Annotated in this window: 48 protein-coding genes, 3 pseudogenes and 1 riboswitch (1 of these 52 running past the window's edge); of the genes and pseudogenes, 19 read left to right on the forward strand and 32 right to left on the reverse strand. The window is 69.6% G+C overall.

The window, feature by feature from the left end:
• The first annotated feature begins 15 nt into the window (after window positions 1-15).
• Entirely contained in the window at window positions 16-4,236 is a 4,221-nt protein-coding gene (locus tag ACIRJP_RS24585; protein ID WP_404177949.1) for a putative T7SS-secreted protein, read from the forward strand.
• Window positions 4,211-4,660, forward strand: coding sequence for a hypothetical protein (locus ACIRJP_RS24590; RefSeq protein WP_404177952.1), 450 nt, complete (start codon window positions 4,211-4,213; stop codon window positions 4,658-4,660). The genes ACIRJP_RS24585 and ACIRJP_RS24590 overlap by 26 nt, the downstream gene beginning before the upstream one ends.
• A gap of 142 nt (window positions 4,661-4,802) precedes the next feature.
• Here ACIRJP_RS24590 and ACIRJP_RS24595 read toward each other — a convergent pair.
• Window positions 4,803-5,166: pseudogene (locus ACIRJP_RS24595) on the reverse strand (aminomethyltransferase beta-barrel domain-containing protein); the annotation flags it as partial.
• Between the two features lie 235 nt (window positions 5,167-5,401).
• Between ACIRJP_RS24595 and ACIRJP_RS24600 the strand changes: the two are divergent.
• The 3 genes from ACIRJP_RS24600 (at window position 5,402) to ACIRJP_RS24610 (ending at window position 8,288) form a co-directional block, all read left to right on the forward strand.
• Complete coding sequence (locus ACIRJP_RS24600) at window positions 5,402-5,896, forward strand: barstar family protein (RefSeq protein WP_404177955.1); 495 nt, start codon at window positions 5,402-5,404, stop codon at window positions 5,894-5,896.
• 692 nt (window positions 5,897-6,588) lie between these two features.
• A complete protein-coding gene (locus tag ACIRJP_RS24605; RefSeq protein WP_404177958.1) occupies window positions 6,589-6,900 on the forward strand; it encodes a hypothetical protein in 312 nt (103 codons plus the stop codon).
• Window positions 6,901-7,535: 635 nt separating this feature from the next.
• On the forward strand, window positions 7,536-8,288 hold the full coding sequence (locus ACIRJP_RS24610) for a hypothetical protein (RefSeq protein WP_404177961.1): 753 nt from the start codon (window positions 7,536-7,538) through the stop codon (window positions 8,286-8,288).
• Window positions 8,289-8,329: 41 nt separating this feature from the next.
• Here the strand turns inward: ACIRJP_RS24610 and ACIRJP_RS24615 are convergent.
• Both ACIRJP_RS24615 and ACIRJP_RS24620 read right to left on the reverse strand, forming a co-directional pair.
• Window positions 8,330-8,494: pseudogene (locus tag ACIRJP_RS24615) on the reverse strand (tRNA 2-thiouridine(34) synthase MnmA); the annotation flags it as partial.
• 99 nt (window positions 8,495-8,593) lie between these two features.
• The gene (locus tag ACIRJP_RS24620; RefSeq protein WP_404177964.1) at window positions 8,594-9,070 is read right to left on the reverse strand and encodes an ATP-binding protein; all 477 of its coding nucleotides are present in this window, start codon (window positions 9,068-9,070) and stop codon (window positions 8,594-8,596) included.
• A 298-nt stretch (window positions 9,071-9,368) separates the two neighbouring features.
• Here ACIRJP_RS24620 and ACIRJP_RS24625 point away from each other — a divergent pair, with 298 nt between their 5' ends.
• Together ACIRJP_RS24625 and ACIRJP_RS24630 are read left to right on the forward strand one after the other, a co-directional pair.
• Window positions 9,369-10,223 carry a helix-turn-helix domain-containing protein gene (locus ACIRJP_RS24625; RefSeq protein ID WP_404177967.1) on the forward strand — a complete coding sequence of 285 codons (855 nt, stop codon included), beginning with the start codon at window positions 9,369-9,371 and terminating at the stop codon, window positions 10,221-10,223.
• Between the two features lie 12 nt (window positions 10,224-10,235).
• Entirely contained in the window at window positions 10,236-10,421 is a 186-nt protein-coding gene (locus ACIRJP_RS24630; RefSeq protein ID WP_383715526.1) for a DUF397 domain-containing protein, read from the forward strand.
• Between the two features lie 68 nt (window positions 10,422-10,489).
• Here ACIRJP_RS24630 and ACIRJP_RS24635 read toward each other — a convergent pair whose 3' ends face one another.
• Both ACIRJP_RS24635 and mnmA read right to left on the reverse strand, forming a co-directional pair.
• A complete protein-coding gene (locus ACIRJP_RS24635; RefSeq protein ID WP_404177970.1) occupies window positions 10,490-10,870 on the reverse strand; it encodes an ATP/GTP-binding protein in 381 nt (126 codons plus the stop codon).
• 198 nt (window positions 10,871-11,068) lie between these two features.
• Window positions 11,069-12,199 (reverse strand): tRNA 2-thiouridine(34) synthase MnmA, encoded by a 1,131-nt coding sequence (gene mnmA / locus ACIRJP_RS24640; protein WP_404177973.1) that lies wholly within the window; start codon window positions 12,197-12,199, stop codon window positions 11,069-11,071.
• A gap of 61 nt (window positions 12,200-12,260) precedes the next feature.
• Here mnmA and ACIRJP_RS24645 point away from each other — a divergent pair, with 61 nt between their 5' ends.
• The gene (locus ACIRJP_RS24645) at window positions 12,261-12,941 is read left to right on the forward strand and encodes an N-acetylmuramoyl-L-alanine amidase (RefSeq protein ID WP_404177976.1); all 681 of its coding nucleotides are present in this window, start codon (window positions 12,261-12,263) and stop codon (window positions 12,939-12,941) included.
• A gap of 48 nt (window positions 12,942-12,989) precedes the next feature.
• Here ACIRJP_RS24645 and ACIRJP_RS24650 read toward each other — a convergent pair whose 3' ends face one another.
• Window positions 12,990-14,159 carry a cysteine desulfurase family protein gene (locus ACIRJP_RS24650; protein WP_404177979.1) on the reverse strand — a complete coding sequence of 390 codons (1,170 nt, stop codon included), beginning with the start codon at window positions 14,157-14,159 and terminating at the stop codon, window positions 12,990-12,992.
• A 357-nt stretch (window positions 14,160-14,516) separates the two neighbouring features.
• Between ACIRJP_RS24650 and ACIRJP_RS24655 the strand changes: the two genes are divergently transcribed.
• The gene (locus ACIRJP_RS24655; RefSeq protein ID WP_404177982.1) at window positions 14,517-18,341 is read left to right on the forward strand and encodes a S8 family peptidase; all 3,825 of its coding nucleotides are present in this window, start codon (window positions 14,517-14,519) and stop codon (window positions 18,339-18,341) included.
• A 51-nt stretch (window positions 18,342-18,392) separates the two neighbouring features.
• Here ACIRJP_RS24655 and ACIRJP_RS24660 read toward each other — a convergent pair whose 3' ends face one another.
• From ACIRJP_RS24660 to ACIRJP_RS24735, 16 genes and pseudogenes are all read right to left on the reverse strand, one after another.
• The gene (locus ACIRJP_RS24660) at window positions 18,393-19,403 is read right to left on the reverse strand and encodes a helix-turn-helix domain-containing protein (protein WP_404177985.1); all 1,011 of its coding nucleotides are present in this window, start codon (window positions 19,401-19,403) and stop codon (window positions 18,393-18,395) included.
• A gap of 195 nt (window positions 19,404-19,598) precedes the next feature.
• Window positions 19,599-19,985, reverse strand: a complete 387-nt coding sequence (locus tag ACIRJP_RS24665) for a DUF4190 domain-containing protein (RefSeq protein WP_404177988.1) — start codon at window positions 19,983-19,985, stop codon at window positions 19,599-19,601.
• Between the two features lie 276 nt (window positions 19,986-20,261).
• Complete coding sequence (locus ACIRJP_RS24670) at window positions 20,262-21,488, reverse strand: acyltransferase family protein (RefSeq protein ID WP_404177991.1); 1,227 nt, start codon at window positions 21,486-21,488, stop codon at window positions 20,262-20,264.
• 341 nt (window positions 21,489-21,829) lie between these two features.
• Window positions 21,830-22,726, reverse strand: a complete 897-nt coding sequence (locus ACIRJP_RS24675; RefSeq protein ID WP_404177994.1) for a hypothetical protein — start codon at window positions 22,724-22,726, stop codon at window positions 21,830-21,832.
• On the reverse strand, window positions 22,723-23,061 hold the full coding sequence (locus ACIRJP_RS24680) for a PadR family transcriptional regulator (RefSeq protein ID WP_404177997.1): 339 nt from the start codon (window positions 23,059-23,061) through the stop codon (window positions 22,723-22,725). Before ACIRJP_RS24680 ends, ACIRJP_RS24675 begins: the two co-directional genes overlap by 4 nt.
• A 77-nt stretch (window positions 23,062-23,138) precedes the next feature.
• Window positions 23,139-23,387, reverse strand: a pseudogene (locus tag ACIRJP_RS24685) (HTH domain-containing protein); the annotation flags it as partial.
• Between the two features lie 61 nt (window positions 23,388-23,448).
• A complete protein-coding gene (locus ACIRJP_RS24690; protein WP_404178000.1) occupies window positions 23,449-24,327 on the reverse strand; it encodes a thioesterase family protein in 879 nt (292 codons plus the stop codon).
• 78 nt (window positions 24,328-24,405) lie between these two features.
• A complete protein-coding gene (locus ACIRJP_RS24695; protein ID WP_383715496.1) occupies window positions 24,406-25,065 on the reverse strand; it encodes a trimeric intracellular cation channel family protein in 660 nt (219 codons plus the stop codon).
• A 40-nt stretch (window positions 25,066-25,105) separates the two neighbouring features.
• Window positions 25,106-26,347: a dipeptide ABC transporter ATP-binding protein gene (locus ACIRJP_RS24700; protein WP_404178281.1), complete on the reverse strand. Its 1,242-nt coding sequence runs from the start codon at window positions 26,345-26,347 to the stop codon at window positions 25,106-25,108.
• A 35-nt stretch (window positions 26,348-26,382) separates the two neighbouring features.
• Window positions 26,383-27,483 carry an ABC transporter ATP-binding protein gene (locus tag ACIRJP_RS24705; protein ID WP_404178004.1) on the reverse strand — a complete coding sequence of 367 codons (1,101 nt, stop codon included), beginning with the start codon at window positions 27,481-27,483 and terminating at the stop codon, window positions 26,383-26,385.
• Window positions 27,480-28,481 (reverse strand): ABC transporter permease, encoded by a 1,002-nt coding sequence (locus ACIRJP_RS24710; RefSeq protein ID WP_404178284.1) that lies wholly within the window; start codon window positions 28,479-28,481, stop codon window positions 27,480-27,482. Before ACIRJP_RS24710 ends, ACIRJP_RS24705 begins: the two co-directional genes overlap by 4 nt.
• 144 nt (window positions 28,482-28,625) lie before the next feature.
• Entirely contained in the window at window positions 28,626-30,389 is a 1,764-nt protein-coding gene (locus ACIRJP_RS24715; RefSeq protein ID WP_404178007.1) for an ABC transporter substrate-binding protein, read from the reverse strand.
• Between the two features lie 95 nt (window positions 30,390-30,484).
• Window positions 30,485-31,489, reverse strand: coding sequence for an ABC transporter permease (locus tag ACIRJP_RS24720; RefSeq protein ID WP_356086334.1), 1,005 nt, complete (start codon window positions 31,487-31,489; stop codon window positions 30,485-30,487).
• A 449-nt stretch (window positions 31,490-31,938) separates the two neighbouring features.
• On the reverse strand, window positions 31,939-32,718 hold the full coding sequence (locus ACIRJP_RS24725; protein WP_356086336.1) for an enhanced serine sensitivity protein SseB C-terminal domain-containing protein: 780 nt from the start codon (window positions 32,716-32,718) through the stop codon (window positions 31,939-31,941).
• Between the two features lie 180 nt (window positions 32,719-32,898).
• Entirely contained in the window at window positions 32,899-33,669 is a 771-nt protein-coding gene (locus ACIRJP_RS24730; RefSeq protein WP_404178011.1) for an enhanced serine sensitivity protein SseB, read from the reverse strand.
• A gap of 94 nt (window positions 33,670-33,763) precedes the next feature.
• Complete coding sequence (locus ACIRJP_RS24735; protein WP_404178014.1) at window positions 33,764-34,456, reverse strand: AAA family ATPase; 693 nt, start codon at window positions 34,454-34,456, stop codon at window positions 33,764-33,766.
• Between the two features lie 160 nt (window positions 34,457-34,616).
• Window positions 34,617-34,714, forward strand: a riboswitch (glycine riboswitch).
• 141 nt (window positions 34,715-34,855) lie between these two features.
• Between ACIRJP_RS24735 and gcvT the strand changes: the two genes are divergently transcribed.
• The 5 genes from gcvT (at window position 34,856) to ACIRJP_RS24760 (ending at window position 40,942) form a co-directional block, all read left to right on the forward strand.
• Entirely contained in the window at window positions 34,856-35,971 is a 1,116-nt protein-coding gene (gene gcvT, locus ACIRJP_RS24740) for a glycine cleavage system aminomethyltransferase GcvT (protein ID WP_404178017.1), read from the forward strand.
• A gap of 92 nt (window positions 35,972-36,063) precedes the next feature.
• On the forward strand, window positions 36,064-36,441 hold the full coding sequence (gene gcvH, locus ACIRJP_RS24745; protein ID WP_404178020.1) for a glycine cleavage system protein GcvH: 378 nt from the start codon (window positions 36,064-36,066) through the stop codon (window positions 36,439-36,441).
• Between the two features lie 20 nt (window positions 36,442-36,461).
• Window positions 36,462-37,721 carry a serine hydroxymethyltransferase gene (glyA, locus tag ACIRJP_RS24750; RefSeq protein WP_072486820.1) on the forward strand — a complete coding sequence of 420 codons (1,260 nt, stop codon included), beginning with the start codon at window positions 36,462-36,464 and terminating at the stop codon, window positions 37,719-37,721.
• Between the two features lie 151 nt (window positions 37,722-37,872).
• Window positions 37,873-39,255, forward strand: coding sequence for an L-serine ammonia-lyase (locus ACIRJP_RS24755; protein WP_404178022.1), 1,383 nt, complete (start codon window positions 37,873-37,875; stop codon window positions 39,253-39,255).
• A 184-nt stretch (window positions 39,256-39,439) separates the two neighbouring features.
• Window positions 39,440-40,942: a SulP family inorganic anion transporter gene (locus ACIRJP_RS24760; protein ID WP_404178024.1), complete on the forward strand. Its 1,503-nt coding sequence runs from the start codon at window positions 39,440-39,442 to the stop codon at window positions 40,940-40,942.
• A gap of 54 nt (window positions 40,943-40,996) precedes the next feature.
• Here the strand turns inward: ACIRJP_RS24760 and ACIRJP_RS24765 are convergent, their stop codons facing one another.
• Window positions 40,997-42,292 (reverse strand): cytochrome P450, encoded by a 1,296-nt coding sequence (locus ACIRJP_RS24765; RefSeq protein WP_404178027.1) that lies wholly within the window; start codon window positions 42,290-42,292, stop codon window positions 40,997-40,999.
• Between the two features lie 886 nt (window positions 42,293-43,178).
• Between ACIRJP_RS24765 and ACIRJP_RS24770 the strand changes: the two genes are divergently transcribed.
• Window positions 43,179-44,156: a terpene synthase family protein gene (locus tag ACIRJP_RS24770; RefSeq protein ID WP_404178287.1), complete on the forward strand. Its 978-nt coding sequence runs from the start codon at window positions 43,179-43,181 to the stop codon at window positions 44,154-44,156.
• A 70-nt stretch (window positions 44,157-44,226) separates the two neighbouring features.
• On the opposite strand, the gene ACIRJP_RS24775 is transcribed toward ACIRJP_RS24770, so the two are convergent.
• Complete coding sequence (locus ACIRJP_RS24775) at window positions 44,227-45,516, reverse strand: PucR family transcriptional regulator (RefSeq protein WP_404178030.1); 1,290 nt, start codon at window positions 45,514-45,516, stop codon at window positions 44,227-44,229.
• Between the two features lie 174 nt (window positions 45,517-45,690).
• Between ACIRJP_RS24775 and ACIRJP_RS24780 the strand changes: the two genes are divergently transcribed.
• Complete coding sequence (locus tag ACIRJP_RS24780) at window positions 45,691-47,190, forward strand: long-chain fatty acid--CoA ligase (protein WP_404178033.1); 1,500 nt, start codon at window positions 45,691-45,693, stop codon at window positions 47,188-47,190.
• A 103-nt stretch (window positions 47,191-47,293) separates the two neighbouring features.
• On the forward strand, window positions 47,294-48,781 hold the full coding sequence (locus ACIRJP_RS24785; RefSeq protein WP_404178036.1) for a carboxylesterase/lipase family protein: 1,488 nt from the start codon (window positions 47,294-47,296) through the stop codon (window positions 48,779-48,781).
• A gap of 41 nt (window positions 48,782-48,822) precedes the next feature.
• Here the strand turns inward: ACIRJP_RS24785 and ACIRJP_RS24790 are convergent, their stop codons facing one another.
• Window positions 48,823-49,038: an EF-hand domain-containing protein gene (locus ACIRJP_RS24790; protein ID WP_266729590.1), complete on the reverse strand. Its 216-nt coding sequence runs from the start codon at window positions 49,036-49,038 to the stop codon at window positions 48,823-48,825.
• Window positions 49,039-49,204: 166 nt separating this feature from the next.
• Between ACIRJP_RS24790 and ACIRJP_RS24795 the strand changes: the two genes are divergently transcribed.
• Window positions 49,205-49,843, forward strand: coding sequence for a GNAT family N-acetyltransferase (locus ACIRJP_RS24795; RefSeq protein WP_404178039.1), 639 nt, complete (start codon window positions 49,205-49,207; stop codon window positions 49,841-49,843).
• Window positions 49,844-49,855: 12 nt separating this feature from the next.
• Here the strand turns inward: ACIRJP_RS24795 and ACIRJP_RS24800 are convergent, their stop codons facing one another.
• From ACIRJP_RS24800 to ACIRJP_RS24830, 7 genes are all read right to left on the reverse strand, one after another.
• Window positions 49,856-50,473 (reverse strand): ADP-ribosyltransferase, encoded by a 618-nt coding sequence (locus ACIRJP_RS24800; RefSeq protein ID WP_404178290.1) that lies wholly within the window; start codon window positions 50,471-50,473, stop codon window positions 49,856-49,858.
• Between the two features lie 90 nt (window positions 50,474-50,563).
• Window positions 50,564-51,742: a hypothetical protein gene (locus tag ACIRJP_RS24805; protein ID WP_404178042.1), complete on the reverse strand. Its 1,179-nt coding sequence runs from the start codon at window positions 51,740-51,742 to the stop codon at window positions 50,564-50,566.
• A complete protein-coding gene (locus ACIRJP_RS24810) occupies window positions 51,742-52,560 on the reverse strand; it encodes a polysaccharide deacetylase family protein (RefSeq protein WP_404178045.1) in 819 nt (272 codons plus the stop codon). Before ACIRJP_RS24810 ends, ACIRJP_RS24805 begins: the two co-directional genes overlap by 1 nt.
• 376 nt (window positions 52,561-52,936) lie before the next feature.
• Window positions 52,937-53,452 (reverse strand): ATP-binding protein, encoded by a 516-nt coding sequence (locus tag ACIRJP_RS24815; protein ID WP_404178293.1) that lies wholly within the window; start codon window positions 53,450-53,452, stop codon window positions 52,937-52,939.
• A 252-nt stretch (window positions 53,453-53,704) separates the two neighbouring features.
• Window positions 53,705-54,472 carry an enoyl-CoA hydratase/isomerase family protein gene (locus tag ACIRJP_RS24820; RefSeq protein WP_404178048.1) on the reverse strand — a complete coding sequence of 256 codons (768 nt, stop codon included), beginning with the start codon at window positions 54,470-54,472 and terminating at the stop codon, window positions 53,705-53,707.
• Window positions 54,473-54,559: 87 nt separating this feature from the next.
• Window positions 54,560-55,804, reverse strand: a complete 1,245-nt coding sequence (locus ACIRJP_RS24825; protein WP_404178051.1) for an Ig-like domain-containing protein — start codon at window positions 55,802-55,804, stop codon at window positions 54,560-54,562.
• Window positions 55,805-56,017: 213 nt separating this feature from the next.
• On the reverse strand, window positions 56,018-57,244 hold the full coding sequence (locus ACIRJP_RS24830; RefSeq protein WP_404178054.1) for an Ig-like domain-containing protein: 1,227 nt from the start codon (window positions 57,242-57,244) through the stop codon (window positions 56,018-56,020).
• 153 nt (window positions 57,245-57,397) lie between these two features.
• Here ACIRJP_RS24830 and glgX point away from each other — a divergent pair, with 153 nt between their 5' ends.
• Window positions 57,398-57,671, forward strand: partial view of a glycogen debranching protein GlgX gene (gene glgX, locus ACIRJP_RS24835; protein WP_404178057.1) — the start only. 1,937 nt of this gene lie beyond the right edge of the window; only the first 274 of its 2,211 coding nucleotides appear in the window; the start codon lies at window positions 57,398-57,400; the stop codon falls past the right edge of the window.

Genomic DNA, 57,671 nt, shown 5'->3' on the forward strand with positions numbered 1-57,671 from the left:
ACGTATGGACGGGCGGTGACCAGTGCTCAGGGCAAGGCCCGGGAGGCCATCGCCCTGTACAAGGAAGGCAAGCAGGACTACGAGACGGCCGCTGCTGAGTTCCAGCAGAAGGCGGAGGCGTACAACGCGGTCCGCAACACCGACCATCCGCTGCCGCATCCGGGAAAGTTCTCCGATCCGGGGCTGGCCAAGCGGCAGCTTGCGCAGGAGCTGCTGCAACAGGCGCGGCAGATGCGCGACGAGGAGGCCGAGACGGCCAAGGGCGCGGTCGCCGCTGCGATGGCACACGCGCCGAAGGAACCCACCGGCCTGGACCGCCTCAAGCGGGAGGTCTACGACCACGCCCTGGGCCAGGGCATCGAGCTCGCCCACTTCAGCGGCGGGATCGTCAAGGGCGGTGCCGGGCTGGTCAACTTCCTCCGCTCGGTCAACCCGACGGACCCGTACAACCTGACCCACCCGGCCGACTACTACAAGGGCGTCCACACCACACTCGCCGGCCTCGTCTCCACCGTCGCCAACCCCGACCGGGCCCTCAAGAGCGCCTGGGACGCGGCCAAGGGCGACCCCAGCGAGTTTGTCGGCCGACTGGTGCCGGAACTCATCGGCACGAAGGGGGCGGGCGGCGGCAAGTCCCTGCTTCGGATCGGGGTGAAGGACGGTCTCAAGGACGGCGCCAAGTCCACCGCCCGCACGGAGGCTCACGACCTGGCGAAGGTCTCGAAGCCCGACAAGACTACAGAGAAGGACCCGTCGGACCCGATCGACCTCGCCACCGGCACGATGTATCTGCCGCAGACGGACATTGCCCTGCCGGGCGTGCTGCCGTTGGTCTTCCGCCGCCGGGTGGCATCGGACTACCGGACCGGGATCTGGTTCGGCCCCTCCTGGTCGTCCACCGCCGACCAACGTCTGGAGATCGACTCCGAGGGTGTCGTGTTCGTCTGCGAGGACGGCCTGCTGCTGTCCTATCCGCACCCCGCCCCCGGTGTCCCGGTCATGCCCAGTCATGGCCCTCGCTGGCCGCTCGACCTGGACGTCCACGGCGACTACACGGTCACCGAACCCGAGACCGGCCGAATACGGCACTTCAGCCCGCACGGCGCAGACGTTGCTCTGCTGACAGAGATCGACGACCGGAACGGCAACTGGATCACCTTCGGGTACGACGAGTCGGGGGCGCCCATCGAAATCGTCCACGGCGCCGGCTACCACCTGAAACTCACCACCGCCGAAGGCCGGATCACGGCCCTGCACCTGGCCGCCGCAGGACCGGGCGGAACCGATCAGGAGATCCTCCGCTACGGATACACGGCCGGGCACCTCACCGAGGTCACCAACTCCTGCGGGCGGCCGCTCAGGTTCACGTACGACGAGAGGTCCAGGATCACATCCTGGACCGACACCAACGGCAGCAGCTACTCGTACGCATATGACGATCAGGACCGCTGCGTGGCCGAAGGCGGCGCGGCCGGACACATGACCCTCCGTCTCGACTACGACGGCACCGACCCCAAAACCGGTTCGCGCATCACCACCGCCACCTCTGCCGGCGGCGCCGTACACAAGTACGTCATCAACGACTCGCACCAGGTCATCGCCGAGATCGATCCGCTGGGCGCCGTCACCCGATTCGAGCGCGACCGTTACAACCGCCTGCTCTCCCGCACCGACCCGCTCGGCCGCACCCTTCTGCTGCGCCACGACGACGCGGGCAATCTGACGTCGGTGGTCCGCCCCGACGGTCGCGAATCCACGGCGGAGTACAACGAACTGGGTCTGCCCATACGGGTGACCGCCCCGGACCGGACGTCGGTGGTCCAGGAGTACGACGCCAGGGGCAATCGCATCGCGATGACCGATCCTTCCGGTGCCACAACCCACTACGCCTACGACCAAGCGGGCCACCTCACAGCGGTGACCGACGCCTTGGGCCGCACCGGGCGTATCCGCTGCAATGCGGCTGGTCTCCCTGTCGAGGTCACCGACCCGCTGGGGGCCGTAACCCGTTTCGAGCGGGACGGCTTCGGCCGCCCGGTCTCCATAACCGACACCCTCGGAGCGACCGCCCGCATCGAGTGGACGCCCGAGGGCAAGATGGCCCGCCGCACCGAGGCGGACGGCACCACACAGTCCTGGCTCCACGACGGCGAAGGCAACTGCGTCGCGCACACCGACGCCATGGGTGCCCGGTCCCATTTCGAGTACACCCACTTCGACCTCATGTCAGCCCGTACCGGCCCCGACGGCGTGCGCTACGAATTCGATTACGACAAGGAACTACGCCTGACCCAGGTGCTCAACCCGCAGGGCCTGAGCTGGAACTACGCGTACGACGAGGCAGGTCGCCTCGTATCCGAAACCGACTTCGACGACCGCACGCTCACCTACGATCACGACTCTGCTGGCCGGCTCACCGCGCGCACCGACGCACTCGGCCAGACGATCCGCTACGAGCGCGACGAACTCGACCGCATCACCACCAAGGACGCCAACGGTTCGGTCACCACATTCGCATACAACCTCTCCGGCCAACTCGCCGAGGCAATCGGCCCAGATGTCGCGATCACGTATCTTCACGACCGCCTCGGACGCCTCAAGGCCGAGACCGTGAACGGCCGCACGCTGGCCTTCGGCCACGACGAGCTGGGCCGCCGGAACTCCCGAACCACCCCCACCGGCGCGGTGAGTTCCTGGACCTACGACGCGGCAGGCCGACGCGACACGCTCACCACATCCGGACGGACCCTCACCTTCGAGTACGACGCGGCAGGCCAGGAGCTTATCCGCCACATCGGGCAGACCGTGACTCTCGCGTCCCGGTACGACACCCAGGGCCGCCTCACCACCCAGCGCGCCACCACCGCCGACCGCACCATCCAACGCCGCGACTACACCTATCGTGCCGACGGCAACCTCATCGGCATCGACGACCACCTCTCCGGCCCCCGCCGCTTCGACCTGGACATAGCGGGCCGGGTCACGGCGGTGCACGCCACCGGCTGGACGGAGCGGTACGCGTACGACGAGGTCGGCAACCAGACAGACGCCGCCTGGCCCGCCTCCCACCCCAGCCAGGAAGCGACGGGTCCCCGCACCTACGCCGGAACCACCATCACCCGAGCGGGAAACGTCCGATACGAACACGACGCACTCGGCCGGATCACCCTCCGCCAGAAAACCCGCCTCTCGAGGAAGCCGGACACCTGGCGTTACGAATGGGACGCGGAAGACCGGCTGACGGCGGTCACCGCGCCGGACGGCACGCGCTGGCGCTACACGTACGACCCACTCGGTCGTCGAGTCTCCAAACAACGGCTGGATGCCGACAACGAAACCGTGGTGGAACAGACCACCTTCGTCTGGGACGGCACGACGCTGTGCGAGCAGACAACCCGCTCGCCTCAGCTTCCGAACCCAATCACCCTGACCTGGGACCACGCCGGACTGCGCCCCCTCACCCAGACCGAACGCATCGCCCTCCCGGACGCCCCTCAGACCGAAATCAACGACCGCTTCTTCAGCATCGTCACCGATCTCATCGGCAGCCCGACCGAACTCGTCGACGAACAAGGCGACATCGCCTGGCGCACGCGTACCACCCTGTGGGGCACCACCACGTGGAATACGAGCGCGACAACACACACGCCGCTCCGCTTCCCAGGCCAGTACTTCGATCCCGAAACCGACCTCCATTACAATTTCCACCGGTACTACGACCCGGAAACCGCACGGTACCTCTCGCAGGACCCCTTGGGTCTCGCTCCAGCCCCCAACCCTGCGTCCTACGTCAGAAATCCGCACGCATGGTCCGACTCGCTGGGACTCGCGCCGGGTTGCGACGAGCCCGAGCGCGGAAAATTTGAATTCCGGAAGCCAAACCCTGACTTTCCTCCCGATCCACAAGCTGTAGATGCAATGAGGTCGGCTCCTGTCGGCGGAAACGTGGACTGCTCAGAGATTGCGGAGCACATCCTAAAAAGAACGGACGGCAAAGGAAAGATAATAAACTTCACAGCATATGGCGATCCCGAGATCAGGATCCCACAGAATGGCGGACAGATGTCTACCGAATTCAGATACCATGACGTATACACAGATGGGCGATACGTCTACGATCCAGAGATGGGAGTTGATCCGATCCCGTACGGGGATTACGAACGCGCAATAAGACTCGAGAATCCAGGGAAAAAGCTTGTCGTCTCGAACGGTGGATATTCTGGACCGCTGTGGTGAAATTCCGGAGGAGCATAAAATGACTTCACGAGCGACGCGATGCATGGCACTTCTGGCTAGATTCGGTGAGCTGGCCTGGTTCAAGCTCACATCAGGACCAGATCCCCTTCGCGGCTACCAGCAAGTCCCTTACCTTGCATGGCGATACACCTCGCCAGAAGAGAGGACGACGGAAATCTTCGAGAGCGCAGTGAGTCATGCCCCGATGCAGCTCGAATGGACCTTCGATCCATCTGCAAGGAATTGGTTCATCACCCCCTCCCGCATCGTCCAAGAATTGAAAGAGCGCGGCAATTCTAAATTCCAGGAGATCATGTGCGAAATCAAAGATGAAGACCAAGAATTTTGCATCGCAGCTCTACACGATTTCGATAGAATGATTGATTTCTTGGAAGACATCCCGTTCCCCGCGGAGGGCACGTAGACGCGACAAGCGGTGGCGATTACGTGATTACTCTGCCGAGGATTCTGATCCCGCTTGCGGGGTTTGCATCGCCAGGACGCAGGGGCTGTGTTGCCCCGTCCCGCAAGGGATCGGCGTGGCCCCGGCGGTCGGCCGGGCCCGGTCAGCCGGACGTTGCCGTTGTCGCCGTCTCCCGCCGCACCGTAGTAGCGACAGTCGCCGAGCCGACCACGCGGGTGCCGTCGTAGAGGACGACCGCCTGGCCGGGGGCAACGCCGCGGACCGGATCGGTGAAAGTGACGTGGAGCGTGCCGTCGACGAGTTCGGCCGTGACCTAGGTCTCGCCGCCGTGGGCGCGGAGCTGGGCGGTGTAGGTGCCGGGGGCGGACGGTGCCGCACCAGCGGGGCTTGATGGCGGTGAGGGCGGTGACGTCGAGGGACTCCGCCGGGCCGACCGTCACCGTGTTGTTGACCGGGGAGATGTCCAGGACGTAGCGCGGCTTGCCGTCGGGGGCGGGGTGGGCCAGGTTTTTATCGGCCGAAGTGGTGGACTGAAACATTTGAAAACAGCGGTAAAAGCGGCGGCTATCAACTCTCCACCCACGAACCCTCGGGCAAACCGATCACTTATCAAGAATATGGGACCTACCCGTCGCCAGACAATCCCAAGCCAGGCGGCGAGCGCTGGGTGTTCGGAAGTGATGGGTCCGCCTCCTACACCCCAACTCACTATCAGACGTATATTATGGGAAGGAGTCCCAGATGGATGGAGTAATGAAAGAAGAAGCGCGGGCAATCCACGTCGCCCCGTGGATGCATATCGTCACGGAAGACGGTGGCCTGCATCTCGATGAACTCCTGCCCGCGTCGGGCAGTGTTTACGTGGCGCGTCTGAATGGTCGCGATATGCCCGATGAGGTGTCAGTGTTTCAGCGGTTTTGGGAAACCCTGAAGTTTCCTGAATATTTTGGATGGAACTGGCACGCATTCTACGATTGTCTCCGTGACCTTCAATGGCTTTCTGCGGGTTATCACATCCTGATCATCGAATCCGCCGAGAGCATCCTTCCTGATGATGACGTAGCTCGCGAGGAGTTTTTCGGATCCCTTTGGCGTGCCGGTCAGCGGTGGTCCTACACCAAGCGGCCTGAAGGGGTGAAGCTCAGTAAATTCTCCGTTGTCCTCTCATGCGGCAAGGAGTTCGAGTCCGGCCTCGCGATACGCCTTGGAAAATTTCAGGACCAACGTCACGCCTGAAGGTGTGCAGATCTTTAGCTGCTCTGTTGTTCCGAGAGCAGGGATGTGGGGGGTGACGGCGGCAGTGCTCAAACACGCTTTTAGCACAGGAGGACCCGGACGACCTCTTGCAGGACGTCTCCGCTGATGAGTCGGCAGGCGAACGTGTGACGCCACTGATGGGGCGTCGGGTGTACTGGTCAGTCGCGTTCGTCACGGATCTCGCAGGTCGCCAGCCAGCGGCCGAAAAGTGCCGATAATTCCCGTCCACCAGTGGGAGGTTGCCCGAGACGTTGGCGCGTTGGCGCGTTGGCGCGGAAACAAACAGGCCAGTCGAGGACTTCGCCTATCTATTCGGGCAAGCCGAGTGCGCCAGCACATTCGTCGTTGCCGATCGATACGCGGCCGACAACGAAACCCATCACTCATCAAGTGGTCTTGTCCCGATCGCTGGCTGGTGACAGGAATCCGCGAGGGATCCAGCGGCACCTTCATGCAGTCAAGTTACGGCCGCAGCTACTGCATGCGCCAACTCCAGGAGTAACGCGATGAATGAATGGCTGACGGAGACGCCGAATACAGACAAGGCATGGTCCAGACTGACTCCGTCGGCGATCAATAGTGTCTCTCGGTACGACGCCTGCCGATTGGAAATCGAGCGATCTCGGGTTGCACCTAGCATTCGCGGGAAAATTACAGATCCAGTGTATTCCGTGAAGAACCTTTTCTCGTCCTGGGAACATCTTGTGCGCAGGATGGAGTCCGACTGGAAACTACCGGGGCAGTACCCGATCAGCGCTTACATCAATGATCTGAATGCGCGTGATCAGTTGCAGACTGCCATGGGCACATTGACCGACGAGGCCCAAGCGGAGCTGTCCGCTCTGCTGGCAGCATTGGATGCGCGCTTCGTGCACGAGTCGGTGCCGGACGAGGTGGGGGAGCTCCGCCCGTGGCTGAAGCCGTCCTCGGGTGAAGAGCCGCATGGATTCTGGCTGCGCAAGCCTCGTGGTCGCCCTTGGTAGACCGAAAGCCCGCCTCCCGGTGGTAGGGGGATCGCCCTGCGCAAGGGACTCACAACGCCCCGTGGTACGTCTCCGCAGGGCCGTCGGTCGGCGGCGCGACAAGCTCCCTCCGGGAGCCAGGCAGATAAAATCAAAGCACTCAAATCAGAGGGGCGGGCGTGAGTTTCGCTGAATTGACCGTCTCACCCGGGGCACCGGCACTCCCGGGCCGCGTGCAGTGCGCTTCGGCGAATAGATCGCGGGCGGCGTCGAAGAGAGGGCAAAGGGCGGCACGCTCCGCAAGCGCCGCGAGCACCGCAAGTACCACAGAGACGAGAGGCACGGCTTCAGCAACGAAAGGGTCCTGGAGATCCTGAAGAACCCGGATGCGGCGTACCAGTCGGAGGGCACCGCGGGAAAGCTCATCTTCCGGCAGGGCGAGGACATCGTCGTGACCCATGGGTGAGGTTCCCAAGCCGGCCAGGCCGTCACGGCGTACGGCCCGTCGGGCACCAAAGGCTTGTCCGGTGCAAACGCGCTGGGCGGCAAGGTCACGGACCCGGGTGCGCCGGTCACCGACAGGGGCATCGTGGAGGGAAGGATTCCAGGAAACGGCGGAGTCATGACCGCGCGGAATGATTGGGGGAAAAGCGACCATGAGATTGGCCTTCGGCAACGACTGGCACGCGACGGTGACAGTCGATCCGCTGCCCATCATGCCCCGCTTCTCGGGCAACTCCGTGGACATCGCGCACTACGCGGACGTGAAGGAACGTGAGCGGTTCCTCCTGGCCACTTTCGGCAGCCAGGAACGGTTGTGGGATACGCCCGACGTCCTCCGGTTCGACCCGGACAGTCGGAAACTAGCCGGTGCCGAGTTCCAAATGCCGGCGGAGTCCGCTTCCATCGAGGACACCGCCCGCGTCATCCCCCTGCCCGCAGTACGCCCGGGTGGGCTCCGTGCGGACGAGGTCCGGGACTTCCGGCTGGAGATGTGCAAGGTGCTGTGCCGCACTCCCGGGGACACCGTGCTGACCAGTCTGCGCGACCGCGATGTCCTCGGCGAGCCGCTAGAGGCCCGCATCGGCATCGCCCCCGATGTGGCCCTCCTCGTCCAGCACGGCACCGTCGTCGGCTGGAGTCTCACGGATCCGGCGCGTTACCTGACTCAGGCGTTCGCAGCCCCTGACCCCAACCCGCCGTTCCCCGCTACCCGACGGCTGCTCACCGAGTGCCTGGACCTGATCACTGAGCCGGTGGTCGGCGACGTGATGGACGGCGAACCGGCCGCCCTGGCCAGGCTCAGGTCCGCCGACCAGGCCCTGCGCACTCAGCACGAGGACCGCTCCCGGGCCGACGCACTGCTCGCGCTCATCGCCAACCTCGTGGAGGACCATCGAAACTGGTGACGGACAGCCGAAGAAGCTGAGGCGAACTTGGCGCTGTAGGAGCCGAAAGCGCCCTCGTGGGTGCCGACCTTCGTGCCCGACTCGTCGACGATGTCGCCCTCGGCGGTGCCGAGCCGACTCGCCAGGAAGCCCTGGGTGTCGCCGTCCGCGATGAAGCAGCTGTCGTGGCTGTCGGGCTTCTTGGCGACGGCCAGGCCCCGTGCGTCCCACCCGCGCCCGCATGGGTGAAAGCGGGACTCTACCGGCGGGCGTGGAGTCGACCAGGGCGGGACCGAGCCGGAGGCCCGGGGCAGAACGGGTGGCGGTCAGGTAGCGAGCGCCAGCTCGAACCAGACGGTCTTGCCGCCCCTGCCCAGCTCACCTTCCCCTATGGCGCACCCGCCCCACCGGTCGGCGACAAGTTCGAGAATGGCCATCCCCCGCCCGGCCTCGGCGTTCGGCCCGACGCCCGACGTGTACGGCTTGGGCAGATCCGGACTGAGATCCCAGACGCTCACCCTGAGCACGGGGTGCCGCCACTGGAGTCGCACCCCGGCCGGCCCCAGGGCGTACCGGACGGAGTTGGTGGTCAGCTCTGACGTCAACAACTCGGCCCGATAGGCGAGTTCGTCCAGCTCGTGCGCACCGAGGATGACCCGGAGGGTGGTTCGGGCGATACGCGGACCGCGCGGGTCGCGGGGAAAGACGAGTTCATAACTCCAGGGGTCGGCGAACGGGATGGGGGCGGGGTGGAGGTCGTGCGAGCTGTCGGGAACGTGCGGGATGGGGTGGTCGGTCCTCACGGGCACCTCCTGGGGTGCGTGCGGGCGGGTTAAGTGGGCACGTGCCAAGGGTGGTTGCGGATGCTGTGCCGTAAGTGGCGGTGGCAATGCCGATCCGGGCCTGCTCCCCGGGTGGGCAGGGCGGATCAGTGCGCTTCCGTCGGTAACGGTGAGCGATTGGCACACATCGAAGAGTAGAGGCCATCCACATAACGGTGCTACCAAGTCACTCCGAAGGGTTAACTTCCCGATTTCGATGGACCGAGGTGATTCCGCCGGAAACACTGTGCGCGATCCCAAGAGAGGACGAGAACGACACATGGCACCGCGACATGCCCCCACCATCCTCCAGCGCCGATTCGGCATCGAGTTGCGACGACTCCGAGAGGCCTCCGGCATGACGGCCCCGGAGGCCGCGGGCCTGCTGGGAACCGACCGGACGGTCATCTCCAATGTGGAGGCAGGGCGGTTCGGGATCAGCGAGGAGCGCCTGCGGCGCCTGGGCAGCATCTACGAATGCGACGAACCAGATCTGATCGATGCACTGGCAGACATGACAGGCGGCCGCAAGACGGGCTGGTGGGAGGAGTACCGCGGCAAGATCCCGCCGGGCTTTCTGGATGTGTCAGCGCTGGAGAGCTACGCCGTTCGCCTGCGCACGGTCCAAACAGCGCATCTACCCGGCCTGTTCCACACAGAAGACCACGCACGCGCCATCTTCGAACTTTTCGTCCCGGCTCTACCCCGCCTCGAAGTTGAACTACGGGTGGCGCACCGCATGGCCCGCCAGTCCCAGGTCGCTGGAGTTCACGCGATTCCCTACTCCGGCGTGATTCACGAAGCAGCGATCAGGATGCAACTCGGAGGCCGCAGCGCCGCGCGCGCCCAGCTGCTGCACCTGCTGGATGCCAGCGAACGCGCCAACGTGACGCTCCAGGTCATCCCCTTCGCGGCGGGCGGTTACCCGCTCCTTGGGGACTCTTCCGTCCTGTACGCGGTGGCGCCCAACCAACACCTGGACACGGTGCAGATGGACTCGCCGACTGGGGCAGTGTTCATCGACTCCCCCACGCAACTGACCAACTTCCGCACCAGGCTGGACTTGGTCGAGAAGGTGGCGTTGACTCCCACCAAGTCCAGAGATTTCATCCGTTCGGTTGCCAAGGAGCTGTAAGAGGTGCCTCAGATGTCCGGCCTTCGCTGGGTGAAGTCGTCATTTTCTGACGCGGGTGGGAACAACTGCGTCGAGATTGCCACGACAGAGGACGAAGGCATCGCAATCCGGGAGAGCGAGCGGCCAAGCATCGCCCTGGTGACAAGTCAGGCAGCACTCCGGGCTCTTCTGCTCGGAGTGAAGAGCCGAGGCTGCTGACACGTCGCGATGCAACCGTCAGACGGTCAACAGGTCCTCAGCCACAGCAGCCTGCAGAACACGAAGCTTCACGCTGTTGCCTTCTCCTTCTGCCAGGACAGTTCGTGGGCAATCTCTCCCCCGCTGACTCGGGGCACTCCGCCGTAACGACCACGCAGATAGCCGCGCTCCAGGTTCTCGCTATCCTTCGGACGGGCGGCGGTCACGGGGTAGAGCTCGGTCGTGCCCGACCTGCTCTTGGTCGTGATCCACACCTGGTCACGGCCGAGCGGGCGGTCCAGCACCTCGCTGCCCAGCAGGGTCGCATCGTGCGTCGCGAAGATCAGCTGTGCGTTGCGCGGTTTGGCCTTCGGGTCCTGGAAGATCCGTACGACCTCCGCCGCCAGGGTCGGGTGCAGGCTGGAGTCCAGTTCGTCCACAAGGAGTACGGCGCCCTTGTCGAGCACCATTCCGCCTCGACGCGCTCGTCCGAAAGCTCGAACCCGTACGTGAACCGGGTCCGGCTGCGGCCGAGAGTGAGGTCCACCGCGCAGAGGCTGGTCTCACCTGCGGACGATCCGCAGGTGCGGCCCATGACGCCGCTCCCTGCCGTGCCGGCCCCGTCCCTCGGCCCGCGGCAGCTCCCTGGCTGATCGCGCCTCGGTCCTTCAGCCGGACGTCGTCGCCCTCTCCCGCCGCACCGTAGTCGCGATCGTCGCCGAGCCGACGACACGGGTGCCGTCGTAGAGGACGACCGCCTGGCCGGGGGCCACGCCCCGTACCGGCTCGGTGAAGGTGACGTTCAGCGTCCCGTCGACCAGCTCCGCCGTCACCTCGGTCTCGCCGCCGTGGGCGCGTAGCTGGGCGGTGTACGTACCGGGGCCGGCCGGGGGCGTACCGCACCAGCGGGGCTTGATGGCGGTGAGGGCGGTGACGTCGAGGGACTCCGCCGGGCCGACCGTCACCGTGTTGTTGACCGGGGAGATGTCCAGGACGTAGCGCGGCTTGCCGTCGGGGGCGGGGTGGCCGATGCGCAGGCCCTTGCGCTGGCCGATGGTGAAGCCGAAGGCGCCCTCGTGGGTGCCGACCTTCGCGCCCGACTCGTCGACGATGTCGCCCTCGGCGGTGCCGAGCCGGCTCGCCAGGAAGCCCTGGGTGTCGCCGTCCGCGATGAAGCAGATGTCGTGGCTGTCGGGCTTCTTGGCGACGGCCAGGCCCCGGCGCTCGGCCTCGGCGCGGATCTCGTCCTTGGTGGTGAGGGTGTCGCCGAGCGGGAACATCGCGTGGGCGAGCTGCTTCTCGTCCAGGACGCCGAGGACGTACGACTGGTCCTTGGCCATGTCGGAGGCGCGGTGCAGTTCGCGGCTGCCGTCCTCCTTGAGGACGACGGTGGCGTAATGGCCGGTGCAGACCGCGTCGAAGCCGAGCGCGAGGGCCTTGTCCAGGAGCGCGGCGAACTTGATCTTCTCGTTGCAGCGCAAGCAGGGGTTGGGCGTGCGCCCCGCCTCGTACTCGGCGATGAAGTCGTCCACGACGTCCTCGCGGAAGCGTTCCGCCAGGTCCCAGACGTAGAACGGGATGCCGATCACGTCCGCGGCGCGGCGGGCGTCGCGGGAGTCCTCGATGGTGCAACAGCCGCGCGCCCCGGTGCGGAAGGACTGCGGGTTCGCGGAGAGGGCGAGGTGCACACCGGTCACGTCGTGGCCCGCCTCGGCGGCGCGGGCCGCGGCGACGGCGGAGTCGACACCGCCCGACATGGCGGCGAGGACTCGGAGGGGGCGCTGGGAAGTCTCAGTCATAGCTCCACCAGGGTACGGGGCGCCGGGAACCGAACGCTCGCGGATAAGCGTTGTGGATCACATGGGGACCAAGGGGACACCGGGCGGCGAGAGCTCCGCAGGCGCCAAGTCCGGGCGCGGCATCAGCCGGCGCGGGCTGCTGATCGGCGCCGCGGTCACGGCCGTGGGCACTGCCGCGCTGGCGCGGGAGCAGTTGCAGCACGCCTGGTGGCGGCTGCCGGGCGTGGAGAAGCCCCGGAAGCCCGGCGAGGTGGATTTCGCGCGGGCCCAGTGGACAGCGGCCTCCTCGGCGAACTGGCGGCGGGCCGACCGCCCCGACGACTACACGATCGACCGGGTCGTCATCCATGTCACCCAGGGCAGCTACCAGAGCGCGGTGAAGGTCTTCCAGGACCCCGGACACGGGGCGGCGGCGCACTACGTGGTGCGCAAGGACGGCCATGTGACGCAGATGATCCGTGAGCTGGATGTGGCGTTCCACGCGGGGAACAGGTCGTACAACGAGCGCAGCGTCGGCATAGAGCACGAAGGCTTCGTGGAACGGCCGCAGGACTTCACGGCGGCGATGTACGGGGCCTCGGCGCGGCTCACGGCGGCGATCTGCGGGCGGTACGGGATACCGGTGGACCGGGAGCACATCATCGGGCACGTGGAGGTGCCGGGCACGGACCACACCGATCCGGGCAAGCACTGGGACTGGGACCGGTATCTGAAGCTGGTCAGGGCGGCGGGCAAAAAATAATCGCGGGGCCCGTCCGGTCGCCGCCGGACAGGCCAGGTCCTGCAGGGCTCAGCTGAGGCCCGCGGTGCGTGCCCGCTCCACCGCCGGGCCGATCGCGCGGGCCACCTCGTCGATGTCCTGCTTGGTGGACGTGTGGCCGAGCGAGAAGCGCAGGGTGCCGCGGGCCAGGTCCGGATCGGTGCCGGTGGCCAGCAGTACGTGGCTGGGCTGGGCGATCCCGGCGGTGCACGCGGAGCCGGTGGAGCATTCGATGCCCTGGGCGTCCAGCAGCAGGAGCAGGGAGTCGCCCTCGCAGCCGGGGAAGGTGAAGTGGGCGTTGGCGGGGAGCCGGCCACCCGGGGCCGGGTCACCTCCGAGGACGGCGTCGGGCACGGCCGCCAGCACGGCCGCGACCAGTTCGTCGCGGAGCCCGCCGATCTCGCGGGCGAACTCCTCCCGCCCGTCGGCGGCCAGCCGCCCCGCGAGGGCGAAGGAGGCGACGGCCGGCACATCGAGGGTGCCCGAGCGGACGTGCCGCTCCTGGCCGCCGCCGTGGAGCACGGGTACGGGGGTGTATTCGCGGCCGAGCAACAGCGCGCCGATGCCGAACGGGCCGCCGATCTTGTGCCCGCTCACCGTCATCGCGGCCAGTCCGGACCGGGCGAAGTCGACTTCCAACTGCCCGAACGCCTGCACCGCGTCCGCGTGCATCGGCACGTCGAACTCGCGGGCCACGGAGGCCAGTTCACGTACCGGCATGATGGTGCCGATCTCGTTGTTGGCCCACATCACGGTGGTCAGCGCGACATCGTCGGGATCGCGGAGGATCGCCTCGCGCAGCGCGTCCGGGTGGACGCGTCCGTGCCGGTCGACGGGGAGGTATTCGACGTTCGCGCCCTCGTGTCCGGCGAGCCAGTCGACGGCGTCCAGCACCGCGTGGTGCTCGACGGGGCTGGCCAGCACCCGGGTGCGGCGGGGGTCGGCGTCGCGGCGGGCCCAGTACAGACCCTTCACGGCGAGGTTGTCGGCCTCGGTGCCGCCGGAGGTGAAGACCACCTCGCTGGGGCGTGCGCCGAGTGCATCGGCGAGGGTCTCTCTCGACTCCTCGACGGTACGGCGGGCCCGGCGCCCGGCGGCGTGCAGTGAGGACGCGTTGCCGGTGACGGCGAGCTGGGCGGTCATCGCCTCGATCGCTTCCGGAAGCATCGGCGTGGTCGCGGCGTGGTCGAGGTAAGCCATGGTGGGCTCGATTCTACGAGCCCGGGGCGGGGCGTACGGCGGGCGCATGGTGCCCCGGCACCCGCGCACGGCCGGGTGCGGTCTTCCTCGCCCCGTTCCCGGGCCCGTCCGGGCGGGGAGGGCGTCGGGCTCCGCGCCCGGTTCTGCCGGCGAGGTTCCGGGCGACGAGGCCGTTGCCGGTGACGAGGAGGGCCGCTCGGCCCCGGTGATTCCACCGGTACGCGCGGTGGGGCGCGCCGTGTCGTTCTGGCGACATGTCGCAAGCACGGCACGGAAAAGGCTGGTGCGGCCGATCAGTGGGGCCCCAGTCTTGAGCCGCACCGCGTGTCCATTTCCTTGCCTCCTGGAAAGGTTCCGATGCACAGACGGTATCGCTCTGCCGCCGTACTGGCGGCAGGAGTCCTCATCGCCACCCTCGCCCCCACCTCCTCCGGAGCGAGCGCCGCCCCGGCACCGGCCTCCGTCGGCGCGAAATCCGCCGGCCGTCCCCAGGTCAGCTCCGTCACGCTCGTGACCGGTGACCGGGTGCGGCTGGAGACCTTCCCCGGCGGCCGGAAGGCCGTCTCCGTCGAGCCGGCCGCGGGCGCTTCGCAGGCCGACTTCACCCAGCTGGAGATCGACAAGCAGCTGTACGTGCTGCCCCGCGCCGCGCTCCCGTACATCACCTCCGGCAAACTGGACCGGCAGCTGTTCAACATCACCTCCTTGGTCAAGCAGGGTTACGACGACGCGCACACCTCCGCCATCCCGCTGATCGCCCGCTACACCGGCGGCACGAACCCCACGTCCAAGGGAGCGCCCACCGGTTCGCGCAAGGGCCTGGTCATCAAGAGCCTGCGCGGCTCGGCACTGAAGGCGGACAAGAAGCAGGCCGGGCGCTTCTGGAAGGCCATCGACGACGACGCGCTCGCGAAGAGCAGCGCCGAGGGCGGCACGAAGAACGCTTCCAAGAACGCTGCTTTCAAGAACGCGGCCTTCGAGGGCGGCGTCGAGAAGCTGTGGCTGGACGCGAAGGTCCACGCCTCCCTCGATCGCAGCACCGCACAGATCGGTGCGCCCGAGGCGTGGAAGGCCGGCTACGACGGAAACGGCGCGACCGTCGCCGTCCTGGACACCGGCGTCGACGCCACCCACCCCGACCTGGCCGGGAAACTCGGCGAGGTACGCAACTTCACCGACGAGCCCACCGCGAACGACGGCCACGGCCACGGCACCCACGTCGCCTCCACCGTCGCCGGCAGCGGCACCGCCTCGGGCGGCTCGCGCAAGGGCGTGGCACCGGGGGCACGGCTGCTGATCGGCAAGGTGCTCGACGACAACGGCTCCGGCTCGTACTCCGCCATCATGGGCGGCATGGACTGGGCCGCCCACTCGGGCGCCGACATCGTCAGCATGAGCCTGGGCGGCCAGCCCACCGACGGCACGGACGTACTCAGCCTCGTCCTCGACGGCCTCAGCGAGGAGACAGGCACCCTCTTCGTCGTCGCGGCGGGCAACACGGGCTCCGACTACTCAGTGGGCTCCCCGGGCGCCGCGGCGAGCGCGCTGACCGTGGGCGCCGTCGACCGCGACGACAAGCTGGCCCCCTTCTCCAGCCGCGGCCCGCGCGTCGGGGACAACGGCGTCAAGCCCGACCTCACCGCCCCCGGCGTCGGCATCGTCGCCGCCCGCGCGGCCGGCACGTCCATGGGCACCCCGGTGGACGCGGCCTACACCGCCGCGTCGGGTACGTCCATGGCGACCCCGCACGTGGCGGGCGCGGCGGCGATCCTGGCCGGGCGCCACCCCGACTGGAGCGGCCCGCAGCTCAAGGACGCGTTGATGAGCACGACGCGTACCGCCCCCGACCAGACGGTCTACGAGCAGGGCACCGGCCGGGTGGACGTGGCCCGCTCGGTGCGCCAGCAGGTGCGCGCCACCGGCACCACCACCTTCGGCTCCCTGGCACCGGACGCGGGCCCGCGGCAGGTGAGCGTCACCTACACCAACGACGGCGACGCGCCCGTCTCGCTCACCCTGGGCACCACCTTCGACAAGCTCTACGGATCCCCGGCCCCGGCAGGCGCCATAAGCGCCCCCGCGCAGGTCACCGTGGACGCCCACGGCACCACCGACGTGACCGTGACCCTCGACGCGCCGGCGCTGCCGGAGGGCATCTACAGCGGCCGCCTCACCGCCACCTCGGCCGACGGGCAGGCCATCGCGCACACCGTTCTCTCCGCGGTGAAGGACCCGGTCACGCACAAGGTCACCGTGCGCGGCATCGACCGCGCCGGGCAGCCGGCGACCATCTTCCCGCTGCTCCTGCTGGGGCCCACGGGCCGCTTCGACGTTCTCCAGGAGGTGCCGGCGGGGCAGAGCCTGACGGTGGACGTGCCCGAGGGCATGTACTACCTGCACGGCGTCATCACGCAGCACACGGAGGACAACGTCACCAACAGCCTGGTGGTCGATCCCCAACTGCGGGTGGACGGCGCCACGGACCTGGTGCTCGACGCACGCAAGGCGGTCCCCGTGGAGATCCGGACCCCCAAGCCGGCCGAACAGCGGGGCCCGCTGGTCTTCTCCACCCACTGGAAAACCGGCGACCGGGAGTTCGCCAGCTTCTTCACCAGCGGACACAGCGGCGGACAGCTCCTCTACGTCACGCCCACCGAGGAGTTCACCGAGGGAACCTTCGAGTTCACCTCCCGCTGGCAGCTGACCGCACCGATGCTCCGCGCACGCGCGGTCTCCGCCACCGCCGCGGCCGGTGTCCCCGTCCGTCTGCTCCACAACTCCCCCGCTGTGGAAGGTGTTCGGCGCCTGCGAGTGGTGGACGCCGGTCACGGACGCCCCGAGGACTACGCGGCGCTGCGCGCACGGGGCACGGACGTCCGCGGAGCGGCTGTGCTCGTGGAACTGGAGGGGGTGGAGTACGACGAGGCGGTGAACTCGGCCGCCCGAGCCGGAGCCGCGGCCGCCGTCACCACCGCCGGCGGCAACAGGTACGCGGCCGCGACCTGGCAGCCGGTGGGCCAGCGGCTGCCCGCGATCGGCCTGTACGCCTCCCACGCCACCGCGCAGCGGCTGCGCGCGCCGGGCACCGTGCTGGAGTTGAAGGGGACCCCGGAAAGCCCCTACCTCTACGACGTCGTGCAGGTCGCCCAACAGCGCGTCCCCGAGCACGTGGTCCACAGGGTCGGGCCGAAGAACACGGCCACCGTGGTCTCGCGCTACCCGGACACGGGCGGGGCGCGCTACGTCGCGGAGGACCGGCTGTCCTGGCGTCCGTGGGAGGGGGAGAATGTGCAACTCTCCATTCGGGCCCGGTATGTCCGCACCGGGCAGGTGCGGACGGAGTACCTGAGCGGTCCCGCCGACACCCGGTGGCTGCACTGGGTCAACCCCCGCAACACCTGGGCAATCCAGGCAGCGGGGACCGGCATGCTCGGCCCCCTGCGCACCTACCGGCCCGGTGAGCACGCCACGGAGAGCTGGTACGCCCCCGTGGTGCGCCCGGCGATCCCCCGAGGTGTCAAGGGGCTCGCCCACCGCAAGGGCGACCAGCTGACCATAGGGATCCCCGAGTTCGCCGACACCGCCTCCGGCCACTACGGCTACGCCCTGCCACGCCAGGACGCCAACACCCCCTACCCCGACGAGACCCGGGCCGTACTGCGTCGCGACGGCGAGATCCTCGCCGAAGGCCCCCGGGCGTGGGGCGCCTTCCCCGCGGGCGGGGACGACGGCCGTTACCAGTTGGACCTGGACGTGAAGCGCACCAGCCCCGAGGGCACCCTCTCGCGGGCCACCAGCACCCGCTGGTCGTTCACGGCCCCTCGCCCGGCCGAGGGCAAGGAGTCCCTGATTCCCCTCCTCCAGCTCGACTACGACGTAGCCACCGACCTCCAGGGCTCCGCCCCTGACTCCGGGTCCTTCGCCTTCGGAGTGAGCGCCCGCCACCAGGACGGTCTGACGGCCCGTTCCGTGAAGGGCATGGAGGTGTCCGTCTCGTACGACGACGGCGGGCACTGGCGGGCGGCGACGACTTCCGCCCGGGGCGACGGCGCCTACCGTGTCCGGGTCACCCACCCCTCGACCGCCCGCACCAGCGGGTACGTCACACTGCGGGTCCGCGCCTGGGACGACGCGGGCAACGAGGTGACGCAGGAGATCGAGCGGGCGTACGCGCTGAGGTAGTACGCGAGATCCGGAAGCCGCGACCGGCCCAGGTCGCGGCTTCCGTGCGTCCTACGGCAGCCAGTCGCGCCGGGCCGCCTGCCACACCAGCTGCGTACGCGTCTTCGCGCCCGCCCGCTGCATCAGCGCGGTGATCCGGCGCTGCACCGTGCGGTGGCTGACACCCAGTTGGGTGGCGATCGCCTTGTCCGCCACGCCCGCGACGACCAGGGAGAGCAGGTAGCGCTCGTCGTCGGCAAGACTGCCGCCCGGTCCCATGCCGCCGGCGAAGTCGGCCAGCTCGCCCGCCTCCGTGAGGTGCAGCGGGGTCCCCGCCGCCCACTGGATGTCGAACAGGGCAACGAGGGCGTCCAGGAGAGTGCTGCTGCGGATGATCGCGGCGGTCGGCTCGCCGCGGGCGCCGGTCGCGTTGTCCGGCACCAGCGGGCAGACGGCGACAGAGCTGTCGACGATGACCATGCGCACGGGGAGTGTGCTGGTGGCACGGGCCGCTTCACCGGCGCGGATGCCCTGGGCGACGTTGTCGACCATGCCGGGCTGTTCCAGGCAGGCCCGTTCGTAGATCGCCTCGTAGCGGATGCCCTGGGCGAGCAGTTCGAACTCCTCGTCGTTGTCCTGGGCGCGCAGCGCCACGGGATCGGCCTTGCAGAACCACCGCAGGTCGCTGCGGGCCCCGTAGGCGAGTTGGCGCAGCTGCTGACGGATGGCGCCGGCCCCGGTGATCACCTCGACCAGTCGCCCGGCGTCATGGCGCCGGGCGCCCGCCCGGTACTCCTCGGCCAGCTGTTCCACTCCACGCCGCGCCCACTCCAGCGCTTCTTGGCCACGCGCCAGCAGGGGCTGCAGCGCCACGTCCGGCGGGACGGGTACGTACCGCATGCCGCCGTCGCCCGGCATCCGCCCGACCAGGCCTTTGTCATGCAGGGAGGACAGAAGCGCCGCCGCCTCGTGTTCCCGGATGTGGAGCCGTTGGACGATCTCGTCCGCGCCCGCACCTCGTACCTCCACCAGGTGGCGGTAGACCCGCTCCTCCGCGGCCCCGATCCCTGCTATCTCCAGCACGCGCCCTCTCCCTCCCCGCAGCCCACCCCAAACGGACGCCACTGTGCCATCCATGATCGAAATCGAACAGGATGCGAGCGGCCCTGCCGGGCGATCAGAAGACAACACCGCTTCCCTGAGTCCGAGGGGGCGTACGGCCGGCGCATGGTGTCCCGGGGCCAGCGCACCGCGGCGGCAGGGTCCGCTCCGCCCGGTTCAGCCGCCGAAGTTCCAGGCGACGACGCCGTTTCCGGTGACGAGGAAGGCGAGGACCACGAGGTCGGCGACGCCCAGCGCGAGCCCGAGCAGGGCGCGGCCGCGGCGGGCGGTGGACCGGACGAGGGAGAGGACCGCCATCGCGATGGCGGCCGGGCCGAGCAGGATGTTCATCACCAGCAGGCCGACGAGCCCGAGCACGAACGAGGCGACGGCCAGTCCGTCGGCGTCCCGGGTCCGGGCGCTGCGGCTGTCCGGCCGGGGCGCGGTGGCGGCGGCCACAGGATCGGGGCCGACTGCGGTCCCGGCTTCGGGGCCGGTTCCGGTCTTGGCGGCCGTTGTTCCGTCGTCCGTTTCCGGGCGGTGGACCGATGCGGTGAGTGTCATGGTGCGGGCTCCTTCTGGTCGGTGGCCGGGACGGCGGTCAGCGCGAACGGCGCTGCGCGCCGGCCCGTTCCCGTACGGCGAAGATCAGCAGCCAGCAGCCGATCGCGGCGGCCAGCGCGAGGGACAGCGGCAGCTGGACCACCGCTCCGAGCCCGACACCGCCACCGCCACCGCCGCCGCCACCACCGCGACCGCGACCGCGACCGCGACCGCGACCGCCGAGGCTATGAACCCCACATGCGGTTGCGGTACTGGGCCTCGGTCTGCGGTGGGATGTCAATCGCCTGCCGGGCCTGCCTTCGCGGGCGCCAATGTCCGGAGCGCCGCGCCCCGTTGCCTACGGGGCCGGAGTTCCGCGGGGGCGGGGTCGAGGGCCGCGGTGAGGTGGCGGCGCAGGAGCGGGCCGAGCCTGCGGTCGACCTGGCGGTTCAGGGTGGCGGCCAGCAGGAGGGAGAAGAGGAGGCCGAGGGCGATCGCGGGGAGAAGGCCCAGCGCCGGGGCGGCCTTGAGGACGGCGCGGGCGACGGGTATGCCGACGCTCTGGTGGACCAGGTAGAAGGGGTAGGTCAGGGCTCCGGCGTAGACGAAGGTCCGCCATTGGAGGTGGCGCAGCCGGCTGAGGCCGGCCACGGCGAGCAGCACGAAGAAGCCGGTGAGCACGGCGGCGCTGGCACCCCAGTCGGAAGTGGGGTGCGTGGCCACGCGGTCGTCGAGGACGGTCAGGGTGTAGCACCACGCGAAACCGGCAAGGAGCCACAGGAGCAGGTTCGGGCCGAAGCGGTACATCAGGTAGCAGGCGATGCCGGTCACGAAGAGTCCGGCATACTGGCTCAGCAGGAGCTCGTCCAGGACGTTGGAGTTCAGTTCGCGGCCGATGGACGCCAGAACCAGCCAGAGGAATCCGAAGGCCACGACGCGCAGGTAGGTCAGGCCGATCAGCAGCAGAGCCCCCATCAGCAGGTAGAAACGGGCTTCCACCCAGAGGGTCCAGGCGACGCCGGCGGTGAAGTCCACGCCCAGCGGCCCGGGAATCATCGTCAGGTTGCCGAGGGTGGTGCGCAGGTCCCTGGGCGCCCCTGAATGCTGGTCGGCGAGCGCCGCGACGGTGCCCATGACCACGACGATCAGCACGACCGCCCAGTACAGCGGGAAGAGCCGGGCGATGCGGGAGACCGCGAACTGTGCGGGGGTGCGTCCCCAGCAGCTCATGCAGATGACGAAGCCGCTGATCAGGAAAAATGCTTCCACTCCGAGCCAGCCGTAGCCGCTGACGGCGTGGAGCAGCGGTACCGCCTGCGGAAGGTCGTGGTTCTCGCCCCAGAAGCGTGGCGTCGGGGTGCCGACGTAGTGGTAGGCCGCCACGGCGACGGCCGCGAGGAGCCGCAGCGCGTCGATCGCGGCCAGGCGACCGCCCTTGGGTGAGGCACCCGATGGTCGGGCCGACCTTGTCCGGGCGGGCCGGAGCAGGTTGCGGACGGCTTCGCGGAGTGCGGACTCGGACATGGAATCTCCTGTTGCGCGGCGGCCGGTGCTCAGGGCCGCCGTTGAGGGAAGGAGGGCATGCCGCTCCTGGCCACCGGCGACACCGGTGGCTGAGCGGGGACATGATGGGGTGTTCTGGGACGGCGCGAGTGGCGCTGGACGGGAGGTCCGGGGCACGCCACCGGCTCGGCCGCCATGAGGCGGGCAGGAGCCGTCGGGGGGAGGTCGCTCGGGCGTCACGCGTACGGCCCTGCACACGCGGCCGTACGCCGGATCGTTCGAGGGAAGCGGGAAGCGGGAGTGCTATCGAGGCTGACCGGAACGGTCCGCTCTGCTCCTTGATCTCACCGGCTCACCTGCGGTCAGGCCGGGTTGGCGGTGTCGGAGCCGCCGCGGCGCATGCACAGGGCCACGGCCACGGCGACGGCCACGGCGGCCGTCAGGATTTCTTCGGTGCTCACCCAGCCCGAGAAGTACAGCGTGACGAGGAACGGTGTCGCGGCGAAGGCGAGCCCGGTGGTGCCGCGGAGCCCGGCGAAGGCCTGGCGGCCCGCCAGGACGAGGGCCGCGGCGAGCGGGACGCCCAACCGCCAGGGCACGACGGGCCCGATCCCGAGCGGGTCGATCACGACCATGCCGGCAACCAGCAGAACGGCCCACACCGCCACGGCGAACACCCCCGCCCCGCTCCGAACCCGGCGGGCCGGGCGCAGGTCGGGCGGGCAGGCGAGCGGGAGGGCGGCGATCAGGATCGGTGCGAGGAGGAAGCCGACGAGCTCCCACCGCAGGTCGGTCGGCGTCGGCCAGATCAGGTAGAGGAAACCGGCCGAGGAGCCCACGGTCCCTGCGACCGCGCACAGCACGCCGGGGAGGTGGCGTCCGGCCAGGGCGACGACCGCGCCGATCAGGGTCAGCAGGTAGCAGCCGTTCATCAGGGTCAGGAGCGGGGCCGCGCTGCCGTCGGTCCCGGCGGTGCGCATGACGTACCAGTCGCCGGCGTTGCCGATGAGGTTGAAGGCGGCGTACGCGGCCGTAGCGGCCAGGCCGAACGGGGCGGCACTCGCGAAGAGCCGGCCGCCCGGGTACGCGGAGCCGATACCGAGACGCAGCCGCAGGGCGTGCGAGGCGACATCGGCGGCTTCACGGAGGCGGGCGCGCGGGCCCGCCCCCTCGGTCGCCTCCTGGTACGCCTCGGCAATCTCGCTGCCGAACGCGCGACGGAAGCCCGCCGGATACAGGCGCAGCAGTACGGGGTTCACGTCGTGGCCGCCTTGCCGATGACGCCGAGGCGCCGAGTGGCTTCGCGCGCGGTGGCCGCGATCCGTTCGGCTTCGGTGGCCAGGACCTCGCGCCCGGGTGTGGTCAAGGTGTAGGTGCGCCGCAGCCGACTGTCCACGACCTCTTCCTTGTGGACCTGGATCAGCCCCTGCTGCAACAAGCGCTCCAGCGCACCGTACAACGTGCCGGTCCGCATCTTGACCCGGCCGCCCGAGATCGCCTCCACTTCGCGCGCGATCGCGTAGCCGTGGCGCGGTTCGTCCGCGAGCGCGGTGAGGAGGAGCAGAGTCGGTTCCTGCATCGCACGATCAGTCATGTGAGAACCATATGTCATTCACCGACATATGTCGCCAGCGGCTCCCATGGGTGCGGAGGGAGTGAAGGAATGGGCTCCTCGGCGGCGAGGGCAAAGAGAGAGCGCGCCTTGCCGGCGGCGGGCCCGTGGACACCGGTCCGTAATCCCGACAGCAGCGCGATGCCGCCGTGCCGCCCCCGCCCCCGCCCGGCATGGACCGGGACGCCGAAGACGGAGAGCGCCTCGATGTCCCGGTAGCTGGTGCGTACGGAGACTTCGAGGCGCTCGGCGAGCTCGATGGCAGGCATCGGGCCGCAGGTCCGGAGCGGCAGGAGGATGGAGAGCAGTCGGTCGGATTCCGCCCGACCAGCTTCCGTCGCTGCCTGCGCTCCCGCCCCGGCCCGGTCGTCAGGAGCGCGGTGCGCGTGCCAGCTGGCGGGACTGGGCCACCAAGCGGTCCGCGCTGTCCCAGACGTCCGCGTCCTCCTCCAGGAAGCCGCCCGCGAGGTTGCGGGTGGTGATGGAGACGCGCAGCGGGCCGGGGGCGGGGCGGCAGCGGATGTGGGTGGTGAGCTCGATGGTCGGCGTCCAGCCCTTGAGCCCCAGCTCGAACGAGGTGGGCGGCAGCGCGTCGACGGTGAGCAGCAGCGAGAGCGGGTCTGCGTCGCGGCCGTCCGCGAGGCCGAACCAGCCGCGCATCTCGCCCTTGCCGGAGGGTGCGCCGATGGCCCAGCCGGCCGTGGCCGGGTCGAGCTTGATGTCGAGCCGCTCGGTGATGGCCGAGCTGCCGGGGATCGGGGCCGGGCCGTCGCTCGGGCCGAAGCAGTGCTCCATCGGCGGGACGGCCGGCGGCTTCGCCGACGTACGGACCTCGTCGGACAGGCCGTCCAGGTCGCCGTAGGTGGCGATGACCCGGATGCGCTCGACCTCGGTGCCGTCCTCCGTGAACTGGAAGAGGGAGGCCTGGCCGGTGGAGAGGGTGCGGCCGGTGCGGACGGTCTGGGTCCGGATCACCGCCGGGCCGGGCACGGACGCGGTGAGGTAGTGAGCCGAGACGGAGAAGGGGTCCGGGTGCGGTAGGGCCTGGCCGAGCGCGCGGCCCAGCATGGCCAGCAGGTATCCGCCGTTGATGGCATGGATGATCGTCCATCCGGCGGAGAGTTCGGCGTCGTAGACGCCCTCTTCGCGCAGGGTGACGGCGGTGTCACGGTCGAACTCGCTGTTCCCGATGGTCGCCGGTCCGGTCTGTGCCGACTGCGCCGCCGACTGCTCTGCTGCCTGTGCCATGCGATGCACCGTACACCGATTGTATTACTGAGCGGTAGCTTTTTTTACTGGGATCACAGCGCCGCCCCGAGTGGCCGCTCAGCTCTCCTCGGCCGTCGCGGACTTCCGGTTGTAGGCGCGCGGGGCCCGCCAGTGGTAGCGCATCGACAGCAGCCGCAGCACGAAGGCGGCGATCACGGCGGTGCCGCTGGTGAACGCGTCGAGCGCCCCGAAGCGGATGCACAGGACGGTCGTCGCGGCGCCGACGATGGCGGGCACCGCGTACAGGTCGCGGTCCCAGCGCAGCAGCGAGGGCACCTCGTTGGCCAGTACGTCACGCAGCACACCGCCGCCGACCGCGGTGGCCAGCCCCAGGGCCGCCGACGCGGTGAGGCCGAGGCCGTAGTCGTACGCCTTGACCGTGCCGGTGACGCAGAACAGCCCGAGCCCCGCCGCGTCGAAGACATTGACGCCCACCTGGATCCGCTCGACGTGCGGGTGCAGGAAGAACACCAGTACGGCGGCGAGGAGCGGAGTGGTGAAGTAGCCGAGATCCGTGAACGCCGCGGGCGGGACCGCCCCGATGACGATGTCACGGAACAGCCCTCCGCCCAGCGCGGTCGCCTCGGCGAGCACAGCGATGCCGAAGACATCGAAGTTCTTGCGTACGGCGAGCAGAGCGCCGGAGATCGCGAAGACGAAGATTCCGACGATGTCCAGCGCATGCTGGACGGAGGGCGTGAACAGTTCGTTGAGCACCGGGCAATTGTGCAGGTACTGCTCCCGGTGCTACGCGACACTACTCCTTCGTGCTGTCCTCCGGCGTATCGGGCGAGGCGGCGTCGCCGTCCCCCGCCGCGGTCTCGGCCACCGTGGGCTCGGCGGCTGCGGTCGCCTCGGGCTCGTCCGCCGCTGTCTCGTCAGCCGCCGACTTGCTCACGTCGACGATCTCGATCGCTTCGCGCGCAGCCGCCGTCACCGTCTCACCGGGCACCTGGTCGGGCGCGTTCTCCGGGTGATGGCAGGCCACCTGGTGCCCGGTCTTCAGCGCGGCCAGCGGCGGCTCCTGCGTCTTGCAGACCTCCGTCGCCTTCCAGCACCGGGTGTGGAAGCGGCAGCCGCTGGGCGGTGAGATCGGCGAGGGGACGTCGCCCTTGAGCAGGATCCGCTCGCTCTTGACCGAACGGCGCTTCGGGTCCGGGATCGGGACCGCCGAGAGCAGCGCCTTGGTGTACGGGTGCATCGGCGCCTTGTAGAGCGACTCGCGGTCGGCCAGCTCCACGATCTTGCCGAGATACATCACCGCGATCCGGTCCGAGACGTGCCGGACCACCGAGAGGTCATGGGCGATGATCACGTACGTGAGGCCCAGCTCGCTCTGGAGGTCGTCGAGCAGGTTCACCACCTGCGCCTGGATCGACACGTCAAGCGCCGACACCGGCTCGTCCGCCACGACCAGCTTGGGGTTGAGCGCCAGGGCGCGGGCGATCCCGATGCGCTGGCGCTGGCCGCCGGAGAACTCGTGCGGATAGCGGTTGTAGTGCTCGGGGTTCAGGCCCACGACCTCCAGCAGCCGCTGCACCTCCTTCTTGACGCCGCCCTCGGGCGTGACGCCCTGCAGCTTGAAGGGGGCGCCCACGATCGTGCCGATCGTGTGCCGCGGGTTCAGCGAGGAGTACGGGTCCTGGAAGATCATCTGCATGTCCCGGCGCATCGGGCGCATGCCGCCCACGCCGAGGTGCGTGATGTCCCTCCCCTCGAACTCGATCTTCCCCGCGGTGGGTTCGAGCAGCCGGGTGATCAGCCGGCCCATCGTCGACTTGCCGCAGCCTGACTCGCCGACGACGCCCAGGGTCTCGCCCGAGCGCACCTCGAAGTCGATCCCGTCGACGGCCTTCACGGCTCCGGCGTTGCGCTGCAGCATCCCCTTCTTGATGGGGAAGTGCTTCTGCAGCCCGGTCACCTTGAGCAGCACCTCGCGGGAGGCCGTGTCACCGGCCGCCGCGCCGCTCCCGGCCGACCTCTGCGCCGGAACGTCCACGCCCTTGTCCTCGCTCGTCACGGCCTTTTCCTCGCTCACAGCTTGGGCGCAATCTCTTCGGTCCAGATACGCTCCCGCTGCTCCGGCGACATGTGGCAGGCCGCCCAGTGCCGGCCGCCGACCTCCTGGAGCTCGGGCCGTACGGTGCGGGTGATGTCGTCCTTGGGCACGTCCGCGTACGGGCAGCGCGGGTTGAAGGCACAGCCCGACGGGATGTTGATGAGCGAGGGCGGGGAGCCCTTGACCGGGATGAGCCGGTCGGTCTGGTCGCGGTCGAGGCGCGGCATCGAACCCAGCAGGCCCCAGGTGTAGGGGTGCCGGGGCTCGTAGAACACCTTCTCGGCCGGTCCGCGCTCCACGCAGCGCCCGCCGTACATCACGAGGATGTCGTCGGCGAGCTCGGCCACCACGCCCAGGTCGTGGGTGATGATGATGACCGCGGAGCCGAACTCCTTCTGCAGGTCCCGGATCAGGTCGAGGATCTGCGCCTGGACGGTGACGTCCAGCGCGGTCGTCGGCTCGTCGGCGATCAGCAGTTCGGGGTTGTTGACCAGCGACATGGCGATCATCGCGCGCTGGCGCATACCGCCGGAGAACTCGTGCGGGTAGCTGTCGACGCGCTTGTCGGGCTGCGGGATGCCGACCCGGTCGAGCATCTCGACGGCCCGCTTGCGCGCGGTCTTCTTGTCGACGCTGTGGTGGACCCGGTAGGCCTCCACGATCTGCTTGCCGATCGTGTAGTACGGGTGCAGCGCGGACAGCGGGTCCTGGAAGATCATGGCCATGTCGCGGCCGCGCAGCTTGCGGACCTCGTCGGGGTCCGCGGACAGCAGTTCCTTGCCGTCCAGCCAGATCTCGCCGGAGACCTGGGCCTTGCGCTTGCCGTACTGGCCGGCGGTGTGCAGGCCCATGATGCCGAGCGAGGTGACCGACTTGCCGGAGCCGGACTCGCCGACGATACCGAGGGTCTTGCCCTTCTCCAGCTGGAAGTTGAGCCCGTCGACGGACTTGACCAGGCCGTCGTCGGTCGGGAAGTGCACCTTGAGGTCGCGCACTTCGAGGAAGGCGGTGGGAGCGGGCGAGCCGGCCGGGGAGGGCTCGCCCAGCGCGGCACCGCTCTTGTGCAGTTCGGTCATCCCAGCCTCACTCGCGGGTCGATGACGGCGTACATGATGTCGACGACGAGGTTGGCGACGGCAATCGCGAGAGCCGCGAACAGGGTGACGCCGAGAATCACCGGCAGGTCCTTGTTGCTGATCGCCTGGACCGCGGCGAGCCCGAGACCGGGCAGGTTGAACGTGGACTCGGTGAGGACGGCGCCACCGAGGAGCACGCCGATGTCGAGGCCGAAGACGGTGAGGATCGGCGTCATCGCGGACCGCAGGGCGTGCCGGGTGATGACGGTGCCCTCGCCCAGGCCCTTGGCGCGGGCGGTGCGGATGTAGTCCTCGCCGAGCACTTCGAGCATGGTGGCTCTGGTGAGGCGGGCGTACATCGCGGCGTTCAGGAAGGCGAGCACGATCCACGGCAGGATCAGCGTCTGGAACCAGATGCCGATGCCGTCGTCCGTGGAGAGGTTGTCGGCGATCTTCACCCAGCCGAAGTTGTGCACGAACAGGCCCATGGCGACCATGCCGGTGAAGAAGATCGGCAGCGAGACACCGGCGAGCGCGGTGGTCATCGCGGCGCGGTCCCAGATGCTGCCGCGCCGGAGCGCGGACACCACACCGGTGGCGACACCGCCGAGGAGCCACAGCACGCAGGCACCGGCGGCGAGCGCGCCGGTCACGGGCAGCGCGTCCTTCAGGGTGGTCCAGACGGGGACCTCCGTGCGGAAGGAGTAGCCGAAGCAGGGCGCCGCGCAGTGGGTGACATCGGCACCGTTCGCGTAGTCACGCCCCATCGGGATGCCCTTGACGAAGTCCCAGAACTGGACGAGGAGGGGGTCGTCGAGACCCAGTTTGATCCGGATGCCCTGGAGCTGCTCGACACCCGTGGCCTTGCCGGCGAAGAGGACTGCGACGTCCTGACCCGCCCACTTGGGCAGCATGAAGAAGATGGTGAACGTCGCGAGCAGTACGACGAGCACCATGATGACTACGGCGAACAGGCGCCGGATGAGATAAGCAAGCACTGTGTGCGGCCCGGCGGTGGCCGGGAACCCCTTGCGGGGGCTCCCGGCCACCGCCCCGGCCCTCACCTGCCCTTCGGACTGGCGGGTTTCGGCGGCGGTGGAACAGTCAACAGGGTTGACTGCGAATGCTGTTGACTACAGCGACTACTTGACGACGCCGAGCGAGACGTAGTCGTAACGGCCGTTGTAGGCGTCGGACATGTAGGCGTTCGTCAGACGGCTGCCGCGCCAGGTGATGTTCTTCTCGTAGATGAAGGGCATCCAGTCGGCCTGGTCGAGGATCCGCTTGTCGAGCTCCTTGTAGATCTCGCCGGCCTTGACCGGGTCGGTCTCCGCGATCGCCCGGTCGAAGATCTTGTCGATCTCCGGGTCTTCCAGCTGCGACTCGTTGTAGTTACCGGTGTCCGCGAGGAACCGACTGTCCCACAGCGGCTGGCCGAAGCCCTGGCCGGACGGGAAGTCCGGGCCCCAGCCGCTCATCGTCATGCCGTAGCCGCGCTTCTTCACGACGGACGGCGAGCCCGTGATGCTGGACGCCTCGGCGCCGTCGATCGGGTCGACCTCGATCTTGATGCCGACCTTGCCGAGCTGCTCCTGGAGCGCCTCGGCGGTGTCGACCTCGCCCGGGTTGTTGGTACGGGCGGTGAGCTTGGTGGAGAAGCCGGTCGCGTGACCGCACTGCTTCAGCTCGTCCTTGGCCTTGGCCACGTCCGGCTTGCCCTTGCGGGCGAGGACGCCGTACGGGTCGTAGTCGCTGTGGCCCTTGATGGAGGCCGGCAGGGTGCTGTTGGCGATCGCACCACCGGCGATCTCACCACCGCGGGTCTGCTGGAGACCGGCGAAGTCGGTGGCGTAGAAGACGGCCTTGCGGCAGTGGACGTCGTCCAGCGGCTTCGCGGTGTGGACGAGCGCGACGTAGCGGACGAAGGACGTCTGCATGTTGTCGACGCTGTCCTTGTGCTTCTGGACGGCGGTGACGCGGCCGGACTGGGTCATGCCGGTGCCGTTGAGGTCGACGTCGTAGTCGCCCTCCATCAGCTTCTTGTCGTTCTCCTCCAGGTTGGCGGAGATCGTCACGGTGACCTTGTCCGGGAGCGCGGCGCGGATCGGGTCGGAGGCCTTCTGCCACTTGTCGTTGCGGACGAGCACGATGCTCTTGCCCGGCTTGTACTCCTCGAACTTGTACGGGCCGGAGGAGAACGGGCGCTGGGTGTACTTCGCGCCGGTGTCCTTGTCCGCCTTCACGGGCGAGCCGGACGGCATGGCGAGGAACTGCTCGAAGTCACCGTTGGGCTTGGGCAGCTTGAAGACGATGGTGTTGTCGTCGGGCGTCTCGATCGCCTTGAGGCCGTCCGCGGACTTGTCCTTGTAGGGGCCCTTGTACTCGCCCTTGGGGTCCAGCGTCTGCATCAGGTACTGCGGGCCACCGGTGATGGTGTCCGTCGCCCAGATGCGCTCGATGCCGTACTTGACGTCCTTGGAGGTCAGCTTGGAGCCGTCCTCCCAGGTCAGGCCGTCCCGCAGCTTGTACGTGTAGGTCTTGCCGCCGTCCGAGATCTCACCGGGCCCGGTGGCCAGGTCACCGACCAGCTTGGTGGAGGCCGCGCCCGGCTTGGTGTCGTAGGAGACCAGCTGGCGGGTGTAGAAGCGCATGAAGTCCCAGGCCATGCCGTAGTAGGCACGCTGGGGGTCGGCGGAGTCGAGGTCCTGCTTGCCGACCATCTTCAGCGTTCCACCCTTTTTGGTGGACGGGTTGGCGACCTTGTTGAACGCCGCGTTGAAGCCGGCGCCCTTCGAGCTGCCGCCGCCTTCGCTGTCGCCGCCGCCGCACGCCGTGGTGGTCATCAGCGCCGCGACCACGAGGGCCGCACCAGCGGTGAGCCGTCGTTTCGAGGTAACTGTGGACATTTTCTCGTAACCTCCGAGATCGCGGTCCCAGGCCGTTGCTTGCCGGAGAACCATGGGAAGAGCCACCTGACGATGCGGCAGGGGCAAGTCGTGGGCTATCGGGTCCCCTTGGGGTCCAGGGCGTCGCGCAGCCCGTCCCCGAAGAGGTTGAAGGCCAGCACGGTGATGAAGATCGTCACGCCGGGGAAGACCATGAACATCGGGTCGTGCTCGTACGTCTCCAGGGCGTCCCGCAGCATTCCGCCCCAGGAGGCCGTCGGCGGCCGGACACCCGCGCCGAGGAAGCTGAGGGCCGCCTCGGTGAGGATGTTGGTGGGGATCATCAGCGTCGCGTAGACGGTGATCGGCGCCACCAGGTTGGGCAGCAGCTCGCGGAAGAGGATGTGCGTCCGCCCGCCGCCGAGGCTGCGCGCCGCCTCCACGTACTCGCGCTCGCGCAGCGAGAGGGTCTGCCCGCGGACGATACGTCCGACGTACGGCCAGCCGAAGAAGCCGATGACGGCGACCAGTACGGCGATGCGGACGCCGCTGCCGGTGAGGCCGAGCAGATCGTCGGGGAGGACCGAGACCAGGGAGATGATGAAGAGGAGCTGCGGGAAGGAGAGCAGCACGTCCATGACGCGGCTGATCACCGCGTCCACCCAGCCACCGAAGTATCCGGCGATGATCCCGAAGAGGGTGCCGAGGGCGACGGCGACCAGGGCCGCCAGGAAGGCCACGAGCAGCGAGATCCGGGCGCCGTAGACGATCCGGCTGAAGACGTCGCGTCCCTTGTTCGGCTCGACGCCGAACAAGTAGTCGCCGCTCACGCCGCCGAGGCTGCCCGTGGGCAGATTGGTCAGCGGGTCGAGCTTGTCCTGGTGGAAATCGTTCGGCGGGTGCCCGAGCAGGCTCACGATCAGCGGCGCGAAGATCGCCACCACGACCAGGACGAGGACAACGATGCCACCCGTCAGAGCGACCTTGTCCTGCTTCAGGCGGTTCCAGGCGATCTGCTTGAGAGACCGTCCCTCGACCTTCTTCACTCCGGAGTCGACTGCGGGACCGTCGGCCGCGACAGGATCCGCTTCCTTGGTCGGCTCGTGCAGTGGTGCCGTCATCGTGGCAAGGACCCCTCTCAACCGGCGGTGGCCGGGCCGAACTGGCCGCTGTGGCGGCGCGATCAGTCAGTCGTACGCAGAGGCGGCAAGACGCCCTTGCTGCGGGAGTCTTCATTGCCGTTACGACTGGTAGCCATACCGACAGGCGAATGGATGCCTAACCGTGATGCGCTCTGGGGTGTTCCGTTATCCGGACGGATGTGAACGCCCGCCGAACACAGGTCAGTTGATACGGAAGGGGGCATGCGAGCAGATTAGCGTCGCATTCACCACCAGGCATGCCGAGCAAGGAAATCTCGGACATGGGCGGCCGGATGAGGCATCGGGCGGATGAACTCACGTACACATCCGTGGAGTTGACGCCTTACGTTCGCGTTACGGAAATCCGGACGAAATCCGGACCGTACGCGGGCATTCCGGACGCCGGGGACGGAGCGGCCCCGGACGGGTCAGTACGCGCCCTGCGGCGGGTAGCCGTAGCCCGCGACGGGGGCCGCCGGGGCGTGCGCCTCGCGGTCGTAGAACGGGCGGGCGTTGGCGCGCAGCCACATCGCCACCGGGTCGTACTCGTCGGACATCGCGACGGTGGAGACGGGCAGCCCCTCCGGGACGGCGGAGACCGACTGCTGCATCATCGCGCGCGCGGCGTCCACCGAGGGCGGGCTCGTGTCATAGAGATCGAGGCCGATGGTGAGGTACGGGACGCCGAGCGCGGGCTGCACCCAGGCGCGGCGCAGCGAGCGGATCGCCGGGGTGTGGTGGGCGTTCTGCGTGAGCAGGGCGTAGAACTGCGGGATCTCGATGGCCGGCTCGGTGAGCCGGAGCGGGCCCGCGGGCATCCGGTCGAGGCCGGTGGCGATCCGGCGCAGGTCCAGCCAGGGGATGCCCACGCCGCCGCCCGGGGCGTGCGGATTGAGCCAGATACCCCAGCGGTCGGGGAAGAGCGCGCGAGCGATGTCCCGGCCGCCGACCAGCTCGTGGGCGCGGTTCCAGCCGCTCACCGAGAGCTCCTGGGCGGAGGTCACACAGGGGGCGTAGCCGAGGCCGTCGACCTCCATGTTTCCGTACTGGGCGTCGGGCGAGCCCGCCTGGCCCTGCCAGAGGAGCATCCAGATCCGGCCGTTCGCGAGGGCCTGCAGCAGCGCCTCGTACGCGTCGTAGCGCCCGGGCGTCACTTGGCGCAGCATGTGCTCGACCTGCCCGGCCGCCGCGGTGCCTGACGCACTCACCTGGTCCCGCCCCTCTTCGATCCACTGTGTCGGCCCGCCGCCCCGGGCACACGGGTGCGGCATGATGCCGAGACACCAGCCATGAAACCAGCTTATGCGCCGGTCCTGACACCGACTTGACGCCATGGGTCGAAACGGTGTTCCGCGGACCGGCCCGGGACGCTCCCGTCCGGGACGCCCCTATACGGCCGCTCGCTGATAGAACGGGCGGATCCGCTCCCGCATCCAGTCGCCGACCGGGTCCTGGGCCACATCGAGCAGTACGAGATTGACCGGCCAGGGAACCTCGACCCGGCCCAGAGCGCGGCTGAGGGCGTCCATCGGGGCGTTGCGCCCGGCGCCCTCCCAGGTGGAGAACTCGACGCCGATGAAGAGGACCGGGTCGCCGCCCTCGATGCTGGCCAGCGTCCGGCGCGCGGAGAGCACTACGCCGCTCTCCTCGAACTCACCGGCCGCCGCGGCGAGGAAGTCGACCGGCTCCTCCTTCCAGTCCGGCTCGTACAGCCGGACCCTGCCGCCGCTTGCCGGACCGTCCAGCGGGGTGCGCCCGGCCCGGCAGAGCTCGGCCACGGCGGGCGGCGGCAGCGGCATCCCGACCGCGCCGCCCGGGTTCACGGCCAGGCCGAGCTGCGGGGGCAGTCCGCGGGCGAAGTCGCGGGCGGGCGCGACGGTGAAGGACATGTTGGTACCGACGCAGGCGAGGAACTGCTGCTCGGAGCTGAAGACGGGGACGTACGCGGCGCCCTCGATCTCCACCGTCGGCAGGTCCAGGGCCGCCGAGTCGGGTCCCCCGCCCTTGGGCAGCGGCACCCAGACCTGGCTGCGGCCGAGCACCTCGACGAGCCGCCCGCCCGCCTCCGGGATGCCCACGGAGGCCATCAGCACTTCTTCGAGCTCATTGGCCGGCCATCCGCCCTGCGGATGGGACTGGACCTGTGCCGGAACGTCCACTGCTTCCCCTTCTCGCCCAAGCTTTCCGGCAGAAGGTTAACGCCCGGCCCCGCCGCCGCCCCGGCCCCGAGGCGCCGGCCACCGGCCACCGGCCTCAGAGGCTGTCGGGCCGCCCGTCCGTGAACGCGATCCGGCCGAGCCGTCCCGCCGCCTCCCGGTCCAGCAGCACCGCCGAGGCGCAGCCGGGCGGCAGCAGGCCCGTCTCGGTCGCCCGCAGCAGCCTGCCCACCGCTCTGCGGTGCCGGGCGAAGGCGTACCCCGATACGCCGCGTCCGCGCTCGCGCTGGCCCTCCCTGGCGGTCTGCGGCGTCACGTCGAGCAGGACGAGGTGCAGGCCCCGGCCCCGGCGCCGGGCGTCACGGGCCAGCCAGCCGCGCACCCACGACTGGGTCCCGCAGTCGTGGACGACGGCGGACTCCCCGGAACGCAGCACCCGCCACAGCCCCCAGTAGTGGGCGACGCGGACGAGCGGGCGGTAGAGGGCGTACGGGAGTAAGCGGGGCATGACCCGGGCCCAGCGGTCACGGGTGTCCTGGGAGTCGATGGCGTGCGCGGTCGTCACTGCCCGCCGGATGAGCGTCGACTTGCCGCTGCCGGGCAGCCCGGAGACCACCACCACGTCCCCCGCCGCGAAACGCAGGCCGCGCGGACTGCGCCCGGACCGCTCCCGCAGATCCCGCACCACGGGCGCGTGCGCGCCCGTCGCGGCCCTCGCCGGGGCCTCCGCCTGTGCGGGCATCGCGCCGTGCGCGACCCCCGCGGTCGTCGCGTACCGCTGCAACGTCATCGCCCTCCCCCTGTCGGCTCACCCCACGTATGCCCCTGAAGTGTAAAGAAAAGGTAATGCGATACAACCGCCCCACGCCGCTGATTTCCCACAGGGGACCGGGGCCCCACTCCGGGCCGATGCGTGCGATGATGACCCGGCCAACTGCATAAAGGCCGCTTGAATCCACGCGGGAGAGTTCCGGTCACTTCCCGTGCCGGGCGCCGAAGGAGCAAGTTCCTCCCTTGAATCTCTCAGGCCCCGTACCGCGTGGATGAGGCAGATCTGAAAAGCGGGCCGCTTCGCGGCTCCACCCAAGGTGCAAGCCGAACCCCTCCAGGGGCTCTCGGCGAACCTCTCAGGTTCCGATGACAGATGGGGAGGGATCGTCCTCGTCGTCATGCCCTGGGAGTCATATCCATGAGCACCGCCCCCCGCCTCACCGCCCTCGATGCCCTGCACCGTTCGCTGGGCGCGACCATGACCGACTTCGCGGGCTGGGACATGCCGCTGCGGTACGCCAGTGAGCGCGACGAGCACAACGCGGTGCGTACGAAGGCCGGCCTCTTCGACCTGTCGCACATGGGCGAGATCACTGTCACCGGCCCCGCGGCCGCGGCCTTCCTGAACTTCGCGCTGGTCGGCAACATCGGCACCGTCGCCGTGGGCCGGGCCCGCTACACGATGATCTGCGCCGAGGACGGCGGCATCCTGGACGACCTGATCGTGTACCGGCTGGGAGAGGCCGAGTACATGGTGGTCGCGAACGCGGGCAACGCCCAGATCGTGCTGGACGCGCTGACGGCGCGCGCCGAGGGCTTCGACGCCGAGGTGCGCGACGACCGCGACGCGTACGCGCTGCTCGCCGTCCAGGGTCCGGAGTCCCCCGCCATCCTGGCCTCCGTCACCGACGCCGACCTGGACGGTCTGAAGTACTACGCAGGTCTGCCCGGCACGGTCGCCGGTGTCCCCGCGCTGATCGCCCGCACCGGCTACACCGGCGAGGACGGCTTCGAGCTGTTCGTCGCCCCCGCCCACGCCGAGCAGCTGTGGAAGGCGCTGACCGAGGCGGGCGCCTCCCGCGGCCTGATCCCGTGCGGGCTCTCCTGCCGCGACACGCTGCGCCTGGAGGCGGGCATGCCGCTGTACGGGCACGAGCTGACCACGGAGCTCACCCCGTTCGACGCCGGTCTCGGCCGGGTCGTGAAGTTCGAGAAGGAGGGCGACTTCGTCGGCCGCAAGGCCCTCGAAGCCGCCGCCGAGCGCGCCGAGACCGCCCCGCCGCGCAAGCTGGTCGGGCTGGTCGCCGAGGGCCGCCGGGTACCGCGCGCCGGTTTTTCCGTGGTCGCCGACGGCCAGGTCATCGGCGAGGTCACCTCGGGCGCTCCCTCGCCCACCCTGGGCAAGCCGATCGCCATGGCGTACGTCGACGCGGCGCACGCCACGCCCGGCGCCGAGGGCGTCGCAGTGGACATCCGGGGCAGCCACGAGCCGTACGAGGTCGTGGCGCTGCCGTTCTACAAGCGCCAGAAGTGACGTCGGCGCTCCCGCAGAAGTGACGCAGTCGCGTCTCACACCGTAAGACCACCGTTCATCAGCACTCCCCCGCGTACAGGAGAATTCAGGTCATGAGCAACCCCCAGCAGCTGCGTTACAGCAAGGAGCACGAGTGGCTGTCGGCCGTCGAGGACGGTGTGGCCACGATCGGTATCACCGAGTACGCGGCCAACGCGCTCGGCGATGTCGTCTACGCCCAGCTCCCCGCGGTCGGTGACACGGTGACCGCGGGCGAGACCTGCGGTGAGCTGGAGTCGACCAAGTCGGTCAGCGACCTGTACTCCCCGGTGACCGGCGAGGTCACCGCGGCGAACCAGGACGTCGTGGACGACCCGTCGCTGGTGAATTCCGCTCCCTTCGAAGGCGGCTGGCTGTTCAAGGTGCGCGTCGCGGAGGAGCCGGAGGACCTGCTCTCCGCCGACGAGTACACCGAGTTCTCCGGCAACTAAAGACCCAAAGGGACCACCTGATGTCGCTTCTCAACTCCTCCCTCCACGAGCTGGACCCGGACGTCGCCGCCGCTGTCGACGCCGAGCTCCACCGTCAGCAGTCCACCCTCGAAATGATCGCCTCGGAGAACTTCGCTCCGGTCGCGGTCATGGAGGCCCAGGGCTCCGTCCTCACCAACAAGTACGCCGAGGGCTACCCCGGCCGCCGCTACTACGGCGGTTGCGAGCACGTCGACGTCGTCGAGCAGATCGCCATCGACCGCATCAAGGCGCTGTTCGGCGCCGAGGCCGCGAACGTCCAGCCGCACTCCGGTGCGCAGGCCAACGCCGCCGCGATGTTCGCGCTGCTCAAGCCGGGCGACACGATCATGGGCCTAAACCTGGCCCACGGCGGTCACCTGACGCACGGCATGAAGATCAACTTCTCCGGCAAGCTCTACAACGTGGTCCCGTACCACGTCGACGAGACCGGCGTCGTGGACATGGCCGAGGTCGAGCGTCTGGCCAAGGAGTCCAAGCCGAAGCTGATCGTCGCCGGCTGGTCCGCGTACCCGCGCCAGCTGGACTTCGCCGCCTTCCGCCGCATCGCGGACGAGGTCGGCGCGTACCTGATGGTCGACATGGCGCACTTCGCCGGTCTGGTGGCCGCGGGGCTGCACCCCAACCCGGTGCCGCACGCCCACGTCGTCACGACCACCACGCACAAGACCCTCGGCGGTCCGCGCGGTGGCGTCATCCTGTCGACGCAGGAGCTCGCCAAGAAGATCAACTCCGCGGTCTTCCCCGGCCAGCAGGGCGGCCCGCTGGAGCACGTGATCGCGGCCAAGGCGGTCTCGTTCAAGGTCGCGGCGACCGAGGAGTTCAAGGAGCGCCAGCAGCGCACCCTGGACGGCGCCCGGATCCTCGCCGAGCGCCTGGTCCAGCCGGACGTCACCGAGGTCGGTGTCTCCGTGCTGTCCGGCGGTACGGACGTCCACCTGGTCCTCGTGGACCTGCGCAACTCCGAGCTGGACGGCCAGCAGGCCGAGGACCGGCTCCACGAGCTGGGCATCACGGTCAACCGGAACGCCATCCCGAACGACCCGCGGCCGCCGATGGTCACCTCGGGTCTGCGGATCGGTACGCCGGCCCTGGCGACCCGCGGTTTCCAGGCCGAGGACTTCACCGAGGTCGCGGAGATCATCGCCGCAGCCCTCAAGCCGTCCTACGACGCGGACGCCCTGAAGGCCCGCGTCGTCGCGCTGGCCGAGAAGTTCCCGCTGTACCCCGGCCTGAAGTAGTCCGGACAAGTTCTCGTAACACGTTGGGGCGGGGCACCGCGCACACTGAACTGTGAGCGCGGTGCCCCGTCCCATGCCCCGCCCCCGGGCCGCCCGGCCCGCACCGCACCACCGGCAGACGACGATGTCTACCAACCCCTGAGGAGTCACCGTGGCCATCTCGGTCTTCGACCTGTTCTCGATCGGCATCGGCCCGTCCAGCTCCCATACGGTCGGCCCGATGCGCGCCGCCCGGATGTTCGCGCGCCGGCTGAAGAACGAGGGCCTGATCGCCCACACCGCCTCGATACGCGCCGAGCTGTACGGATCCCTCGGAGCGACGGGTCACGGCCACGGCACCCCCAAGGCCGTCCTGCTCGGCCTGGAGGGCGAGTCGCCGCGCACCGTCGACGTGGAGTCCGCCGACGAGCGGGTCGAGCAGATCCGCACCACCGGCCGGATCAACCTCCTCGGCATGCACGAGATCGACTTCGACTTCGACGAGCAGCTGATCCTGCACCGCCGCAAGGCCCTCCCGTACCACGCGAACGGCATGACGGTCCTCGCTTTCGACCGCGAGGGCGAGCTGCTGCTGGAGAAGACGTACTACTCGGTCGGCGGCGGCTTCGTCGTGGACGAGGACGCGGTCGGCGAGGACCGGATCGTGCTGGACGACACCGTTCTCAAGCACCCCTTCCGCACCGGCGACGAGCTGCTGCGCCTCGCCCACGACACCGGGCTGTCCATCTCCTCGCTGATGCTGGAGAACGAGCGGGCCTGGCGCACCGAGGACGAGATCCGCTCGGGCCTGCTGGACATCTGGCGCGTCATGCAGGCCTGTGTCTCGCGCGGCATGTCCCGCGAGGGCATCCTGCCCGGCGGCCTCAAGGTCCGCCGCCGCGCCGCGAACACAGCCCGCCAGCTGCGGGCCGAGGGCGACCCGCAGGCCCACGCGATGGAGTGGATCACCCTCTACGCGATGGCGGTCAATGAGGAGAACGCGGCGGGCGGCCGGGTCGTCACCGCCCCCACCAACGGCGCCGCGGGCATCATCCCGGCCGTCCTGCACTACTACATGAACTTCGCGGCCGGCGGCGCCACCGAGGCCGAGAAGGAGGACAGCGTCGTCCGCTTCCTCCTCGCGGCCGGGGCCATCGGCATGCTCTTCAAGGAGAACGCCTCCATCTCCGGCGCCGAGGTCGGCTGCCAGGGCGAGGTCGGCTCCGCCTGCTCCATGGCCGCGGGCGCCCTCGCCGAGGTCCTGGGCGGCACCCCCGAACAGGTCGAGAACGCAGCCGAGATCGGCATGGAACACAACCTGGGCCTGACCTGCGACCCGGTCGGCGGTCTCGTCCAGATCCCGTGCATCGAGCGCAACGGCATGGCGGCGGTCAAGGCGGTCACGGCGGCGAAGATGGCGCTGCGCGGCGACGGCAGCCACAAGGTCTCCCTCGACAAGGTCATCAAGACCATGAAGGAGACGGGCGCGGACATGAGCGTGAAGTACAAGGAGACGGCGCGCGGCGGGCTCGCGGTGAACATCATCGAGTGCTGAGCGGGTAGACCCCCGGTCTCCGGGACGGAGCCCAGCGGTCCGTGCGGTGGAGCCGGGAGGCTTCGCCCGTCGGGCGGCGTCAGGTGTGCGGGTAGAGTAGCCCGCTGCTCGCTCGCGGGCGTCGCAGGTGACGCCCCGGCCTCCTGTGCCTCGCCGCACGCCCCGCACGACAGGTTTCCCGCTCTTGCCCTCCTCCGTACCGTCCCCGGCCGCGCGCCTGCGCCGCTTCCGCCCTTCCTGGCCGTCCCCGAAGGGGTTCCGCACCGAGCTGCTGGCCGGCCTCGTGGTCGGGCTGGCGCTGATCCCCGAGGCGATCTCCTTCTCGGTGATCGTCGGGGTGGATCCGGCGATCGGGCTGTTCACCTCGTTCACCATGGCGGTGGTCATCTCCGTCGTCGGCGGACGCCCCGCGATGATCTCCGCCGCCACCGGCGCGGTCGCCCTGGTGCTCGCACCCCTCAACCGTCAGCACGGGTTCGGTTACCTGGTCGCCGCGGTCATCCTGGGCGGTGTGTTCCAGATGGCCCTGGGTGCGCTGGGCGTCGCGAAGCTGCTGCGGTTCGTGCCGCGCAGTGTGATGGTCGGCTTCGTCAACTCCCTCGCCATCCTGGTCTTCATGGCCCAGATCCCCGAGCTGCACGACGTGCCCTGGGCGGTCTACCCGCTGATCGCCGGCGGCCTCCTGCTGCTGGTGCTCTTCCCCAGGGTGACCAGGGCGGTCCCGGCGCCGCTGGTCACCGTCGTCGCCCTCACGGTCATCACCGTCGCCGCCCAGATCGCCGTCCCGACCGTGGGCGACCGGGGCGAGCTGCCCTCCGCGCTGCCGGTGCCCGGCCTGCCCGATGTGCCGTTCACGGTGGACACCCTGACGACCGTGGCGCCCTACGCGCTCGCCATGGCGCTGGTGGGGCTGATGGAGTCCCTGATGACCGCCAAGCTGGTCGACGACATCACCGACACCCGCTCCAGCAAGACCCGCGAGTCCATCGGCCAGGGCATCGCCAACATCGTCACCGGCTTCTTCGGCGGCATGGGCGGCTGCGCCGTGATCGGCCAGACGATGATCAACGTGAAGGTGTCCGGCGCCCGCACCCGGCTGTCGACCTTCTTCGCGGGCACCTTCCTGATGGTCCTGTGCATCGTCCTCGGGCCCGTTGTCTCCCGCATTCCCATGGCCGCGCTCGTCGCCGTCATGGTGATGGTGTCCGTCGCGGCCTTCGACTGGCACTCCGTCGCGCCGAAGACGCTGAGACGGATGCCGGCCGGGGAGACCCTCGTCATGGTCGTGACCGTGGCCTGCGTGGTCGTCACCCACAACCTGGCCGTCGGCGTCGTGGCCGGCACGGTCATCGCCATGGTGATCTTCGCCAGGCGGGTCGCCCGCCTGGCCGACGTCACGACGGCCGTCGACCCCGGGGGCGACCGGATCGTCTACTTTGTGACCGGCGAACTCTTCTTCGCCTCCGCCAACGACCTGGTCACCCGGTTCGATTACGTCGCCGACCCCGGCCGGGTCGTCATCGACCTGTCCGCCGCCCACATCTGGGACGCCTCCTCGGTCGCCGCGCTGGACGCCATCACCGGGAAGTACGAGCAGCGCGGCAAGACCGTCGAGATCATCGGCCTGAACGAGCCGAGTGCCGAGATGCACAGGACCCTCAGCGGCGAACTCACCGGCAGCCACTGACCCCGGGCGCCACGGCGCCGGACCGGCCCCGCGGCACAACCCGGTACGAGCGCCTCAGCGCAGGTGCACCGGCAGCGATTCGATGCCGTACACGATGGAGAGCTTGCGGAAGGCCAGGTCCTGGGGCGGGACGGCGAGCCGCATCCGGGGAAACCGCCGGGCCAGGGCCGGGTAGGCCGTGCGCAGTTCGGTGCGGGCCAGTTCGGCGCCGATGCAGCGGTGGATGCCGTGGCCGAAGGCGAGGTGACCGCCGCCCGCGGGAGTACGGTGCGGGTCGAAGCGCCCGTCGTCGCTGACGTACCCGGCATCGCGGTTGGCGGCGCTGAGCGAGCAGAGCACCATGTCGCCCTGCGGAATGACCACCCCGCCTATCTCTATGTCCCTGCGGGCGAACCGGGGAAAGGCTATCTGCACCGCCGAGAGATAACGCAGCACCTCCTCGACGAAGGGGGCGGTCATGGCGTCGTCGTGACGTATTCGTTCCAGGACGTCCGGGTTCTGCAGCAGCACCAGGGAGCCCAGGGCGATGGTGCTGGCGGTCGTCTCGAACCCGCCGGTGAGCACACCGTCGGCCAGACCCGCGAGTTCCTCGTCGTCGACGTTGTCGCCGTGCTCCCGCACGATCATACCGAGCAGCCCGTCGCCCGGCTTCTCGCGCTGTGCCTTGACGACGTCCCTGAAGTACGCCAGCGACTCCGACATCGCGCCGAAGGGCGCGGTCGTGCCGGCGAAGAGGTCGAAGCGGTCCATGGCGAGCTGCTGGAAGTCGTCGCGGTCCTCGTACGGCACGCCCAGCAGTTCGCAGATGGTGAGGGAGGGAATGGGCAGCGCGAACTCCTGCACCAGGTCGACCGGGCCCGTGGCGGCCTCCATCGCGTCGAGGCGCTCCTCGACGATGGCGTCGATCCTGGGGCCCAGCCGCCGCAGCCGGCGCATCGTGAACTCCGGGGTCAGGATGCGGCGCAGGCGGGTGTGGACCGGCGGATCGTTGAACCCGAGCCCGCCGGGGCTCTGTTCGGCGGCCACTCCGGCGTTCGTCGCGAGGTGGGCGAAGTCGGTGCTGAATCCGTCGGCCGAGCCGAGGACGGCCTTCGACTCCTCATAACCGCTGACCACCCAGGCGTCCATGCCGAACGGCAGCGAGACCTTGTGCACCGGCCGCTTCGCCCGGGTCCTGGCCAGTTTGTCCACCGGGTCGAGGCCGTCCCTGCGCAGCATCATCAACAGGTCGTCGGGCAGCAGCCGGACCGTGGATGACCCGATCCCGTACTTCTGGATCCTGGACAGGTAACTGCGCCCGATCCGGGCGGTGATACGAGAGCGGAACGTCGTAGTCAATCTGCACTCCATGAGTCGTCGCGCGGTCCGCACACACACGGTGCGGACGTGAAAACAGCTGTGCAGCAGGCGCGGATGTGGATCGTGGCCGGCGGCGACACGGCTTGTGCCAAACGGCATTCTGTCTCAGAGCGTGAGCAAGCGGCGCCCCCCACGGCATCGGATCCGGCCTGCGGGGGCCGATGAGCGGCGACTGTGATCGTGCGCACACAGTGCAGGGACTGGACCCGAAGTGGTGACCACCGTGCCCGTGCGGTGATCGAGCGGCTGCGTGCCGTCGGCCGGAGCGACGACTCCGCGGCGTACGAGCAAGCGGATTCGCGTGCTCTGCTGACCGTCGGACCTGTCCGGCCGGCAGGACTTCGAGCGGCTGATGCGGCCCCTGAAGGGCTCCTGAGCGGGACGGAACAGCAGGGAAACCACCCGGCGGCGCGGCGGGGCGTGAAATCGCCTGCGCGACTGCCTGCGCGGGCGCCTCCGGGCGCGTCCGGGCCGCCGACCGGAGATCACCACAACGAGTCACCGACTGCTCAGAGATGTTCAATCGTTTCTGACGATCAAGCAGTTTCGGTCACAAATAGCTTCCCTCTTTCACCCACAGACGGTTGACTGGGGGTTACACATGGTGATGCCGCCGTCCTGCACCACGGGCGATTGCCACCGCGGGCCCACGGGTCCGGCCCCGATGCCCGACCCCCGGCGGAGGAGAGTGAGCAGGAATGACTGCCTCGTCTCGCACGGTGAGCCTCTGGCCAGAGTCGGTGGGCGGGGGCGGCCCGTACCCCGACGCGTACCCGGCGCCGACACATGAGTCCGGCCGGTTACCCGTTCGTATCGCTCATCCGAACCGCTTCGACGAGGGGCACCAATGAGCCAGATTGCGCTGCCAGCGTTTCATATGCCGTTCCAGAGCACCGGATGCAATCCAGGCATCGAGGAGACCAGGGAGGCAGCGTGGGAATGGGCCGAATCCAATGACCTCGGACTCTCCCCGGTGGCCCGGAAGAAGATGATCCGGACCAGGCCCGAGCTCTGGATCTCCCTCATCTTCCCGGCCGCGTCGCAACAGCATCTCGATCTCTTCTGCCAGTGGCTCTTCTGGGCCTTCCTCGTCGACGACGAGTTCGACGACGGGCCCGCCGGACGTGACCCGCGCATGTGCGAGGCGGCGATCGACCGGCTGGTCACCGTGCTCGACGGCGGCCCGCCGCGCGGCGCCATGGAGCGCGCGCTCGTGGGGCTGCGGACCCGGACGTACCGGGACCGGTCGGCGCGCTGGATCCGGCAGTTCCGGCGGGACACGGTCGCCTGGCTGTGGACCTACTACGCCGAGGCCGTGGAGCGGGCGGCCGGGCAGGCGCCGTCCCGGACCGAATTCGTGAAGCACCGCCGGGATTCGGTGGCCATGCAGCCCTTCCTGGACCTCCATGAGATCACCGCCGGGATCGACCTCCCGGAATCGGCCCGGAGCCTTCCCGCGTACATCGCGCTGCGCAACGCGGTCACCGATCACTCGGGGCTCTGCAACGACATCTGCTCCTTCGAGAAGGAGGCGCTGCTCGGGTACGAACACAACGCGGTGCGCCTCATCCAGCGCGATCGCGGCTGCACACTCCAGGAGGCGGTCGACGAGGCCGGGGCGCAGCTCGCCGGGATCGCGCAGCGGGTGCAGCGGGCCGAGAAGGAGCTGATCGAGGAGATCGAGGCGGCCGGCATCCAGGGCCCCACCCGGCTCGCGCTGGAGCGGTGCCTACGGGACTACCGGGGGCTGGTCCGGGGCGACTTCGACTACCACGCCCGCGCGGAGCGCTACACCCGCCCCGACCTCGTCGAGGTCGACGAACGGGAGTCCCTGTCCGAGCACTTCGCGGCCTGACCCGACGCCGATATGTGCGGGAGCCGCCGACCGGGGGCCGGCAACGGCCTCCGGTCCTGCGCGGCGCCGCTCACGCCCCGGCCCGCCCCAAGTCGCTTTCACCCGTCGCCTGTTCGTAGTCGCCGGCCAGCAGCTCAAGCGCCCGCAGGGCCAGCGCCCACCCCAGCCTCACCTCGCCCGACTCGGCCGAGGCGCCGGTGAGTTCGGCGATCCGGCCGATCCGGTTGAGGACCGTGTTGCGGTGGCAGTAGAGCAGCTCGGCCGCCCGCGCCGCCGAGCAGCCGTGGTCGAGCCAGACCCGGAGCGTGCCGAGCAGCACGTCGCGTTCGGCCGCCATGTCCAGTACGCCGCCCAGCCACGTGGTCACGAGGCGCTCGGCGATCTCCGGCCGGCCGACCAGGAGCACCTCCGCGAGCCGGTCGTCGAAGGCCGCCGCCTCACCGCTTTTGGCGGGCAGCGTGCGCAGCGCGTGCTCGGCCAGCCGCAGCGCCCGCCCCGCCCTGGCCAGCCGGTCGAACTCCGGTGACACCCCCGCGGTGGCACCGGTGCGGTGGCGCAGCAGGTCGAGCAGGACACCGTAATCCCCCGTGGCCGCCAGCCGCACGATTCCCGCGTACCGGCCCGACCGGGGCCGCCAGAAGGACCAGATGCCGTGCTCGTCGAGGACGGGTGCCGGGTTGGGCGGCGCGGCCGGGTCCTGGGCGGCGACGACGATGACGTACCTGTCGTGGACCGGCACGCCCAGCGCGGCGGCGGCCGCCGCCGCGACCGCCGGATCGTCGCCGCGCCCGTCGAGCAGGGCCTCGAAGAGGGCGACGCGGCGGGTGTCCTGCCTGCCCTGCATCTCCAACTGGGTGAGCCGGTACGACTCGGCCATGACCAGCGAGTAGCGGTCGATGGTCTCCCACACGGCGCCCGCCATGTCCAGCTCGGTGTCCCGGTCGCCCGCGACCGGCCCCGCGGCGTCCGGTGTCCCGCGCGTCGCCCGCAGATGTTCGGCCATCATCTGCCACATCACCCGGCCGCCGCGCCGGTAGGCCTGGAGCACGGTGTCCAGCGGTACGCCCTGCTCCGCGCGCCGCCGCCCCGTCTCGCGCGCCGCGTGCTCGCCCTCGCCCGCGCTGGACAACAGCCCGCCGAAGTCCTCCAGCGCGCGCAGCAGGTTGTCGCGGCAGATCCCCCGCAGATCGTCCCGGCTGACGGGCGAGCCGGAGGCGTACGTACCGCTGTGCGCGTGGATGTCGTCGACGACCCGCCGGGTCAGTTCGTCGATCCCCGGCAGGAGGGCGACGGCCAGGGCGCGGCGCAGCTCACCGTCGTCGCCGGTACGCGGGGCTGGGGCACGCGGGTTCTGCGCCATGCCCCGAAGATTAACGCCCACGTTATGCGGATGCCTCGCCATGTGTCTCTCTGTGTGGCTGCTGCCCAGGTGGGCGGTGCACATGGTGGGCAACTGCACATTGTGCGGAGCCGGGGCTACGGCCGATTCTGAGCGGGAAGAGCCGTGTGAACGCCATGTTTCCTGGAGCGTGTCATGTTTCTCAGCGTCGCCATCGTCCTGCGCGAGTCGGCCCGCAAGCATCCCGACCGCGTGGCCGTGGTCGATTCGGGCACCCGGATCACCTACCGCGAGCTGTGGGACGGGTCGCTGCGCTGCGCGGGCGCACTGCGGGCCTCGGGGGTCCGGCCGGGCGACCGGGTCGCGGTGCTGCTGCCCAACTCGGCGGACTTCCTGTACGCGTACTTCGGCGCGCTGGCCGCCGGGGCGACGGTGGTGCCGGTGCACGGGCTGCTGGTGGCCGAGGAGGTGGCGTACGTGCTGCGGCACAGCGGCTCCGTCGTGCTGATCGGCGGCGGTCCGATGTGGCCGGTCGCCGAGGAGGGAGCACGCGCCGCGGGGGTCAGGGCCGTGCACGGCGTGCCGGAGGGCGGCGACCCGCTGAGCGCAGCGGAGCCGGCGGCCCCGGAGGACACCGCGGTGATTCTCTACACCAGCGGCACGACCGGGCGGCCCAAGGGGGCGTTGCTCACCCACCTCAACATCGTGCTGAACGCCTCCGTGATCGCCCATGACCTGCTGCGGCTGGACTTCGACGACGTGGTCCTCGGGTGTCTTCCGCTGTTCCACACCTACGGGCAGACCTGTGCGATGAACGCGACGCTGCGCGCCGGGGCGACGCTCGTGCTCATGCCTCGCTTCAGCGGCGCGGGCGCGCTGGAGCTGCTGGCCGCCGAAGGCGTGAGCGTCTTCATGGGCGTACCGACGATGTACCACGCCCTCGTGGAGGCGGCGGCGCAGGACGACGCGACGCACCGTCCCACCCTGCGCGCGGCCGTCTCGGGCGGCGCGGCCCTCCCCGTCGCCGTGCTCGAACGCTTCGAGGAGACCTTCGCGACGCAGGTCCTGGAGGGCTACGGGCTGACCGAGACCTCCCCCGTCGCCACCTTCAACCAGCCGGAGATCGGCCGCCGCCCCGGCACGGTCGGCCACCCGGTGTGGGGCGTGGAGATCGGGGTGGCGGACGCGGCGGTGGAGGAGGCCGTGGTGCTGCTCGCGGACGGCGAGGTCGGCGAGGTCGTGGTGCGCGGCCACAACGTGTTCGCCGGGTATCTCGACGATCCGGCGGCGACGGCCAGGGCGGTCGTCGACGGCTGGTTCCGCACCGGGGATCTCGGGGTCCGGGACGAGGACGGCTTCCTGAGCATCGTCGACCGGAAGAAGGACCTGGTCATCCGGGGCGGCTTCAACATCTATCCGCGTGAGGTCGAGGAGGTGCTGGTCCGCCATCCGGCGGTCTCCGAGGTCGCGGTGATCGGTGTGCCCGACGAGGCGCGCGGCGAGGAGATCTGTGCGGTCGTCGTACTGCGGGCCGGGGCGGAGGCGGTGACGGAGCAGGAGCTGATCGCCTGGTCCAGGGAGCGGCTCGGGCGGCACAAGTACCCGCGCGTCGTGCGGTTCACCGGGGCGCTGCCGCTGGGCCCGACCGGCAAGGTGCTCAAGCGAGCCCTGACTGCGGCTCCTCCCTCCTCCTGACCCCGCCCGCCACGGCGGCGGAGCCGGTCCGGGTCGACGCGGCCCCGGACTGGGTACACATCGGTCACCGGTCCCCGATCGCACCGCAGAAGGGCTGAACCACATGTCTGCCGTACCCACTCCGATACCCGGGACGTCGCCCCGGGTCAGCACGGTCCACGGGGCGGTGCGCGGCACGCTGGAGCAGGGTGTCGCCGTCTTCCGCGGCATCCCGTACGCCGCCGCGCCGGTCGGCGCCCTGCGCTTTCGGGCACCCGAGCCGCCCGAGCCGTGGGAAAGGGTGCGGGACGCGGTGGAGTTCGGGCCGACCGCGCCCAAGCGGCCGTACGACCCGCCGCTGGACCGGCTGCTGCCCGACCCCGACGTACCGGGCGACAACTGCCTCAACCTCAATGTGTGGACGCCGTCCCCGGCCGCCGCCGGGCTGCCCGTCATCGTCTGGATCCACGGCGGTTCACTGCTGCACGGCTCGTCGGCGGTGCCGCTGTACGACGGCACCGCGTTCGCCCGGGACGGCGTGGTCCTGGTGTCGGTCAACTACCGGCTCGGCGTGGAGGGGTTCGGAGTGTTCCCGGACGCGCCCGCCAACCGGGGGCTGCTCGACCAGATCGCGGCCCTGACCTGGGTGCGGGAGAACATCGCGGCGTTCGGCGGCGATCCGGAGCTGGTCACGGTGTGCGGCGAGTCGGCGGGGGCGATCAGCATCGGCGCCCTGCTGGCCGCCCCTCGGGCCAGGGGCCTGTTCCGGCGGGCCGTGCTGCAGAGCGGTGCGCCGACCGCGCTGCCGCTCGGCGCGGGCGCCCGGCGCACCACGGAGCTGATCGCCGAGCGGCTCGGGGTGGCGGCGACGGCCGGGGCGCTGGCCGCGGTGGATCCGGCCGCGCTGCTGGCCGCGCAGACCGAGGTGACGGCCGGCGGTTCGCCGCTGACCGGCGGGAATTCCTTCCAGATCGTGGTGGACGGCGATCTGCTGCCCCGCGATCCGCTCGAAGCGCTGCTGGACGGCGCCGCGTCCGGTGTCGATCTGCTGCTGGGCTCGAACAGCGAGGAGTACCGGCTCTGGTTCGTACCCAGCGGTCTGACGGAGCGGCTGTCCGCGTTCAAGCTCAGGCTGGCCCTGCTGAAGTTCAAGGTGCCGGGCGCCACGACGCGTACGTACCGGGCGAACCGGCCGGGTGCCACGCCGGGTGAGCTGCTCGGGGCGCTCGCCACCGATCTGCTGCTGCGGGTCCCGCTGAACCGGGTGGCCGACGCCCGTGCGGACGGGCCGGGAAGCACCCATGTCTACGAATTCGGCTGGCCGTCCCCGGTGCTGCGGCTGGGCGCCTGTCACGCGCTGGAGATCGGCTTCGTCTTCGACACGCTGGACAAGCCCGACGCGGTGGCGCTGGCCGGTCCGGACGCCCCGCAGGAGCTGGCCGACGCGATGCACGCGGCGTGGGTGGCGTTCGCCGCGTCCGGCGACCCCGGCTGGCCGGCCTGGGACGCCTCGCGCCCGGTGATGGGCTTCGGCCCCGGCAGGCCCGCCGTGGTGCGGGCCCCGCGCGACGAGGAGCTGCGCGGCTGGGCTCCGTACCGCGAGAGCGCCTGAACGGCGGCCCCCGGCCGGGGAGGCCGGGGGTCCTTCAGGACTCAGTCCTTGTTCTGGGCCGCCCAGAACTCCTCGAACGTGAGCAGCCCGTCGCTGTTGGCGTCGTGCGAGTTGATGACGGCCTGGGCCACCGTCTCGGTGACGTAGGGGTCGCCGAGCTGCGCCATCACGCTCTTGTACTCGACGGCCGAGATCAGCCCGTCGCCGTTCAGATCGAACCGCTCGAATGCCTTGCGCGCCGACTCTATGTCCGCCACGGTTTCGCCCCTTCGTAATCCCTGATCAATGCCTGGCCAATGCCTGACCGACGGGGGTCAGATTAACGGTCGTGACCGATGGCGTTCGCGGCGGCCGGTAGTCGATCATGAGTGGGGGAAGTCCGCCGCCCGGCGGACCACGGACCGGACGGGGAACGGGACACCGATGGATGACGCGCTGGCACGGATTCTGACGGCCTCGGCGCACGGGCGGTTTCCCCCGCCGGACGGTTCGACGACCGTGGTGCGGCAGCCCTCGGCCCGGGACGCCGGGGTGCTGGCGTTCACCGCGCACTCGGTGGTCTTCACCGACGAGGACCCCGAGTGGGTGCGGGCCGTGCTGGCCGCTACCCCCGGCGACGAGCTCGCCGCGACGATGAACCCGCACTTCCTGAACGCGCTGCTGGCCCGGACCGGCCGGCACATGAACACCGTCGATCTGCTGACGGTCGCCCCCGCGCTGCCCGGCGAACCGGAGATCGAGCTGCGGGAGATCGAGGACCCGGAGCATCCACGGGTGGCGCGGGCGATGCGGTACCGCGACGAGGTGCGGGTCTGGTCCGCCGACGGCGGTGTGGTGATCCTCGGCCGGGGCGTCGCGGGCCGCTGGGAGACCGCGATCGAGGTGGCCGAGGAGGCGCGCGGCCGGCGGCTGGGCGAGCGGCTCGCGCGGGCGGCCCGGCAGCTGGTGCCGGACGCGGTGGTGTGGGCCCAGCAGTCGCCGGGGAACGCCCGCAGTGTGCGGACGTTCCAGGCTGCGGGCTACCGGCCGGTGGGCTCGGAGGCCCTGTTCGTCATGGGGTGACTGTTCGCCGGATCAGCTGCGCCACGGCTTGTAGTGCGGGTTGTCGACGCACTCGTTCATGACCTCGGTCTTGGTCGCCCGGTCGATCGGGCACGCCCCGACGATGAACTCCCGGTCGACGCCGCCGGGGAAGGCGACCTCCACCTGGTCGGCGTACTTGTGGGTGTCGCCGATCGTCCTGTTCACGTCGATGCCGCCGGGAGCGTCGATGTAGTAGTTGAACTCGCTCTTCCACTTCTTGTACAGGTCGTGGTCGTAAGTGGTGGAGACGAACGGCGACGGCTGGTTGACCAGGACGTACTTCTCCACGTCGTACTGGCCGTAGTCGATGTCCCTGGCGTGGAAGCCCTCGTCGAAGATGGTCGCCGGGCCCCGGCCGTCCGCCCGGTAGAGCTGGCGGCAGTCGACCCGCCACGAGGGCTGCGGGGTGATCCGGTCGAGGTCCACCGGGTCGGCGGCGGCGAAGAGGTGGTCGGCGACGGCCGGGCAGCCGCCGGGCTTGAGCGTGGCGACAGGGGCGGCGGCCGGAGCGACCGCGGGGGCGGCCTCCGTCGCGGCGGCCGGAACGAGCACGGCGGAGAGGGAGAGAACGGCGAGTGCGGCCCGGCGCCGCAGACGAGAAGTGATCATCATGATGGTCACTGTCGCGGCGGCATGGCGCCGGGCCATGGAGTGTCATCCGAAGGCGAGCGTGTCAGGCGCGGTGTTGACGTCGGGACATCAGCGGAAGACGCCGGTGTGGCCGAGCGAGTAGCGGCCCGGCTGCGGGTAGACGGCAAGTCCGTGCGGGCCGCTGCCCACCGGGATACGGGCCAGCTGCTTGCCGGTGGTGGTGTCGATCGCGTACACCTCGGCGTCGTAACGGCCGCTCAGCCAGAGGACCTTGCCGTCCGCCGAGACCCCGCCCATGTCGGGGCTGCCGCCGCCGGGCAGCCGCCACTTCGTCGCCAGCTTGCGCTTGGCGAAGTCGAAGACGGAGATGGTGCCCTCGCCGCGGTTGGAGATGTACATCTGTTTGGAGTCGCGGCTGACGTAGAGGCCGTGGGTGCCCTTGCCGGTGTGCAGCAGTTTCGGGGTGGTGAACTTCTTCCCGTCCAGGATCCAGATCCCGTCGGCGACCATGTCCGCGATGTAGAACGTCCCGCCGTCCGGCGACAGTTTCACGTCCTGCGGCATCGCGCCGCCGAACGGCAGCTTCTGCTGCCCGATGACCTTCATCTTCGCGGTGTCGACCTTGAGGAGTTCGCCGGAGAACTCGCAGGAGACGATGAAGTACCGGCCGTCGGTGGAGAAGTCGGCGTGGTTGACGCCCGCGCAGTCGACCGGGACGGTCTTGGCCGTCTTCATGGTGTGGGCATCGCGGAAGACCAGCTGACGGTCCATCGAGGCCATCACCACGGCGTACTTGCCGTCCGGGGTGAAGTAGAGGTTGTACGGGTCGGAGACCGGCACCGTGGGGCCGGTCTTCCCGGTGGCCGGGTCGATGGCGGTGAGGCTGTCGCCGATGTCGTTGTTGACCCAGAGGGTCTTCAGGTCCCACGAGGGGACGACGTGCTGCGGCTGGCGGCCGACCTTGATGGTCTTGATGACCTTGTACGTCGCGGGGTCGATCACGGACACGGTGTCGGAGTTGGTGTTGGGGACGTACACCCGGGACGGAAAGTCCTTGACGACCGGGGACAGTTCTCCCCGGTCGGCCGAGTAGACGTCCTTCGCGTCGAGCACCGGGGGCATCCCGGGGAGCCCCGGCGGTGCGGCGCGGTCGGCCTCGGCGGGCCGGGCCGCCTCGCTGCCGACGGCCTGGACGTTCGCCTTCTCGGCGGAGGTGCCGCAGCCGGTGAGTACGGCCAGCAGGACGCCCCCGAGCAGGGCCGCGGTGTGCTTGGTGGAGGGAGACATCAGGTCAGCAGCTCCGTGGTCGTCACCGCGCGCAGTCGGCGGCGGTCGATTTCGGTGAGGAGGAGGGGCAGCGCGGCGACCGTGTCCGCGTAGCCGAAGTGCAGGCTCACCACCGATCCGTTGCGGATCTCCCCGGCCACCTTGCGGGTGACGGCCGCGGCGCCGGGAGAGGTGAAGTCGAGGGAGTCCACGTCGTACGAGAGGACGTGCGGGTAGCCCGCCCTGGCGGCCAGCCGCCGGACGAGCGGTGTGGCGTTCCGGGCGCGCGAGGGGCGGAACCACGTGCCGATGGAGCCGGTGAGCCTGCGCAGCCGCCGGGCGCAGTCGTTGATCTCCGCGTACGCCTCGGCCTCGCCCATCGAGGAGATGTCGGTGTGGTGCTGGGTGTGGTTGCCGAGTTCGTGGCCGCCGTCGAGGATGCGCCGGGGCATGTCGGGGTGTTCGTCGAGCCAGCTGCCGACGGCGAGGACGGTGACCCGGGCGTGGGCCCGTTCGGCCTCGGCGAGCACGGTGCGGGCGGTGGCGGGGTCGCCCTGGCCGTGGAAGGTGAGGGCGACGCGGGCGCGGTCGCGGGGGCCGTGGTCGATCTGGACCGGCTGTCCGGGGAAGCGGTGCGGTCCGGGGGCGGGATTCGGGGACGGAGGCCGGGTGGTCGCGTCGGCCGGGTTGTTCGGTCTCACCGTGTTCGTGACGGCCCCGGCCGGTGTGCCGGCGGCATCGCGGTCCGCGCATCCGGCGGCGAGGACACCGGCGAGGGCGGCCCCTGCTCCCGCGCGCAGGGCGCCGCGGCGGTGCACCGGAGTGTCGGAGACGTTCATGTGCAGACACAGTAGGGGCGAAATGAGATGGAAATAACAATTTAGACATATGGGCGAACCGAATGAATCACTCACTCAATCCCATAAATATTCACACTTTTACAGGCAAGTGACCCATCACACCTGCGATTCACCCAGAGAATGTCCCACTATCACCGTAGATGCATCGATTGCACCTTTGGCGGGGAGGTCGCCCGTCTGCCATAGTCGGTCACACGACCGCATGACCCGAGCCAGGTCGTCACAAGCGGCCGCGAACACACCCCCCATTTCGCGGCCCCCACACAGCAGCCCCCGAAGCGCCTCACCACGGCGGACGGGGGCTGCTGTGGTTTCCGGGCACGGGCGGGCACGGGTACGGGCCCGCCGACCGGGATCAGCGATCGGAGATCCGCATCTCGAACCACGTGGTCTTGCCGCGCGGCAGCAGATCCACACCCCAGCGGTCGGAGAGCTTGTCGACGAGGAAGAGGCCCCGCCCGCTGACATCCATCGGCTGAACGGGCATCAGGCAGGGCAGTCCGCGCGAGGGGTCGCGCACCTCGACCCTGATCCAGCCGCGGCGGCGCATCATCCGCAGCCCGAAGACCCGGGCGCCGGTGTGCCGCACCGCGTTGCCGACGAGCTCCGAGACGAGCAGCACGGCGTACTCGGCGGTCTGCGGGGAGAGCGCCCACTGACGCAGCACCACGCACGAGGTGAGCCGCCGGGCGGTGGCCGCGGACTCCGGACGGGAGGGCAGGCGGACTTCGCCCTCCGTCGGATTCCCGAACAACTCCAGTGTCTTGAACGCCTGTTCGTCCTCCACGGTCGGCATCCACCGCGCCCCTGTCGCACTGCTGTGCGGTCGCGGCTGTTCCACACCCTCCAGGCCCGCCATGGACACCATCATGGCCGCAAGACGGGCGCGCCGGGGCCGTTCCGAAGGAATCAGCACCCCGGAACCCACCGCTCCATGAAGGCGGATAGGCATATGCCAGTGGCAGAACGCGAGCCGCTGCAACCCCTCTGACCTGCACGGACATGCCCTCTGACCGCGTTCTGAGGGCACATCGGATTGGCCGGGCCTCAAGGTTGCCTTGAGGCCCGGCCAATCCGCCCGCACGGATGAACGCGCGTCAGTCCGTGCCCAACTGGCGTTCGGTCAGAGGAATTTGGCCTTGCCCGGACCCTCTTCGACGAAGCTGCGCATTCCGCGCTCCCGGTCCTCGGTGGCGAACAGTCCGGCGAACCAGTTCCGCTCGATCGTGAGCCCGGTGTCGATGTCCGTCTCCAGGCCGGCGTCGATGGATTCCTTGGCGGCGCGCAGCGCCAGAGCCGGCCCCTTGGCCAGCACGGCGGCCCAGGCGTGCGCCTGCTCGTACACCTCGGCGGCGGGCACCACCCGGTCCACCAGACCGATCGCCAGGGCCTCTTCGGCCCGCACGTGGCGGCCGGTGAAGATCAGGTCCTTGGCCCGGGAGGGGCCGATCAGCCGGGCCAGGCGCTGGGTGCCGCCCGCGCCCGGGATCAGCCCGAGCAGGATCTCGGGCTGGCCGAGCTTGGCGTTGTCGCCGGCGATGCGGAAGTCGGCGCAGAGCGCCAGCTCGCAGCCGCCGCCCAGCGCATATCCGGTGACGGCGGCGACGACGGGCTTGGGGACCCGGGCCACCGCGGTGAACGAGTCCTGCAGCGCCTTGGACCGTACGACCATCGCCGCATGGTCCATCGCCTGCATCTCCTTGATGTCCGCGCCCGCCGCGAACACCTTCTCGCCGCCGTAGAGGACCACGGCGCGCACGTCGTCGCGGCGGGTCGCCTCCTCGGCGAGTTCACGCAGCCGGTCCTGGGTGGCGACGTCCAGGGCGTTCATGGGCGGGCGGTCCAGCAGGATCGTGCCGACGCCGTCGCGTACTTCGAGGTTTGCGGTCATGGGGGCAGGTTAACCGTCGCTAACGACGGCGGGCCCGGTGCTGTTGGTCACAGCACCGGGCCCGCTCCGTACGACCTGCTCGAAGGACTACTTGGTCCACTCCGACCAGGACATGTTCCAGCCGTTGAGGCCGTTGTCCGGCTGGATCGTCTTGTCGTGCGAGTTCTTCACGACCACTACGTCACCGATGAGGGAGTTGTCGAAGAACCAGGCCGCCGAGGTCTTCTTGGACCAGGCGCCGCGCACGTCCTGCAGGCCGACGCAGCCGTGGCTGGTGTTGGTCGAGCCGAAGATGCCGGAGTTGCCCCAGTAGTTGCCGTGGATGAAGGTGCCCGAGGTGGACAGACGCATCGCGTGCGGCACGTCCTTGATGTCGTACTCGCCGCCGAAGCCGACGGTGTCACCGTTCATCCGGGTCACCTTGAGCTTCTCGCTGATGACCATCTGACCGTTGTACGTGGTGGTCGCCGGGGCGCCCGCCGAGATCGGGATGTCCTTGATCTGCTGGTCGTCACGGACGACCTTCATCCGGTGGGTGCTCGCGTCGACCGTGCTGACCTGCTTGCGGCCGATGGTGAAGGAGACCGTCTTGGTCTGCTTGCCGTAGACACCGGGGCGGCCCTCGACGCCGTCGAGGTTGAGCTTCACGGTCACCTTGGTGCCCGCGGCCCAGTAGTCCTCGGGACGGAAGTCGAGCCGGTCGTTGCCGAACCAGTGGCCCTCGACCGGGACGGACGGCTCGGCCGTCACCTTGATCGCCTTCTCGACCGCCTCCGGGTCGGTGATGCCGCGGGTGAAGTGGATCGAGACGGGCATCCCGACGCCGACCGTGGAACCGTCCTCCGGGGTGTACTGCCCGATGAAGGTGTTCTGCGGGACCAGCGTGGTGAAGCTGGTGTCCTTCGCCGACTCACGGCCCTTGGAGTCCTTGGCGACCGCGTGGACCTTGTACTTGGTCGCGGCGGCCAGGTGCTGATCCGGGGCCCAGCTGGCGCCGTCGGCCGCGATCTTCCCCTCGACCTCGGCGCCCTTGGGGTCGGAGACCTTGACCGTGGTCAGCTTCCCCTGGTCGGCCGAGACCTTCAGCACGCCGCTCGTCGCGACGGAGTCCGCGCCGTCCTTCGGTGCGACGGTCACCACGGCCTGCGAGGCCGAGGTGTCCTCGGCCTTCCCCGCGCCGCCGCCCTTGCCGCCGGCGTCGTCTCCCCCGCCGCACGCCGTCACCAGCAACAACAGCGCACCCAGAACCAGAGCCAGCGGTCCGGTGGATCCTCGCCCGCCCCGTACGCCGTTCGCCCCGGCCGATGTCCCCGATATCGGCTGCCCGTTCAATGTGGTTGTCTCCCCTCACACGGCCTGGCCCCGCCAAGGCCCCCGGGAGCCCGAAGGCTCCCTCCCCCGCGCGCTGCACATGCACGCTCAGCGAAAGATAATCACACCGAGCGTGGGGAAATGATCCCCCGGATGTCACCGTTCAGTCCCAAGTTGTCCCGGGGCTTTGCCGGGTGGCGCGGGAGGAGGCCGGGCAGGGCGGGCCGACGGGGGTCAGCGGAGGGCGGAGCCGGCCTTCCACCCGGCCCAGTCCAGGTTCCAGCCACTGAGCCCGTTGTCCGGCGCGACCTGTTTGTCCTTGGAGTTGACGACCTCGACCACATCGCCGATGAGCGTCCGGTCGTAGAACCAGCCGGCCGGGGTGTCGCTGCCGCCGCCCTGTACGTCGAGGAGCCCGACACAGCCGTGGCTGACGTTCTGAGAGCCGAAGACGTCCTCGTCCGACCAGTAGTTGCCGTGCAGGAAGGTGCCGGAAGCGGTGAGCCGGATGGCGTGCGGGACATCCTTGATGTCGTACTCGCCGCCGAAGCCGACCGTGCGGCCGTTCATCCGGGTCACTTCGTGCATCTCGCTGACCACCATCTTCCCGTTGTACGTGGTCGTCTTCCCCGCGGCACCCGCCGTGATCGCAATGGTGGTGGCGGCCTCGCCCTCGCGGCGCACCTCCATGGTGTGCGCGGCCGCGTCGACCAGGGACGTCTGGGAGCGGCCGATCTCGAAGACGACCTTCTTGTCCTGGGTGCCGTACACGTGCGGCGCGCCCTCCACGTCGCGCAGCGCCATCTCGACGGTCACCTCGGTGCCCGGCTTCCAGTAGGCGGCGGGGCGGAAGTCGAGCCGGCTCTCGCCGAACCAGTGCCCCGCCACCTCGACCGGTGGAACGGCCGTCACCTTGATGGCCCTCTGGACGGCCGCGCGGTTGGTGACCGGCCGGTTGAAGTCGAAGGAGACGATCATCCCGGTGCCGACCGTGGAGCGGTTCTCCGGCTTGAAGTAGCCGATGAAGCGGTGCTCGGGCACGACCGTGGTGAAGGTGGTGTGGCGGGCCGAGCGGTGCCCCGAGCCGTCCACGGCCACCGCGTCCATGCTGTACTTGGCGGCAAGCCTGAGCCGGCCCGCCCCGCTCGCGGGCGCCCAGGACCGGCCGTCGTCCGCGATCCGGCCGGGCACCTTCTGGCGCTGCGCGTCCTCGATCCGGGTCACCGCCACGCTTTCCAGCCGGCCGTCGGAGACCTTCACCCCGATCCGGTCGTCCGGGCCGATGTTCTTCGCCCCGTCCCGCGGGGTGACCTGGATCACGTCCGGTGGCGGGCCCGCGTCCCCGCTGAAGATCGATCCGACGCCGGTGCAGCCGGTCAGTACGGCCAGCACGACGAGCAGCCCTGCCCATGTCGCCGCGGTGGCCGGGTTCGCCACCGCCCTCTTCGCTACGTGGTTCACGCCCGCCCAACGACAGGGGCCGGTCGGGGGAAACGTGAGTGCGGGCGTCCGGGTGGGCAGAAACAGAGGGAGGACCACACTCGGGGAGCCGCGGCCGGGACGCCGTGCGCTCCCTTTCGGTGCCGGTCCGCACGAGCCGCGGGAGGCGAGCAGGTGTCGAGCGCAGCCGAGCAGGAGGCAGTACGGGAGCCGGGTGCGGCAGCCGCCCGGGGGCGGCCGCCCGCCGTGTGGCCCGGCGCCCCGACACCGCTCGGGGCCCGGTTCCGGGTGGGCCCCGACGGGATCGCGGGCACCAACTTCGCGCTGTGGGCGGGCGGTTCGGAGGCGGTCGAGCTCTGCCTCTTCGACGAGGACGGGGCCGAGCGGCGGCTCGCGCTGACCGAGCTGACCCATGAGATCCGGCACGGCTTCGTACCGGGAGTGCGGC

Source organism: Streptomyces sp. NPDC102437 (assembly GCF_044765565.1).
Taxonomy (GTDB): domain Bacteria; phylum Actinomycetota; class Actinomycetes; order Streptomycetales; family Streptomycetaceae; genus Streptomyces.

Excerpts from the sequence above, each read along its gene's own strand:
- ACIRJP_RS24600 (WP_404177955.1), top strand. The coding sequence starts at position 5,402 with ATGGATGGAGTAATGAAAGAAGAAGCGCGGGCAATCCACGTCGCCCCG.
- ACIRJP_RS24610 (WP_404177961.1), top strand. The coding sequence starts at position 7,536 with ATGAGATTGGCCTTCGGCAACGACTGGCACGCGACGGTGACAGTCGAT.
- ACIRJP_RS24625 (WP_404177967.1), top strand. The coding sequence starts at position 9,369 with ATGGCACCGCGACATGCCCCCACCATCCTCCAGCGCCGATTCGGCATC.
- ACIRJP_RS24630 (WP_383715526.1), top strand. The coding sequence starts at position 10,236 with ATGTCCGGCCTTCGCTGGGTGAAGTCGTCATTTTCTGACGCGGGTGGG.
- ACIRJP_RS24635 (WP_404177970.1), bottom strand. The coding sequence starts at position 10,870 with ATGGTGCTCGACAAGGGCGCCGTACTCCTTGTGGACGAACTGGACTCC.
- mnmA (WP_404177973.1), bottom strand. The coding sequence starts at position 12,199 with ATGACTGAGACTTCCCAGCGCCCCCTCCGAGTCCTCGCCGCCATGTCG.
- ACIRJP_RS24645 (WP_404177976.1), top strand. The coding sequence starts at position 12,261 with ATGGGGACCAAGGGGACACCGGGCGGCGAGAGCTCCGCAGGCGCCAAG.
- ACIRJP_RS24650 (WP_404177979.1), bottom strand. The coding sequence starts at position 14,159 with ATGGCTTACCTCGACCACGCCGCGACCACGCCGATGCTTCCGGAAGCG.
- ACIRJP_RS24655 (WP_404177982.1), top strand. The coding sequence starts at position 14,517 with ATGCACAGACGGTATCGCTCTGCCGCCGTACTGGCGGCAGGAGTCCTC.
- ACIRJP_RS24665 (WP_404177988.1), bottom strand. The coding sequence starts at position 19,985 with ATGACACTCACCGCATCGGTCCACCGCCCGGAAACGGACGACGGAACA.
- ACIRJP_RS24670 (WP_404177991.1), bottom strand. The coding sequence starts at position 21,488 with ATGTCCGAGTCCGCACTCCGCGAAGCCGTCCGCAACCTGCTCCGGCCC.
- ACIRJP_RS24680 (WP_404177997.1), bottom strand. The coding sequence starts at position 23,061 with ATGACTGATCGTGCGATGCAGGAACCGACTCTGCTCCTCCTCACCGCG.
- ACIRJP_RS24690 (WP_404178000.1), bottom strand. The coding sequence starts at position 24,327 with ATGGCACAGGCAGCAGAGCAGTCGGCGGCGCAGTCGGCACAGACCGGA.
- ACIRJP_RS24705 (WP_404178004.1), bottom strand. The coding sequence starts at position 27,483 with ATGACCGAACTGCACAAGAGCGGTGCCGCGCTGGGCGAGCCCTCCCCG.
- ACIRJP_RS24715 (WP_404178007.1), bottom strand. The coding sequence starts at position 30,389 with ATGTCCACAGTTACCTCGAAACGACGGCTCACCGCTGGTGCGGCCCTC.
- ACIRJP_RS24720 (WP_356086334.1), bottom strand. The coding sequence starts at position 31,489 with ATGACGGCACCACTGCACGAGCCGACCAAGGAAGCGGATCCTGTCGCG.
- ACIRJP_RS24735 (WP_404178014.1), bottom strand. The coding sequence starts at position 34,456 with ATGACGTTGCAGCGGTACGCGACGACCGCGGGGGTCGCGCACGGCGCG.
- gcvT (WP_404178017.1), top strand. The coding sequence starts at position 34,856 with ATGAGCACCGCCCCCCGCCTCACCGCCCTCGATGCCCTGCACCGTTCG.
- gcvH (WP_404178020.1), top strand. The coding sequence starts at position 36,064 with ATGAGCAACCCCCAGCAGCTGCGTTACAGCAAGGAGCACGAGTGGCTG.
- glyA (WP_072486820.1), top strand. The coding sequence starts at position 36,462 with ATGTCGCTTCTCAACTCCTCCCTCCACGAGCTGGACCCGGACGTCGCC.
- ACIRJP_RS24765 (WP_404178027.1), bottom strand. The coding sequence starts at position 42,292 with ATGGAGTGCAGATTGACTACGACGTTCCGCTCTCGTATCACCGCCCGG.
- ACIRJP_RS24770 (WP_404178287.1), top strand. The coding sequence starts at position 43,179 with ATGCCGTTCCAGAGCACCGGATGCAATCCAGGCATCGAGGAGACCAGG.
- ACIRJP_RS24775 (WP_404178030.1), bottom strand. The coding sequence starts at position 45,516 with ATGGCGCAGAACCCGCGTGCCCCAGCCCCGCGTACCGGCGACGACGGT.
- ACIRJP_RS24780 (WP_404178033.1), top strand. The coding sequence starts at position 45,691 with ATGTTTCTCAGCGTCGCCATCGTCCTGCGCGAGTCGGCCCGCAAGCAT.
- ACIRJP_RS24785 (WP_404178036.1), top strand. The coding sequence starts at position 47,294 with ATGTCTGCCGTACCCACTCCGATACCCGGGACGTCGCCCCGGGTCAGC.
- ACIRJP_RS24795 (WP_404178039.1), top strand. The coding sequence starts at position 49,205 with ATGGATGACGCGCTGGCACGGATTCTGACGGCCTCGGCGCACGGGCGG.
- ACIRJP_RS24800 (WP_404178290.1), bottom strand. The coding sequence starts at position 50,473 with ATGATCACTTCTCGTCTGCGGCGCCGGGCCGCACTCGCCGTTCTCTCC.
- ACIRJP_RS24805 (WP_404178042.1), bottom strand. The coding sequence starts at position 51,742 with ATGTCTCCCTCCACCAAGCACACCGCGGCCCTGCTCGGGGGCGTCCTG.
- ACIRJP_RS24810 (WP_404178045.1), bottom strand. The coding sequence starts at position 52,560 with ATGAACGTCTCCGACACTCCGGTGCACCGCCGCGGCGCCCTGCGCGCG.
- ACIRJP_RS24815 (WP_404178293.1), bottom strand. The coding sequence starts at position 53,452 with ATGATGGTGTCCATGGCGGGCCTGGAGGGTGTGGAACAGCCGCGACCG.
- ACIRJP_RS24820 (WP_404178048.1), bottom strand. The coding sequence starts at position 54,472 with ATGACCGCAAACCTCGAAGTACGCGACGGCGTCGGCACGATCCTGCTG.